Annotated in this window: 56 protein-coding genes, 5 tRNA genes and 1 other RNA gene (1 of these 62 running past the window's edge); 46 read left to right on the top strand and 16 right to left on the bottom strand. The window is 48.5% G+C overall.

What is annotated here, in order from left to right; translation table 11 throughout:
• Nucleotides 1-162: 162 nt before the first annotated feature.
• From XMM312_RS05360 to zapE, 4 genes are all read left to right on the top strand, one after another.
• The gene (locus XMM312_RS05360; protein ID WP_173481748.1) at nt 163-1,710 is read left to right on the top strand and encodes a phosphoenolpyruvate carboxykinase; all 1,548 of its coding nucleotides are present in this window, start codon (nt 163-165) and stop codon (nt 1,708-1,710) included.
• A 175-nt stretch (nt 1,711-1,885) separates the two neighbouring features.
• Entirely contained in the window at nt 1,886-2,167 is a 282-nt protein-coding gene (locus XMM312_RS05365) for a hypothetical protein (RefSeq protein ID WP_173481749.1), read from the top strand.
• Between the two features lie 34 nt (nt 2,168-2,201).
• Nucleotides 2,202-2,684: an Ivy family c-type lysozyme inhibitor gene (locus XMM312_RS05370; RefSeq protein ID WP_173481750.1), complete on the top strand. Its 483-nt coding sequence runs from the start codon at nt 2,202-2,204 to the stop codon at nt 2,682-2,684.
• A gap of 200 nt (nt 2,685-2,884) precedes the next feature.
• Nucleotides 2,885-4,282, top strand: a complete 1,398-nt coding sequence (zapE, locus tag XMM312_RS05375; protein ID WP_217363882.1) for a cell division protein ZapE — start codon at nt 2,885-2,887, stop codon at nt 4,280-4,282.
• A 36-nt stretch (nt 4,283-4,318) separates the two neighbouring features.
• On the opposite strand, the gene XMM312_RS05380 is transcribed toward zapE, so the two are convergent.
• The gene (locus tag XMM312_RS05380) at nt 4,319-5,275 is read right to left on the bottom strand and encodes a hypothetical protein (protein WP_254442854.1); all 957 of its coding nucleotides are present in this window, start codon (nt 5,273-5,275) and stop codon (nt 4,319-4,321) included.
• A gap of 137 nt (nt 5,276-5,412) precedes the next feature.
• On the opposite strand from XMM312_RS05380, the gene trxA reads away from it, so the two are divergent.
• The 5 genes from trxA (at nt 5,413) to ybaK (ending at nt 10,048) form a co-directional block, all read left to right on the top strand.
• Nucleotides 5,413-5,739, top strand: coding sequence for a thioredoxin TrxA (trxA, locus tag XMM312_RS05385; RefSeq protein ID WP_173481753.1), 327 nt, complete (start codon nt 5,413-5,415; stop codon nt 5,737-5,739).
• A 180-nt stretch (nt 5,740-5,919) separates the two neighbouring features.
• A complete protein-coding gene (gene rho, locus XMM312_RS05390) occupies nt 5,920-7,179 on the top strand; it encodes a transcription termination factor Rho (protein ID WP_173481811.1) in 1,260 nt (419 codons plus the stop codon).
• Nucleotides 7,180-7,262: 83 nt separating this feature from the next.
• Nucleotides 7,263-8,741, top strand: coding sequence for a 4-hydroxy-3-polyprenylbenzoate decarboxylase (gene ubiD / locus XMM312_RS05395; protein WP_173488796.1), 1,479 nt, complete (start codon nt 7,263-7,265; stop codon nt 8,739-8,741).
• A 77-nt stretch (nt 8,742-8,818) separates the two neighbouring features.
• On the top strand, nt 8,819-9,553 hold the full coding sequence (locus XMM312_RS05400; RefSeq protein ID WP_371739863.1) for an NAD(P)H-flavin reductase: 735 nt from the start codon (nt 8,819-8,821) through the stop codon (nt 9,551-9,553).
• A gap of 15 nt (nt 9,554-9,568) precedes the next feature.
• Nucleotides 9,569-10,048, top strand: a complete 480-nt coding sequence (gene ybaK / locus XMM312_RS05405) for a Cys-tRNA(Pro) deacylase (RefSeq protein ID WP_173481756.1) — start codon at nt 9,569-9,571, stop codon at nt 10,046-10,048.
• Between the two features lie 22 nt (nt 10,049-10,070).
• Here ybaK and XMM312_RS05410 read toward each other — a convergent pair whose 3' ends face one another.
• On the bottom strand, nt 10,071-12,011 hold the full coding sequence (locus XMM312_RS05410) for an acetoacetate--CoA ligase (protein ID WP_173481757.1): 1,941 nt from the start codon (nt 12,009-12,011) through the stop codon (nt 10,071-10,073).
• Between the two features lie 149 nt (nt 12,012-12,160).
• Complete coding sequence (locus XMM312_RS05415; RefSeq protein WP_173481758.1) at nt 12,161-14,080, bottom strand: FAD-dependent monooxygenase; 1,920 nt, start codon at nt 14,078-14,080, stop codon at nt 12,161-12,163.
• A 180-nt stretch (nt 14,081-14,260) separates the two neighbouring features.
• On the opposite strand from XMM312_RS05415, the gene XMM312_RS05420 reads away from it, so the two are divergent.
• Nucleotides 14,261-14,677, top strand: coding sequence for a MarR family winged helix-turn-helix transcriptional regulator (locus XMM312_RS05420; protein ID WP_254442855.1), 417 nt, complete (start codon nt 14,261-14,263; stop codon nt 14,675-14,677).
• Nucleotides 14,678-14,745: 68 nt separating this feature from the next.
• On the opposite strand, the gene XMM312_RS05425 is transcribed toward XMM312_RS05420, so the two are convergent.
• A complete protein-coding gene (locus XMM312_RS05425) occupies nt 14,746-15,342 on the bottom strand; it encodes a TetR/AcrR family transcriptional regulator (protein ID WP_173488797.1) in 597 nt (198 codons plus the stop codon).
• Nucleotides 15,343-15,418: 76 nt separating this feature from the next.
• Here XMM312_RS05425 and XMM312_RS05430 point away from each other — a divergent pair, with 76 nt between their 5' ends.
• From XMM312_RS05430 to XMM312_RS05445, 4 genes are read left to right on the top strand one after another with little or no spacing between them, the layout of a single operon-like run.
• On the top strand, nt 15,419-15,901 hold the full coding sequence (locus tag XMM312_RS05430) for a cytochrome b (RefSeq protein ID WP_173488798.1): 483 nt from the start codon (nt 15,419-15,421) through the stop codon (nt 15,899-15,901).
• A 4-nt stretch (nt 15,902-15,905) separates the two neighbouring features.
• Nucleotides 15,906-17,210, top strand: a complete 1,305-nt coding sequence (locus tag XMM312_RS05435; protein WP_173488799.1) for an efflux RND transporter periplasmic adaptor subunit — start codon at nt 15,906-15,908, stop codon at nt 17,208-17,210.
• On the top strand, nt 17,207-20,293 hold the full coding sequence (locus tag XMM312_RS05440) for an efflux RND transporter permease subunit (RefSeq protein WP_173488800.1): 3,087 nt from the start codon (nt 17,207-17,209) through the stop codon (nt 20,291-20,293). The genes XMM312_RS05435 and XMM312_RS05440 overlap by 4 nt, the downstream gene beginning before the upstream one ends.
• 10 nt (nt 20,294-20,303) lie before the next feature.
• Nucleotides 20,304-21,512 (top strand): NnrS family protein, encoded by a 1,209-nt coding sequence (locus XMM312_RS05445; protein WP_217363883.1) that lies wholly within the window; start codon nt 20,304-20,306, stop codon nt 21,510-21,512.
• 159 nt (nt 21,513-21,671) lie between these two features.
• Here the strand turns inward: XMM312_RS05445 and folD are convergent, their stop codons facing one another.
• From folD to hemC, 6 genes are all read right to left on the bottom strand, one after another.
• A complete protein-coding gene (gene folD / locus XMM312_RS05450; RefSeq protein WP_173488801.1) occupies nt 21,672-22,520 on the bottom strand; it encodes a bifunctional methylenetetrahydrofolate dehydrogenase/methenyltetrahydrofolate cyclohydrolase FolD in 849 nt (282 codons plus the stop codon).
• A gap of 81 nt (nt 22,521-22,601) precedes the next feature.
• Nucleotides 22,602-23,102: a TIGR00645 family protein gene (locus tag XMM312_RS05455; RefSeq protein ID WP_173481764.1), complete on the bottom strand. Its 501-nt coding sequence runs from the start codon at nt 23,100-23,102 to the stop codon at nt 22,602-22,604.
• 10 nt (nt 23,103-23,112) lie between these two features.
• Nucleotides 23,113-24,342: a heme biosynthesis HemY N-terminal domain-containing protein gene (locus XMM312_RS05460; protein WP_173488802.1), complete on the bottom strand. Its 1,230-nt coding sequence runs from the start codon at nt 24,340-24,342 to the stop codon at nt 23,113-23,115.
• On the bottom strand, nt 24,342-25,541 hold the full coding sequence (locus tag XMM312_RS05465; protein ID WP_173481766.1) for a uroporphyrinogen-III C-methyltransferase: 1,200 nt from the start codon (nt 25,539-25,541) through the stop codon (nt 24,342-24,344). Before XMM312_RS05465 ends, XMM312_RS05460 begins: the two co-directional genes overlap by 1 nt.
• Nucleotides 25,542-25,553: 12 nt before the next feature.
• A complete protein-coding gene (locus tag XMM312_RS05470; RefSeq protein ID WP_173481767.1) occupies nt 25,554-26,318 on the bottom strand; it encodes a uroporphyrinogen-III synthase in 765 nt (254 codons plus the stop codon).
• Entirely contained in the window at nt 26,302-27,234 is a 933-nt protein-coding gene (gene hemC / locus XMM312_RS05475; protein WP_173481768.1) for a hydroxymethylbilane synthase, read from the bottom strand. Before hemC ends, XMM312_RS05470 begins: the two co-directional genes overlap by 17 nt.
• A 165-nt stretch (nt 27,235-27,399) precedes the next feature.
• Between hemC and argH the strand changes: the two genes are divergently transcribed.
• Nucleotides 27,400-28,797, top strand: a complete 1,398-nt coding sequence (gene argH / locus XMM312_RS05480) for an argininosuccinate lyase (protein WP_173481769.1) — start codon at nt 27,400-27,402, stop codon at nt 28,795-28,797.
• Between the two features lie 61 nt (nt 28,798-28,858).
• On the opposite strand, the gene XMM312_RS05485 is transcribed toward argH, so the two are convergent.
• Entirely contained in the window at nt 28,859-29,371 is a 513-nt protein-coding gene (locus XMM312_RS05485; RefSeq protein WP_173488803.1) for a glycine cleavage system protein R, read from the bottom strand.
• Between the two features lie 93 nt (nt 29,372-29,464).
• Here XMM312_RS05485 and XMM312_RS05490 point away from each other — a divergent pair, with 93 nt between their 5' ends.
• Nucleotides 29,465-30,382, top strand: a complete 918-nt coding sequence (locus XMM312_RS05490) for an AEC family transporter (protein WP_254442856.1) — start codon at nt 29,465-29,467, stop codon at nt 30,380-30,382.
• A 197-nt stretch (nt 30,383-30,579) separates the two neighbouring features.
• Here XMM312_RS05490 and XMM312_RS05495 read toward each other — a convergent pair whose 3' ends face one another.
• The 4 genes from XMM312_RS05495 to XMM312_RS05510 form a co-directional block, all read right to left on the bottom strand.
• A complete protein-coding gene (locus tag XMM312_RS05495) occupies nt 30,580-31,173 on the bottom strand; it encodes a 5-formyltetrahydrofolate cyclo-ligase (protein ID WP_173481772.1) in 594 nt (197 codons plus the stop codon).
• Between the two features lie 5 nt (nt 31,174-31,178).
• Nucleotides 31,179-31,357, bottom strand: a non-coding RNA gene (ssrS, locus tag XMM312_RS05500) — 6S RNA.
• Between the two features lie 51 nt (nt 31,358-31,408).
• Entirely contained in the window at nt 31,409-31,690 is a 282-nt protein-coding gene (locus tag XMM312_RS05505) for a cell division protein ZapA (protein WP_173481773.1), read from the bottom strand.
• Nucleotides 31,687-31,896: a TIGR02449 family protein gene (locus XMM312_RS05510; RefSeq protein ID WP_173482543.1), complete on the bottom strand. Its 210-nt coding sequence runs from the start codon at nt 31,894-31,896 to the stop codon at nt 31,687-31,689. The genes XMM312_RS05505 and XMM312_RS05510 overlap by 4 nt, the downstream gene beginning before the upstream one ends.
• Before the next feature lie 187 nt (nt 31,897-32,083).
• Here XMM312_RS05510 and XMM312_RS05515 point away from each other — a divergent pair, with 187 nt between their 5' ends.
• From XMM312_RS05515 to XMM312_RS05550, 8 genes are all read left to right on the top strand, one after another.
• Nucleotides 32,084-32,647 (top strand): UPF0149 family protein, encoded by a 564-nt coding sequence (locus XMM312_RS05515; protein ID WP_173481775.1) that lies wholly within the window; start codon nt 32,084-32,086, stop codon nt 32,645-32,647.
• A complete protein-coding gene (gene pepP / locus XMM312_RS05520; protein ID WP_173488804.1) occupies nt 32,647-33,960 on the top strand; it encodes a Xaa-Pro aminopeptidase in 1,314 nt (437 codons plus the stop codon). The genes XMM312_RS05515 and pepP overlap by 1 nt, the downstream gene beginning before the upstream one ends.
• A complete protein-coding gene (gene ubiH / locus XMM312_RS05525; RefSeq protein ID WP_371743470.1) occupies nt 33,953-35,209 on the top strand; it encodes a 2-octaprenyl-6-methoxyphenyl hydroxylase in 1,257 nt (418 codons plus the stop codon). Before pepP ends, ubiH begins: the two co-directional genes overlap by 8 nt.
• Nucleotides 35,202-36,494 carry a UbiH/UbiF/VisC/COQ6 family ubiquinone biosynthesis hydroxylase gene (locus XMM312_RS05530; RefSeq protein WP_254442857.1) on the top strand — a complete coding sequence of 431 codons (1,293 nt, stop codon included), beginning with the start codon at nt 35,202-35,204 and terminating at the stop codon, nt 36,492-36,494. Before ubiH ends, XMM312_RS05530 begins: the two co-directional genes overlap by 8 nt.
• An 82-nt stretch (nt 36,495-36,576) precedes the next feature.
• Nucleotides 36,577-37,680, top strand: coding sequence for a glycine cleavage system aminomethyltransferase GcvT (gcvT, locus tag XMM312_RS05535; protein WP_173488805.1), 1,104 nt, complete (start codon nt 36,577-36,579; stop codon nt 37,678-37,680).
• Between the two features lie 19 nt (nt 37,681-37,699).
• Nucleotides 37,700-38,089 carry a glycine cleavage system protein GcvH gene (gene gcvH, locus XMM312_RS05540; protein WP_173481779.1) on the top strand — a complete coding sequence of 130 codons (390 nt, stop codon included), beginning with the start codon at nt 37,700-37,702 and terminating at the stop codon, nt 38,087-38,089.
• Between the two features lie 77 nt (nt 38,090-38,166).
• Nucleotides 38,167-39,363 (top strand): class I SAM-dependent rRNA methyltransferase, encoded by a 1,197-nt coding sequence (locus XMM312_RS05545; protein WP_173482539.1) that lies wholly within the window; start codon nt 38,167-38,169, stop codon nt 39,361-39,363.
• A 146-nt stretch (nt 39,364-39,509) separates the two neighbouring features.
• Nucleotides 39,510-39,926 carry a CBS domain-containing protein gene (locus XMM312_RS05550; protein WP_173481781.1) on the top strand — a complete coding sequence of 139 codons (417 nt, stop codon included), beginning with the start codon at nt 39,510-39,512 and terminating at the stop codon, nt 39,924-39,926.
• A 15-nt stretch (nt 39,927-39,941) separates the two neighbouring features.
• Here the strand turns inward: XMM312_RS05550 and XMM312_RS05555 are convergent, their stop codons facing one another.
• The gene (locus XMM312_RS05555; protein ID WP_173481815.1) at nt 39,942-40,601 is read right to left on the bottom strand and encodes an HAD family phosphatase; all 660 of its coding nucleotides are present in this window, start codon (nt 40,599-40,601) and stop codon (nt 39,942-39,944) included.
• Nucleotides 40,602-40,741: 140 nt separating this feature from the next.
• Here XMM312_RS05555 and rppH point away from each other — a divergent pair, with 140 nt between their 5' ends.
• The 22 genes from rppH to rpoC form a co-directional block, all read left to right on the top strand.
• Entirely contained in the window at nt 40,742-41,227 is a 486-nt protein-coding gene (rppH, locus tag XMM312_RS05560) for an RNA pyrophosphohydrolase (RefSeq protein WP_173481782.1), read from the top strand.
• Between the two features lie 33 nt (nt 41,228-41,260).
• On the top strand, nt 41,261-43,555 hold the full coding sequence (gene ptsP, locus XMM312_RS05565) for a phosphoenolpyruvate--protein phosphotransferase (protein ID WP_173481816.1): 2,295 nt from the start codon (nt 41,261-41,263) through the stop codon (nt 43,553-43,555).
• Nucleotides 43,556-44,365, top strand: coding sequence for a sulfite exporter TauE/SafE family protein (locus XMM312_RS05570; protein ID WP_173488806.1), 810 nt, complete (start codon nt 43,556-43,558; stop codon nt 44,363-44,365). It begins immediately after the preceding gene.
• On the top strand, nt 44,365-45,144 hold the full coding sequence (gene lgt / locus XMM312_RS05575; RefSeq protein ID WP_173488820.1) for a prolipoprotein diacylglyceryl transferase: 780 nt from the start codon (nt 44,365-44,367) through the stop codon (nt 45,142-45,144). The genes XMM312_RS05570 and lgt overlap by 1 nt, the downstream gene beginning before the upstream one ends.
• Before the next feature lie 14 nt (nt 45,145-45,158).
• Nucleotides 45,159-46,010, top strand: a complete 852-nt coding sequence (locus XMM312_RS05580) for a thymidylate synthase (protein ID WP_173481784.1) — start codon at nt 45,159-45,161, stop codon at nt 46,008-46,010.
• 12 nt (nt 46,011-46,022) lie between these two features.
• Nucleotides 46,023-46,535, top strand: coding sequence for a dihydrofolate reductase (locus XMM312_RS05585; RefSeq protein WP_173488807.1), 513 nt, complete (start codon nt 46,023-46,025; stop codon nt 46,533-46,535).
• A 2-nt stretch (nt 46,536-46,537) separates the two neighbouring features.
• Entirely contained in the window at nt 46,538-47,503 is a 966-nt protein-coding gene (gene birA / locus XMM312_RS05590; RefSeq protein WP_173481786.1) for a bifunctional biotin--[acetyl-CoA-carboxylase] ligase/biotin operon repressor BirA, read from the top strand.
• Nucleotides 47,493-48,215 (top strand): type III pantothenate kinase, encoded by a 723-nt coding sequence (locus tag XMM312_RS05595; protein ID WP_173481787.1) that lies wholly within the window; start codon nt 47,493-47,495, stop codon nt 48,213-48,215. The genes birA and XMM312_RS05595 overlap by 11 nt, the downstream gene beginning before the upstream one ends.
• On the top strand, nt 48,215-48,856 hold the full coding sequence (locus XMM312_RS05600) for a hypothetical protein (protein ID WP_173481788.1): 642 nt from the start codon (nt 48,215-48,217) through the stop codon (nt 48,854-48,856). The genes XMM312_RS05595 and XMM312_RS05600 overlap by 1 nt, the downstream gene beginning before the upstream one ends.
• 23 nt (nt 48,857-48,879) lie before the next feature.
• Nucleotides 48,880-48,955: transfer RNA gene (locus XMM312_RS05605), tRNA-Thr, on the top strand.
• A gap of 17 nt (nt 48,956-48,972) precedes the next feature.
• Nucleotides 48,973-49,056 (top strand) — tRNA-Tyr (locus XMM312_RS05610).
• A gap of 17 nt (nt 49,057-49,073) precedes the next feature.
• Nucleotides 49,074-49,148, top strand: a tRNA-Gly gene (locus tag XMM312_RS05615).
• 13 nt (nt 49,149-49,161) lie between these two features.
• A tRNA-Thr gene (locus XMM312_RS05620) sits at nt 49,162-49,236 on the top strand.
• A gap of 165 nt (nt 49,237-49,401) precedes the next feature.
• Nucleotides 49,402-49,477 (top strand) — tRNA-Trp (locus XMM312_RS05625).
• Nucleotides 49,478-49,539: 62 nt separating this feature from the next.
• The gene (secE, locus tag XMM312_RS05630) at nt 49,540-49,908 is read left to right on the top strand and encodes a preprotein translocase subunit SecE (protein ID WP_173481789.1); all 369 of its coding nucleotides are present in this window, start codon (nt 49,540-49,542) and stop codon (nt 49,906-49,908) included.
• Nucleotides 49,909-49,917: 9 nt separating this feature from the next.
• Nucleotides 49,918-50,460, top strand: a complete 543-nt coding sequence (gene nusG, locus XMM312_RS05635; RefSeq protein WP_173481790.1) for a transcription termination/antitermination protein NusG — start codon at nt 49,918-49,920, stop codon at nt 50,458-50,460.
• A 95-nt stretch (nt 50,461-50,555) separates the two neighbouring features.
• A complete protein-coding gene (rplK, locus tag XMM312_RS05640) occupies nt 50,556-50,990 on the top strand; it encodes a 50S ribosomal protein L11 (protein ID WP_173481791.1) in 435 nt (144 codons plus the stop codon).
• Nucleotides 50,990-51,685 (top strand): 50S ribosomal protein L1, encoded by a 696-nt coding sequence (gene rplA / locus XMM312_RS05645; RefSeq protein ID WP_173481792.1) that lies wholly within the window; start codon nt 50,990-50,992, stop codon nt 51,683-51,685. The genes rplK and rplA overlap by 1 nt, the downstream gene beginning before the upstream one ends.
• Nucleotides 51,686-51,901: 216 nt before the next feature.
• Nucleotides 51,902-52,396, top strand: coding sequence for a 50S ribosomal protein L10 (rplJ, locus tag XMM312_RS05650; RefSeq protein WP_173488808.1), 495 nt, complete (start codon nt 51,902-51,904; stop codon nt 52,394-52,396).
• A gap of 42 nt (nt 52,397-52,438) precedes the next feature.
• The gene (gene rplL, locus XMM312_RS05655) at nt 52,439-52,810 is read left to right on the top strand and encodes a 50S ribosomal protein L7/L12 (RefSeq protein ID WP_173481794.1); all 372 of its coding nucleotides are present in this window, start codon (nt 52,439-52,441) and stop codon (nt 52,808-52,810) included.
• Between the two features lie 178 nt (nt 52,811-52,988).
• On the top strand, nt 52,989-57,089 hold the full coding sequence (gene rpoB / locus XMM312_RS05660) for a DNA-directed RNA polymerase subunit beta (RefSeq protein WP_173488809.1): 4,101 nt from the start codon (nt 52,989-52,991) through the stop codon (nt 57,087-57,089).
• Nucleotides 57,090-57,155: 66 nt separating this feature from the next.
• Nucleotides 57,156-57,411 carry the 5' portion of a DNA-directed RNA polymerase subunit beta' gene (gene rpoC / locus XMM312_RS05665; RefSeq protein ID WP_173481796.1) on the top strand. 3,971 nt of this gene lie beyond the right edge of the window, so 256 of the gene's 4,227 nt are visible here — the first part of the coding sequence; its start codon is at nt 57,156-57,158; the stop codon falls past the right edge of the window.

Below are 57,411 nucleotides of genomic sequence, written 5' to 3' on the forward strand. Positions count from 1 at the left end.
AGAGCCCCCGGCTATGAGATAATCGCGCACCTACAAAAAGAGTTGGCCACGACCTTTCAAACCAACCACCAAAAATATTATTTAAATTATTTTCCGCGTTCCGCCCTCTTTGAGGACGGTAACTTTTAGGTACAAATGGGTTAAAGCCCAAGGGATCAGTTGATGACTAAAGAGTCAATCGCAGAGAATCACCTTAACCTGACGCCTGCCGCGTTGGTTGAGGCTGCTATCGCACGCAATGAAGGCGTACTAGCAAACACAGGTGCACTTGTCGTTACTACCGGTAAGCGTACAGGTCGTTCACCAATGGATCGTTTCATCGTCCAAGAGCCAAGCACATCCGATGCCATCTCTTGGGGGCCAATCAACCGTCCATTCGACGCAGACAAGTTTGATGCATTATGGGCGCGTGTTGAAGCGTACATTTCTGAGCAAGAGTCTTTCACTTCTGAAGTGCATGTCGGTTCTGATCCAAGTCACTACCTTGCAGTGCGTATGACAACTGAAACTGCATGGCAAAATCTTTTTGGTCAAAATCTCTTCATCCGTCCAAGCGACTACAACCCTAAGGGTAAAGAAGAGTGGCAAATTCTTAACGCTGCTGGTTTCGAGTGTGAGCCAGAGCGTGATGGCACCAACTCTGATGGCTGTGTCATTCTGAACTTCGCACAACGTAAAGTGTTGATCGCCGGTATGCGTTACGCGGGAGAAATGAAGAAAGCGATGTTCTCTGTACAGAACTTCCTTCTACCTGAAAAAGACGTGCTACCAATGCACTGTTCAGCGAACATTGGTGAAGATGGCTCAACGACGCTCTTCTTCGGTCTTTCAGGTACTGGTAAAACAACCCTTTCTGCAGACCCAAGCCGTTACCTAATCGGTGATGATGAGCACGGTTGGGCGAAAGGCGGTGTCTTCAACCTAGAAGGCGGTTGTTACGCTAAGACAATCAACCTTAGCCAGAAAAACGAACCGATCATCTGGGATGCAATCCGTTTTGGTGCAATCGTCGAGAACGTTGTTCTAGACGAGTGTCGTGAAGCGGATTACAACGATGTCAGCCTGACAGAGAACGGTCGTTGTGCCTACCCGTTGAGCCATGTTGAGAAGCGTTCGGCGACTAATATGGGTGACGAGCCAGATAACATCGTATTCCTAACCTGTGACCTAACCGGCGTACTGCCTCCTGTCTCTATCTTGAGCAAAGAGGCAGCGGCGTACCACTTCCTATCTGGCTACACAGCGTTGGTTGGCTCTACAGAGATGGGTTCAGGCGGCGGCATCAAGTCGACCTTCTCAACCTGTTTTGGTGCACCATTCTTCCCGCGTCCACCAAGCGAGTACGCAGAACTACTGATCAAGCGTATCGAAGAGTACGGCTCTAAAGTTTACCTAGTGAATACCGGTTGGACCGGCGGTAGCTACGGTACAGGTGAGCGTTTCAGCATCCCAACGACTCGCGGCATTATCTCAGCGATCCAACACGGACACCTTAAAGATGTGGAAACTAAGCACATCCCTGGTCTAAACCTAGAAGTGCCTGTGACCGTTCAGGGTGTTGATGACAACCTACTTGTGCCACGTGATACTTGGGCAAACGGCGCCGATTATGATGCTGCTTGTGCCGATCTGACCGCACAGTTCGTTAACAACTTCGAAAAATTTGAAGGTGTTGATGAGAAGATCATTGCTGCAGGCCCTCAAATTTAAGAGGCTGCATGCAGTATAGAGAGGCGACCTAAGGTCGCCTTTTTTATTGCTGTGAAAACTAATTTCGAACTTAAACCTTGGGTACTCCATGTAAGAAACACCTGGCTTTGGCGGTGTAAGTTAATCTGTGATTCAATAGAAAAAAATATCAAGGGTTTAAAGGAGGGTCTGAACGATGTTAGATGAGGACTTAATCGCAGACTGGCTCGGACCTGTATACCAAATACTTCGTTGGCTTGGTTTTTCTGAAGCTTGGCACTTTGGTGGGTTGTTCATCTTCTTCGCTGTAGGCTTCATTGTTTCCATAAAATTCACGTCCAAAAAACCAGCCATAACTTTGAACCAATCTGAAATCGATGCGGTTCGCGAGGCAAAAAATAAGAAGGGGTTGTCAGGAATACTTGCAGCTTTCAAAGCAGGTGAACAAGTGGGCAGCAGAAACAAAAAAAATAAATGAGACTGATATCCACTCAGGACAGAGGGGCTCTTCTATGAACAATCAAATAGCAGCTGTGTTGAGCGTGTTAATGCTAGCGGTTCCAGTTCAAGCCGAAGAAAACCCAACGCGTGACGATTTCTCCGATGTATTAAAACAACCAATGCCTGACTATCTCACAGACGTGATCGACAAACCGGACTATCGGATGAAATGGAACGGTCTGTTTGAAGGCGAGGTTGGTGTAGATCAGTGGTTGGCTGAATACCTGGACAACGGTGCCGTGGAGCATCCAGTTGAGTACGTAGAGGAGGGCGGTTTCGTTTTTGAAATTTATAGTCTGTGTGAGCCTCACAACTGTTGGGGTAGCAAATTTACGTTTGTCGTCTCCAAAACATGCCCTCTAGTTCATGGGGTGATGACTAGTTTCGACGAAGTGACTCGCCAATTCGGCGTAAAGCTGAAGTTCTATGATGGGGACAAGCCAATTTATGTTCTGCCTCAGTTTGCAGACCTTTGCAGAGCTGAGCTCAAATAACTCTCGTTATCAACTATAGCCAAAAGGTTATCAGACCGATAAACAGATCTAATTTCATATTACTGAGGCTTGGGGGTAAATTTTAACTATCTAACAAACAGGAGAAACGCGATGAGTGGTTTCAATGAAAGACTTGATCATATATTGCCTACCATACCGTATTACTGATCAGATTCATGATGAGTACGGTTAGGAAGAATATGGCAGCACAACATTGCGTCACCCGGCGACCCCTATCGATAGGCCCCGTGACTGAGGCTTATGAACGCATGGTGGATGCGGGGGAGGTGCAACGAGATGAGGCACAAGTCACACTAGCCGCAAAACTCGATGCTCTGCATGAGTCGCTTGCCTTGCTCCCGCCTGTCCCTGTGGGTTCCGATAAATCGATAGCGAGCAGTACTACTAGCAACAGCCCGATTTCACTTGGGCGATCCTTAGCGTCCGCTCAGTTCTCTCTTCGAAAGAAACTCAATTTGTGGTCTTTTAGTCCACCACCGCGCGGTATCTATATCCATGGTCCGGTCGGAGTCGGCAAGAGCTTTCTAATGGACCTCTTTTACGCGTCGGTTAAGGCTTCTATTACCAAGCGCCGCGTCCACTTTCATGAATTCATGCTAGACGTGCACCATCGCCTATTTGTCTTCAAACAGAAGCACCCACTAGATGATGTGATGCCTGTTGTTGCACAACAATTGGCACAGGAAGCTCAACTCCTCTGTTTTGATGAATTTCAAGTAACCGATGTTGCCGATGCCATGATTTTGAAGCGACTGTTTTCATTATTATTGGATAGGAATGTCGTAGTGGTCGCCACCTCAAACCGCTCCCCGGATACATTGTATGAGGGAGGCATTAACCGATCCCTCTTTTTGCCATTCATAGACATGTTAAAAGACAGGTTCGACATTATCTCCATGGAGGATTCCGCCAGAGATTATCGACTCGAAACTCGAGCAGATGGTCATTCCTATTTTTGGTCAAACAAGGATGTACATGGCAATAACAACATTCAGTCGCAGCTTAAAGATATATTTGGTGGCACTGTATCGGGAACTGAGGACGAGGTCATTGACGTACGCTTCGGCCGCACCGTCCAGGTCAAACGACATAATGACCGGTGCGCCTGGTTTGATTTTTCCGAGTTGTGTCACCAGCCGCTTGGCGCGTCCGATTATATTTCCCTTTGCGACCGATTTCCGGTCCTCATCATCGACGGTGTTCCGCAATTAGACGTCAATCACCTTGACGAAGGGCGACGATTTTTGACCCTCATTGACCTGTGTTATGAATCTCGCACCCGCTTGGTGCTGGCAGCCAACGTCCCACTCGATGAACTGTTTGTCGATTTCTCAGCGCAAATTGAACGCAGCGATGGCAATGAAGAGTTGTTTGTTAGTGAAAAAGGGGGCAACTCAAGCTCCTTTGCGACGACCATGATTCGTTCCAAAGAGGGTGAAGATATGGAGTGGTCGGCAACGGGTCTAAATGGCGCGTCACTGGCAAAATTATCGGCCGCCAATGATCTAGCCTTCTCTTTTCGACGAGCCGCGTCTCGGTTGGTCGAAATGAGTGGTAAGGAGTGGGGGCGGCAATAACTTTAACGACTCAAGGCCGCCTCTCAGTTTTGAATATTACTCCTGATTTCTCATGAAGAATCGATAGAAGGTTTGATCTGATATCAGAGGTAGTAGTCTTGTAAGTAGGGCAATGATAATTAACGCAAAAGCCAATCTAGCCCAGAGTATGCCGTGCAATTCTGCACCGGTGAGTGCAATGAGTAGGGTGTCTTCAATCAGGCTGTGGCACAGCCCTAGAAGGGCAAAAGAGGCAAAAATATCGCGTCCACTGATGGTGCCTCGCTCTGCTTCACGGATCAGCAATCCGCCACCGTAGGCTAATCCCAGGGTCATCCCTATTAAGCTCATCGGTAAGGCTTCACGTTTGATGCCAATCAGTTTGAGAATCGGTCTAAGCAGATATTCGATGGCGCGCTCTACACCCGTCACTTTGGCAATTCGTAGAACGGCCACTAAGCCAAATATGACGACAACGGTCCAAAACAGCATCTCTAGCTGTGCCTTAATCCAAGACGACCAACTGATATCGCCAATTTCAGGTGCAAAATCGAAACTAACTGGTTGCTGCATGCTGGGCATATCTTGGTAGACCCAATGCATACAGATCGCAAGCCCAAGTGCGCCGCCAATGCGAATCAGAATCATCGGCATTAAGCGGCAACCCCCTCGATAGGTGATGGCGATCTCAACAATCAAGTTGTGAGCGCCCAACATGAGGATGCCCATTAATGTGATCTGCTCAAGTGTCCAGGCTTGTGAGTAGGTGAATAGGACAATTAAGCCTGCGTAGATGTTGGTGAGCAGCGTGGTGGCCCAGACAATGCCGGCAATGGCTGGTAGACCTAGCCACTCAATAGGTGCACTGAGTGTGTCGGCTAAGAAGTCGGCTGCACCGATTAGCTCCAATAGGCGTACAATGACGATGGCTGGGATGAGTATTTTGAACAGGGTCAGGGTAACGCGAACACTGTCCTCTGTGACTTCACGCAGGTGTTTCATTAGTGGATTCATCACAGTTCTCGACATCATTCCCATTATTGGTGAGCAGATGCTATTATTGGGCAAGTTATTTTGCAATTTAAGGTTGATGTCTTGTTAAGACAAGTCTTGCAACCGCTTCGCGTAAAACGCATTGGAGATAAGAACAGATGAGCGAAAACATCCTAAACGTAACTGACGCAAGTTTCGAAGAGGACGTCCTAAAGGCTGAAGGTCCAGTACTGGTTGATTACTGGGCAGAGTGGTGTGGCCCTTGTAAGATGATTGCACCGGTCCTAGAAGAAGTTGCGACTGAGTACGCGGGTCGTTTGAAAGTGTGTAAGTTGAACATCGACGAAAACGCTGAAACCGCTCCTAAGTTTGGTATTCGTGGTATTCCAACACTGATGATCTTCAAAGGCGGCAACGTTGAAGCAACCAAAGTTGGCGCACTGTCTAAGTCGCAGCTAACGGCGTTTGTTGACGCAAACATCTAAATATTAGGTAAAAGGCGGGATATCCCGCCTTTTCTTTGTCTATTGGCTAGACAGCACCACTAACTGGTTATATATTAACACCGTTGGTTGATTTCTGACCAACCCAAATAATCTTCTTCTAATTTCAATCATTCCTGTCTCGCGGCTCTCGTCGTGCACGACACTATTCATAACGAAAAAATGAACCTTACCGAACTCAAACTAAAAAGCATGCCTGAACTGCTCGATATCGCAGCAGAAATGGGCCTAGATAACCTTGCTCGTTCTCGTAAACAAGATGTCATCTTCTCGATCCTTAAGAAGCACGCCCGCAGTGGTGAAGATATTTACGGTGACGGTGTTCTTGAAATCCTACAGGATGGCTTCGGCTTCCTTCGTTCAGCGGACTCCTCTTACCTAGCTGGACCTGATGATATTTATGTATCGCCAAGCCAGATTCGTCGTTTCAATCTGCGCACGGGTGACACCATTGCCGGAAAGATCCGCCCACCGAAAGACAGTGAGCGTTACTTCGCACTGCTTAAAGTGGCTGAGATCAACTACGACAAGCCTGAAAATGCCAAGAACAAAATTCTGTTTGAGAACCTTACGCCACTCTTCGCTCAAAAGCGTCTGCGTATGGAGATCGGTAACGGTAGTACAGAAGATATTACCGCTCGTGTCTTAGACCTAGTGACTCCGGTTGGTAAAGGTCAGCGTGCATTGGTGGTTTCTCCACCTAAAGCCGGTAAGACACTGATGCTACAGAACATTGCTAATAGCATCACACGTAACAACCCAGAGTGTTACCTGATTGTTCTTCTGATTGATGAACGTCCGGAAGAGGTAACCGACATGCAGCGTACGGTGCGTGGTGAAGTGGTAGCTTCAACGTTTGATGAGCCGCCATCACGTCACGTACAAGTGGCTGAAATGGTGCTAGAGAAAGCGAAGCGTCTAACCGAGCACAAGAAAGACGTTGTCATTCTACTTGATTCGATTACCCGTCTAGCCCGTGCCTACAACACGGTTGTGCCTTCTTCGGGTAAAGTACTGACCGGTGGTGTCGATGCGCATGCACTTGAGCGTCCTAAGCGTTTCTTTGGTGCGGCACGTAACATCGAAGAGGGTGGTAGCTTGACGATCATTGCTACGGCTCTGGTTGATACGGGCTCTAAGATGGATGAAGTCATCTTTGAGGAGTTCAAAGGTACTGGTAACGCCGAAGTTCACCTGGATCGTCGCGTTGCTGAGAAGCGTGTCTTCCCTGCGATCAACATTCGTCGTTCAGGTACGCGTCGTGAAGATCTTCTTACAACAGAAGAAGAGCTCCAACGTATGTGGATTCTGCGTAAGCTGTTGGATCCAATGGAAGATGCGGCCGCAACTGAATTTGTCATCGATAAACTGAAGGACTTCAAGACCAACGAAGAGTTCTTCCTTTCGATGAAGCGTAAGTAATCAATCTGAGCGTTTATTTGGCTTAGTATTGAAACAGGGCGAGCATTTACCACTCGCCCTTTTTTGTTTTTGCCGAGGATTGTATGGCGACACCTAAGTACAGAGATCTGCGTGATTTTATTAGCCAGCTGGAAGCTCGTGGTGAGCTTAAGCGAATAACGCATCCTGTCGACCCCAATTTAGAGATGACAGAAATCTGTGACCGCACGTTAAAAGCCGGTGGTCCAGCACTGCTGTTTGAAAACCCGGTTGGTTATGACATGCCGGTATTAGGCAACCTGTTTGGTACACCTGATCGCGTTGCACTGGGCATGGGGGAAGAGTCCGTTTCGGCACTGCGCGGTGTCGGTAAATTGCTGGCGCAACTTAAAGAGCCTGAACCACCTAAGGGCTTTAAAGATGCACTGGACAAAATTCCGCTCTACAAACAAGTGCTGAACATGGGGCCCAAGGTGGTTAAAAAGGCACCCTGTCAGGAAGTGGTACTTGAGGGTGATGACGTCGATCTGGATCTGATTCCGATTCAAACCTGCTGGCCAGGTGATGCTGGTCCTTTGGTGACCTGGCCATTGGTCATTACTCGCGGCCCAAACAAAAAGCGTCAAAACCTAGGTATCTACCGTCAGCAGAAAATTGCTAAGAACAAACTGATCATGCGCTGGCTGTCGCATCGCGGTGGTGCGTTGGATTTTCTTGAGTGGAAGCAACAGCATCCAGGCGAGCCGTTCCCGGTTGCGGTGGCTTTGGGTGCGGATCCGGCGACCATTCTGGGCGCTGTGACACCGGTTCCCGATACTCTGTCCGAGTACGCTTTTGCTGGACTGTTACGGGGTGGGAAAACGGAAGTGACGTCCTGTATTGGTAGCGACCTGCAAGTGCCTGCTAGTGCAGAAATCGTATTAGAGGGTTACATCTACCCTGACGAAATGGCGGACGAAGGTCCGTTTGGTGACCACACCGGCTACTACAACGAGGTCGACAGTTTTCCCGTCTTTACGGTGGAACGCATCACGAAACGTGCTGATGCGATCTATCACAGTACTTACACGGGCCGTCCACCGGATGAACCGGCTGTTCTGGGCGTTGCATTGAACGAGGTGTTTGTACCGATTCTGCAGAAGCAGTTCCCAGAAATTGTCGATTTTTACTTGCCACCAGAAGGATGCTCTTACCGCATGGCGGTCGTCAGTATGAAGAAGCAGTACCCGGGTCATGCTAAGCGTGTGATGCTGGGTGTATGGTCCTTCTTGCGTCAATTCATGTACACCAAATTTGTTGTCGTTGTGGATGAAGACGTGAACACTCGTGACTGGCAGGATGTCATCTGGGCCATTACTACGCGTATGGATCCGGCTCGGGATACGGTGATGATTGAGAATACCCCGATCGACTATTTGGACTTTGCATCCCCTGTGTCTGGGTTGGGTTCCAAAATGGGATTGGATGCGACCAATAAGTGGCAGGGCGAAACGGATCGTGAATGGGGAGAGCCCATTACCATGGATGAGTCGGTGAAACGTCGAGTAGATGATATCTGGGCTGATCTTGGAATCGACGACTAAGTCCCCACTATTTAGTTACCTGACTAGAGTAAATTGTTAATTCACGCATCGCGTGGACTGTTATTTGGAGAGTGAACGTGGCAAGGAAAGTTACGACGATTTTATCGGCTGATCTGTTAAATAGGGATGTTTACCGTATCCGCCTTTTGCTTCCTGAGTCTGAGCAAGCGGGCGCTGAATTTAAAGCGGGACAGTATCTAGATATCTGCCTGCCAGACGGGAAAAAAGCTTCATTCTCTATTGCCTCGGCACCCGAGGCAGGTCGTGAATTAGAACTTCACATTCGCCACATGCCTGACAGTGAGTTCAACGACTCGATTGTCCAACACCTGCTGCATCAACCGAGCGTTGAAGTGGAGTTGGCGATGGGCGACTGCACCATCAATCTAGATGAGCTCAATGACGATCAGCCCATCATCTTTGCTGCCGCCAGTACCGGTTTTTCACAGGTGAAAAGTATTGTTGAGCACCTGATCGCCAGTGCGCGCAAAAATCCGATCCATGTCTATTGGGGCGCGCGGGTTGAAGAGGATATGTATCTCGAAGCGTTGCCGAAGAGCTGGGCAGAGCACCACGCCAACATTCACTTTATTCCTGTCGTTAGTGAACCAGATAAGAGCCCGGGTTGGAGTGGACGTACGGGCTTACTACCAGCGGCCATTGTGGAAGATGTTGACGACCTGACAAAAGCAGAGGTGTTCGCATGCGGATCGCCGGCAATGGTGTATGCACTGTTGGATGCTTTAGAAGAGCAGGGCTTTACTCAGAGTCAGATGAAATCTGACGTGTTTGCCTACGCTCCGCGTCCTTAATCATTAAATTCACCTATGACCCCTGCTATTGATGCTGCCAAAAAGGCAAAAATATCCTTCAATACGCATCAGTATGAACATGCACCCGGGGCCGCTTACGGCCTCGAAGCTGCAGATAAGTTAGCCCTCGACCCAGGTCAGGTTTTTAAAACTTTGATGCTTGAGACTGACCGAGGCCCAAATGCGCTAGCGGTCGCAGTCATACCAGTAGCAGCAACGTTGGATCTCAAAGCCGCAGCCAAAGCGCTAAAACAGAAAAAAGTATCGATGGCGGATCCTCAGGTTGCTCAGCGCTTAACCGGCTACTTGGTTGGAGGGATCAGTCCACTGGGGCAGAAGCGAGTTTTTGCTACCTTAATTGATCAGAGTGCCGAGTCTTTGAAGACTTTGTATGTCAGCGCTGGCAGACGTGGACTTGAGATTGAGTTGGCACCAACTGACCTGTTGAGAGTCACACAAGGTCAGTTTGCAGCGATTGCTAAGTTTAAAAATTAATTAGTTTGGGTCGTTTTAATTCCTAAACTCCTAACCCTTCAAACAGCTCTAACGCCTCTGGATTAGCCAGTGACTCTCTATTTTTAACCGGCTCGCCAACCAGCACGTTGCGTACTGCTAGCTCAACGATTTTTCCGCTTTTGGTTCTCGGGATGTCCGTAACCGCTTTGATGATACCGGGTACATGTCTCGGCGTGGTGTTGTTGCGGATGGTGCGTTTTATCTCGGCCACTAGGTCGTCGGTGAGTTCCAGGCCGTCTGCGAGCACGACATAGAGCGCTACCACGACATCATCCTCTTTGGGTAACCCGACGCAGATGCTATCGGTGATTCCCGCGACCTTTTCGACTTGACGGTAGATCTCGGCTGTACCGATTCGGACACCGCCTGGATTCAATACCGCGTCAGAGCGACCGTGGATGATCACGCCCTTTCGTTTTGTCAGTTCAGCGTAATCACCGTGCGCCCAGATGTTATCGAAGCGTTCAAAGTAGGCTGCTTTGTAACGTTCACCCTGCGGATCATTCCAAAAACCGATGGGGCGGCTAGGGAAGGGGGCTGTACACACCAATTCACCCTTCTCCTCGAGCAAAGAGTTGCCTTCATCGTCATAAATATCAACGGCCATACCTAAGCCTCTGGCCTGTAACTCGCCTGAGTAGACGGGGAGGGTCGGCACACCCAACGCAAAGCATGAGACGATGTCGGTTCCGCCTGAGATAGAGGCCAGATGAAGGTCTTGTTTAACTGAGTCATAGATAAACTCGAAACTTTCCGGTGAGAGTGGCGATCCGGTCGAGAGTATCGATCTAAGCTGAGCAAAGCTGTGGTGCTGATTGGGTAAGTAACCGGCATTCTGAATCGCGGCTATGTACTTGGCGCTGGTGCCGAAGGCAGTGATCTCCTCTTGCTCCACGATGTCCCACAGTGCCGAGGCAGTCGGGTGGAAAGGGGAGCCATCAAACAGAACGAGTGAAGCACCAACTGCTAAACCAGATGCCATCCAGTTCCACATCATCCAACCGCAGGTTGTGAAGTACATTAACCGGCTGTCAGGGCCTAAGTCTGTATGTAGGGCTAGCTCTTTCATGTGCTGGAGCAGTGTTCCGCCAGCGCCATGCACGATGCATTTAGGAACTCCTGTCGTGCCCGATGAGTAGAGGATGTAGAGCGGGTGATCAAAAGGGAGTTCAACAAAATCGATGTCGCCGGCTTGGTCGTCCAGTGCCTCTGACCAAGGCTGTGCTCCCTTGATCCCCGTTAGATCGGGTGAATCATTCAGAAACGGGTAGACCACGACCCCTTCTACACTGGGAATGCGATCAACGATCTCCGGTAGTTTGTCGAGGTTGTTAATCTGTTTGCCTGCGTAGTGGTAGCCATCTACCGTAAAGATCAGTTTCGGTTCAACTTGCCCAAACCGGTCGACGACGCCATTGACACCAAAGTCAGGTGAGCAGGATGTCCAAACCGCTCCCAGTGCTGTGGTGGCCAACATCGCAATGATCGCCTCTGGCGCATTGGGTAGGTAACCTGCAACACGATCGCCGGCGCCGATATTCATCTTTTTCAGGTAGCCCTGTACCGATGCAACCTGCTGAAAGAGCTCTGCATAGGTCAGCGTTCTGCGTTTGCCATTCTCACCCCGAAAAATGATCGCAATGCTGTCATCGCGACGTTTTAATAGATGCTTGGCAAAGTTGAGCTTGGCCCCTTCAAACCAACGGGCGTCACGAATTCCAATCCCGGTTTGTAGAACCTCTTGTGCTGGCTGACTGAACTCAATATCGAGAAACTGGCACACCGAGCCCCAAAACTGATCGGGCTGATCGATACTCCACTGCCACAGATCATCATAAGTCGACAGTGCCAGTGAGCACTGGTCGTTCACGCGGTTTTGGAATTCGGTTAAGCGTGCAGCTGCAATGCGTTGATTACTTGGCTGCCATAGCAGTTTAGACATGAGGTTACCTAGGGTTAAGACACTATAAGAACCTTAAGTTAAGGCGTTCATTCACTCAAGCGGAAAAACAGCGGAATTCACTTCGCGAAACCGTTGATGTGCGCAATAAAAAAGGCACCCTGAGGTGCCTTTGATCCTTGGATCTGAACTTAGTTCTGCTCAACAAAGATGTTGGAGAAGAAGTCGGCCAATTCGTCGGTTGCCGATAGTGGCAGTACGTGTGCGATGTACTGGTCTGGACGAACGACGATCATACAGCCTTGCTCACGATCGATACCGCGCATATCGAAGATGTCGCCATTACCTTTATGATCAACACAGAAGACTTTCTCATGATCCTGGATACCCAGCTTGCCCTTCTTAGGAATCAGTAGAGAAGGCATTTTATCGTAATCCAAGTCGTAGAATGTCTGCTGGAATACAGCGCGAACATCAATGACTGAATCGATGTCAGCACCTGACTTGGTGTACTTAACAACCGGTGAGTTGCTGTCGTTCTCTAACCAGTCCGCTAGCGTATGAATGGCAGAGCTTGAGCTGGTGTCGTTTTTGCCTGCAAATGCGTAGATTCTCCAACGAGCATCGGCCTGAGCTGCGTGACCAAGTTGCATGTGCTTAGCATCTGATAGGCGTAGAACCGGCGCTGAGTGGAAACGACGTCCAATCTCTTCTCCTGTTGCTAGTGCTTGGTAAGTTTGTGCACCGGTTAGAATTGATTCATCATATTTAACGGCCAGACCGCCGGTGAACTCCAGATTCTCTTTGAAGGCACGAACGAAACGAGGCTCATCGCCTTTATCCAGTTCAGACGTACCAGGAGGTGCCGACATGATGCGCGCCCACTCGTGGTCGGTCTCAACAAGACGTTTCGCTTCTGTCCAACGCTCTTTAGAGTAAGTGTGTAGTAGAGATGCGTCTGATTGACCAGTCAGTACGTGGACTAACTTCCAGCCTAGGTTGAAGGTATCTTGCATTGATACGTTCATACCCTGACCCGCTTTTGGGCTGTGCGTGTGACAGGCATCGCCCGCAGTGAATACGCGAGGGTTGCGAGTTGCACGCTCTTCATCAGTCACATCATCGAAACGGTCCGTCATGCGGTGACCAATCTCGTAAACAGACCACCAAACAACCTCTTTCACATCGATGCTGTATGGGTGCATGATGCGGTTAGCCGCTGCGATCGTGTCATCCGATGTGAACTTGCGGTTGGCAACGCGCTCATCTTCTTTTAGTTTATCCAGCTCCACGTACATACGGAACATGTAACCACCTTCACGAGGAAGGATCAGTACGTTGCCCTCAGTGGCAGAGGTGATCAAACATTTCTGGCGAACATCAGGGAAATCTGTGTTAGCTAGGATGTCCATTACACCCCAAGCCTGGTGAGCAGCATCGCCGTGCAGCTCGCCACCAATGGCGGTACGAACGTTAGATCGTGCACCGTCACAGCCGACCACGTAGTTAGCGCGAACAATCTTCTTCTGGCCTTTGTTTACACCGGTGTTCACCAGAGTCACTGTCACTGGGTATTCATCAAGAGATGGGTTTACTTCCAACGTCTCTACCGACCAGTTGTAATCTGGTTGCATACGCGTCGGTGAGTTATCCATCACCTCAAGGAACCACTGGTGGATGCGTGACTGGTTAACAATGATGTGAGGCATTTCAGATGAGTCATCAGCAACATCCTGTACACGGCCAATGCGTTGGATATTCTTTGGATTTTCTGGGTCTGGCATCCAGAAGTTGGTCTGGTTTACCCAGTAAGCTTCACGCTTAACGGCATCGGCAAAACCAAAGGCTTGGAACATCTCCATGGTACGCGTGTTGATACCATCGGCTTTACCTTTTTGGATATTCATTGGGCTTGGTTCAACGATCATCGTGCTGATCTCGGGGAACTGAGAGAGCTGAGCCGCCAGACAGAGGCCTGCAGGGCCTGTACCTGCAATCAGTACATCGACTTTTTCAGGAAGAATGGCATTAGGCGCGAATTCGCGACGGTTAGGTGCAGCATTTTTGCGATCTGGGTTACCACCACGGAAACCATCTTCGTAATATTGCATCACTAGACTCCTTATTATCTTCTGTCTCTTAGTGCGGCTCAGAGAACCTTGTTAGTAAGTATGCTTACTATTTGTGCTCATAGTGTAACCAAAGTTTTATGTGGTTGTAAACTAGTAAGTATACAAACTAGTTCTTTTCAAATAGGATGGAACAAACAGTAAAAAGTGTTGGAGAACGAGTTGTCCTACTACGAGATGCCTGGTCACCTGATACGTCGCTTAAGTCAGCAGTCGAATCAGGTGTTTCAAGATGAGATGAAGCGTATCGGTGCCGATGTCACGTCGGTGCAATTTGCCTCAATGCAGGCAATAGAGTTGCATGGCGAGATGGAGCAGTCACAGATCGCGCAGTCGATTCACTACGACAAAGCGACGATTGGAGGCGTGATTGATCGACTCGAAAAACGTGGTTGGGTAGAGCGTAAATCAAACCCCAAAGATCGACGCGCTAAATTGGTGACGCTAACCAAAGAAGGGCGTAAGGCTCTGGAGGAGATCACCCCGGTGGTTAAGGCGTTACAGGATCAAGTGGTAGCCAATTTAAGCGACGATGAACGGGAGCTTTTTATTAAGTTGGCGCAAAAGGTTGTCTCTTAGTATTGACGGTTCGAGCCTATTAATGAGGGTCCGATAACGGCACATAGCCGCCGCTCACATTTGATGGGCTAGCTCAGTAAGACATCAATCAATTTGAGGGATAATTGATTGCCACTAGTTACTAAATCGAAGCTTTTATCACTCAATCCCCATCGTACCGCCTGCCCCTGTATTAACGATGTTAAATATTTGGCTATATCAGGCACTGTAATTTCCGATTGGTCACGACCAATGAGTGCCTCTTCAATCAAGGATGTGAGATGGCTATCAAACACAAACAGTGTTTCTCTGATAATCGTTCGCAGCTCTTCATTCTCAGTGTTTAACTCACGTGAAAAGAGGATCAAGGGCAATGCGGGTGTATTCTGAATAAGTTCAAGCTGGCAACGGACTAATCGAGCAACTCGCTGTTTAGCATCCACCTCTTTGGACAGGAGTAAGTTTTCAGTCCATGCGCTCTTCAGACCATCAGTAACTTTGCGAATTGCTGCTACCCACAACTCATCTTTATTTTTGAAATGGCGGAAAACCGTTCCCTGCGTGACTCCAATTCGCGCTGCGATATCACTGGTAGTAAGGCGGTCTGGACCGATTTCATAAGCCAACTCTAGAAGCGCATTGATAAGTTCATCTTTGCGCTTTGTTGCGGACATTTTTTTTAGCAAAACGTTTTCTCTTGTAAGTAATTAAATACTAACATAACATTAGAACTATCTAATTAATAGTTAAAGGACCCAAACAATGTCCAATCAATTACGCTGGTATAGCAAAACTCAAATCGTACTCCATTGGATTACAGTAGCCCTAGTTATAGCTCAATACGTGCTTCATGACTCTATTGTAAACGCTTGGGAATTCATCCAATCAGGCAAGTCTGTTTCATTTGATCCGCTGGTGCTATCACACGTAGCTGGCGGTATTTTTATAGCAGTGATTGTACTCATACGATTGCGTTTGAGGTCAATAAACACCCATGAAACAAAAGACTTACTGGGCAACAGATTATCGAACATAGCGCATAAGCTTCTCTATGCAATTTTACTCATGATGGTACTTAGCGGCGGAGTGGCATGGTTCTTCAATATTGACGCTGCGGCCAATGCACATAACCTTTTCAAAGTATTACTTTTAATAACAGTTCTTGGGCATGTTTTAGCTGCCCTTTACCATCATTTCATAATGAAAGATGGTTTATTGAATCGAATGTTTCTTGCAAGGAAGTAACAAGATGCAGTGGACTCGTTACTTAAAGTTTGGAATTCCTATTGTTGTGGGAATTGCTGGAACTGCATTACTACTCAACGGTGTCAAACCACCAGAAAAGAGTGCATCGTTAATAGAACTCAAAGCGGTTAAATACCTAGTTGTTCAGCCCGAGGAAGCATTCTCAGAGATGTCGATTTCGGGAACAATTGAGGCAAGCGACAAATGGTCGGCTGTTGCACAGGTTAAAGGGGAAATTTACCGATCAAATGACTCAATCGTTGAAGGGCTTTGGGTTGACGCTGGTGATGTCATTCTCAAGATAGATCCTTTGGACTATGAGCTTGCTATTTCTCAAATTAGTGCAGAGTTGTCTGGAATTGAGTATGAGCTTTCACTTCTGAATGCCGAGTCAGAAAACACTCAGCGGATCTTAGATTTAGAACAGCGACAGCTTACCTATGCAAAAGCAGATCTAGATCGAATCCAAAAACTATATGCCAGCGGATCCGCAACACGTAAGCAATTGGATGATGTCCAAAGGGCCACTCTGACTTCGGAGAAGATAGTTACAGATATTAAAAATGGCTTGTTACTTGTAGAACCTAAGAAGCAGAAGCTGTTAGCTCAAAAGCAGGCGTTAAGTATCTCACTAGACCGTGCACATAGAGATTTAGCTCGAACAGATATTATTGCGCCTTACCCACTTAGGATCTCTAAACTACTTGTTGAAGACTATCAAGCTGTTAATGTTGGACAGCCTTTAATTGAAGGGATAGGCATTAAATCAGCCGATGTTACTGCACAAGTAAACATTGAAAAGTTCAGAGATTTAATCGGTATAAATACGCCACCTTCCACACTTAATAATGAATTTGTAACAGATACATTAAACAAACTGGTTTCTGCTGAAGTGCGAACAGTTGGAAGCATAAGCGAATCTTGGAAGGCAGAGGTGATATCTGTTCGCTCTGAGTTAGATAACCGAGCAAGAACACTTCAAATCGTAGTAAGGGTAGATGATCCATATTCGAGCCATTCAGCAGCTCAGAACTTCCCGCTGTTACCAAATCAACCCATTGAGTTGGTATTTAGAACGATTCAGCCCTCAAGTGTAATTACGATTCCATTATCTGCGATCCACCAAGATCAAGTTCTATTGCTAAATGAAGAGAATGAAATTGAGTTTCGAGAAGTCCAGCTTGGTCTCATGCAAGAGAACCAAGTGAAAATTATGAGCGGGCTCAATTCGGGTGACAAATTGATACTCGACTCTCTGATAACTGCGATACCAGGACAAAAGTTTACTGGGATTGAGGTAGCGAAATGATTCGATGGTTTACATCCCATCCCACTGCAGCCAACTTACTTCTTTTAGTGTTTATAGCCGTTGGATCGTTTTCAGCACCGACACTTCTACGAGAGACATTTCCAGACTTTCGCCCTGTCGAGGCAGAGGTATCTGTCGTTTATCGTGGCGCAACACCTTCAGATGTTGAAAAGAAAATATGTGAGCCCCTATGGGATGCCGTTCAATCAGTTGAATCACTGAGTGAATTTGTCTGTACTGCACAAAACAATCTGGCTCACGCTGTAGCGACAATGCAGCCAAGTGGAGATGCTGTTAGGTTTGTTAGCAATCTGAAAACTGAAATCTCGGCAATAGATTCATTTCCAACATTAGCTGAAGCTCCTGTTATTCGTGAACTTCATCGCACAGATTTAGTGGCCTCTGTCGCTGTATCTGGTGAGCTACCACTGGAACAACTTGATCACTACTCAAAGTATCTACAAGACCAATTAGCTTCACTAGATACTGTAGCGAAAGTTATTCGTTCTGGTGTTGGGGAAAGAACCTGGTCAATACAGGCTGATCCTCGTGTTTTAAAAGAGTACGGTTTAACAACTTCCTCTATTGCTAATGCACTTAAGCAACAAAGCATCAATCTTCCAGCTGGTACGCTTGAAGGAGAAAGCGGTGAGTACAACATCAGATTTGACACCGAAGCGCTATCTAAGAATGCACTATTAAATCTGCCTATTGTCACGTTAACCAATGGTGCCGTGATCAATCTGAGTGATATCGCTAGGGTAGATGAAAAATATGAGCCATCGAGTAATGCAGCTTTTTTAGATGGTGTTCCTGTCATTCTACTTGAAGTACACAAACCCCTAGATGCTGACGCATTAAGATCTCTCGACGACTTAACAAATGCGGTGAAAGCCGAGCAAAGCAGAGGAATTGGTTCGATTCACCTTGAAGTCGTTCAAGATGTAACTTCAATAATACGTGATCGTTTAACAATGCTTGTTCAAAACGGTGTCGTTGGTCTTGTACTGGTTGTACTTGTAATGAGCCTATTCTTCAGACCTGCTTATGCAGCATGGGCAGCAATGGGATTGCCTGTAGCGTTTCTAGGCGCCTTTGCATGGATGTCATTGACAGGTGAAAGTTTAAATATGATCACCGTAGTTGCGTTGCTTATGGCCATAGGGATTGTCATGGACGATTCCATTGTATTATCCGACTCCATAGCTGTGCACTCACACGGCAACGTCACTTTGAATTCAGTAGTTCAGGGCGTTGTCGCGGTAGCTCCAGGTGTGGTTTCTTCATTCCTTACAACCGTATCTGTATTTTTGCCGTTATCCTTTTTGGCGGGTGAGCTTGGCGCTGTTCTTGAGGTGCTTCCAGTCGTTCTTTTGGCTGCACTAACAGCAAGCTTAGTAGAAGCATTTTTCATACTTCCTCACCATCTTAAACATAGCCTAACTCAATCTAATTTTTCACCCAACAAATTCAAAGTTCGCTTCGAGGAGATCTTTAATGCATTTAAAGAGCGCGGCGTTGGCAGATTAGCAGACTGGGCTATTGATCATCGATGGTTAGTTGTTGGAGTCGCCGTTGGATTGTTGATCATTACTATTGGAGCCTTAGGTTCTGGCGTAGTGAAGCGTGAAGCAATGCCTGAAATTGATGGTGATGTAATTGAAGCACGAATTTTGCTACCCATGGGTGTATCGCTTGCTAGAACAGAAGAAGCTGTCCGCCAGGTGGAAGACGCCCTTGAGCGTGTGAATGTCGAGCTAAAGTCTAAACAGCCGCAACAGCAGGATCTTGTTAAACGTGTGATAACTCGATTCGGAAAAAATCTATCTGTCGGAGAGAGCGGAAGTCATGTGGCAACGGTTTCAGCGGATCTCTTATCTGCAGAGATCCGAGATACAACGCTCGATGAACTCATAGAAATATGGAAGCGTGAAATTGGTGTATTACCAGGAATCACATCTTTAATTCTTACAGAGCCAGGTATCGGTCCACAGGGCATAGCTGTTGAGCTAAGATTATTCCATGAGGATTTAGATTTGCTTTCTAGGGCTTCGCAAGATCTATTAAGTGAAGTAGAAAAGTACCAAGGTGTATTAAACGCCAAACATGATTTAAATGTTGGCAAGCCTCAACTTGGTATGCAGATAACCTCTGACGGACAAGCATTAGGATTAACGCCATTAGCTATTGCTAATCAGTTGCGAGGAGCGTTTCTTGGCGAAACCCTTGATGATATTCGCGTTGGTGAACTCCAATACGCGATTGAAGTGAAGTTTGCAGATAACAGCACACAAGACATCAACGATCTGTTGGCTTTTGAGCTACAACTGAGTGATGGATCAACAGTTCTCTTACCTAATGTTGTCCAGCTTTATGAAACTAGAGAGTGGAGTTCAGTTACTCAACGAAATGGGGCAAGATCTGTAACAATTCAAGCGGATGTGGATGGCCGTATAGCCAATGCTGATGCCATTACTGCAGACATAAAGAAAAACCTGTTACCTAATATTCAATCAGAATACTCGGGTATTACGTTTGAAATAGCAGGGCAAGCAGCGAATTCGGCTGAAACTGTCGCCTCTATTCTTCGTGGCTTCTTGATCGGAATCGTGGGTGTATATCTGATTCTTTCATTCCAATTTAGGAGCTATGTTGAACCCTTTATAGTGCTTTTAACTATCCCAATGGCTTTTCTTGGTGTTGTATGGGGACACTATTTAATGGGTTACAACATATCTATGCCATCCCTTGTCGGTGCAGCTTCACTCTCGGGTATCGTTGTAAACAATGCAATATTGTTAATCGGTGTCATCAAAGAGAGAGCATCTGATACCAAGTCAGTAATAGAAGCCGCCAGCGAAGCCGTTCGCTCTAGATTTCGTCCTATTTTTGTTTCAGTTTCAACGACCATAATGGGAATGGCTCCATTACTCACGGAAACATCGACTCAAGCGCAAACCCTTAAACCATTGGTGATCTCTGTTGTGTTCGGTTTGCTAGCATCTACAGTATTGGTCATGATTGTTGTGCCTTCACTGTATGCAATTGTTAATGAGCTGAAATCTAAGTCATCGACAAACTAAGAGAGTATTTGTGGCGCTAATACAAATTGACGGGTCTATAACTGACGAACAAAACACAAAGAAGCTCCACCCTGCTTTTTTAAACGCAGCATTCAGGCCATTCTTCTTGCTTGGTGCTGCGTTTGGTGCATTAAGCATACCCGCATGGGCTCTTAGTTTTCTCGGTTTGATTAAGTTTGATTTCTATGGCGGTGCCTATGCGTGGCACCTTCATGAAATGCTATTCGGATTTTTTCCAGCAATCATGGTTGGGTTTCTCCTAACTGCTGTGCAAACCTGGACAAAGCGAAAATGCATTGAAGGATGGTGGTTAGCTGCTCTTGTACTGACATGGCTTCTAGGTCGTATAACACTTGCCTTTCAACCCGCCTTTTTTCGTGATTACACAATCGTTATAGATCTTCTCTTCTTGCCTGCCTGTGCTGGCTTTTTAGCGCGCCCGATACTGCAAGCCAAGATGTGGAGGAATCTCTTTTTTGTACCTATCCTACTTGTGATGGCGATGATGAATGCTGTCTTTCATTTTTCATTGTCGAGTGAGTCTATCGTTGATATCACCACTATTTCGCACGCCATGGTCATCCTTGCAGCGCTAGTAATGAGCATAATGGGGGGGCGAGTCTTTCCCATGTTCACAGCCAACGGAACAAAGACACCTCGGGTTAACTCGATTGGGTGGTTAGAGCAACTTTCGATTCTAAGCATTGTGATTGTGTTTATTACAACTTTGGCTCAAAACTTTGTACCGATCACTCTTAGCATTGCTGTTCTATTCGTGGCAGGGATTTCAAATCTATTTAGGGCTTTGCGATGGAGGCTATGGGTGACGTTGCAGGTCCCACTAGTATGGTCCTTACATCTTAGTTACTTAGCTATGAGTCTAGGTTTTATTCTACTCGCCTTGGCGAAAATGAATTTGATACCAAGTGTTTCATTTGGTTTTCATTCGATCACGGTTGGCGGGATGGGACTTATGATCTTATCGATGATATCGAGAGTTTCATTAGGGCATACTGGACGACTTATTAAGGCTAATGTTTGGGTTACTTGTTCCTTATTAGCCCTTAGTTTTGCTGCGATTGACCGCGTCACAGGGTCATTACTCGGCATGGAATATTCAATAGTTATAGCGTCATCAGCTCTACTTTGGAGTATAGGCTTTTTGATTTTTGTGTTTGCCTATACCAAAATCTTATTCACTGAAAACATGTCACGATAATGCTGAAATGACCTTTGAAACCTGGAGTGTAAATTTAACTTGAGTGTCTCAAATGGGTCGTGAGTAGCCGTCTGCGTTGTGCCGATAAGTAACAAAAAGGAGAGCTATTGCTCTCCTTGTTTTCGTTGGTTAATAAATGCTATGAGTTGGCGTTAAGCTCTAGCTGGAGATCTTCTTCTCACCTGCTGCGACACACTGGAAGATCAGTGTGTTGATGGTCATAGGGCCAACGCCACCAGGTACTGGAGTCAAAGCAGCAACACGACTCTCTAGTGGTGCAAGTTCGATATCACCCACACCGCCTGGGTGGTAGCCAGCATCGACAACGATGGCGCCATCTTTGATCCACTCTGCTTTAATGAATTCTGGGCGGCCAACCGCACCCACGACGATATCAGCCTGTTTGATAATGTCGGCTAGTCCTTGGGTGCGTGAGTGACAGATGGTCACAGTCGCATCAGCGTTTAACAGCATCATGCCCATCGGCTTGCCTAGAATAGGGCTGCGACCAACTACGACAGCGTTCTTACCTGAAAGCGGAATGTCATAAGCGTCTAGAAGACGCATAATGCCTTGTGGAGTTGCGGAGCCGTAGGCCTCTTCCTGCATCGCCATGCGACCGAAGCCAAGACAGGTGACACCGTCTACGTCTTTTTCTAGAGCGATGGCATCGAAACAGGCACGCTCATCAATCTGTTCTGGAACTGGGTGCTGAAGCAGGATGCCGTGACAGTTTGGATTACTGTTCAGCTCTTGGATTTTCTCTAACAGCTCTTCGGTGGTGGTCTCTGCACCCATCTCAACCGTGATTGATTCCATGCCGATACGTTTGCAGGCATTCTGCTTCATGCGCACGTAGGTTGCTGACGCTGGGTCAGCGCCTACCAAAATAGTGGCTAATGCAGGCGTTTGACCGCCGCTTTTCGCTTTAAGGTTTTCAACGCGTGTAGCGAGTTCAGCTTCGGTTTTTTTAGCAACGGCGCTGCCATCAAGAATCAGTGTGGTCATGGTTTTCCTGTGGTTGGGGTCTAGCAAATTGAATTGTGCGGATTCTATCACTACTGATCGAATTTTGCTCGATCAGCTCTCTCATTTAGGGCTTTTGCGGGTGATCTTATCAAGCATGCCCATTGCCACTGCTGAGATAACAAAGGTTAGATGAATGACGACGTACCAGAGCAGTTTATCGTTATCGATGTTGCTCGCATTCATAAAGACCTTAAGTAAGTGGATTGAAGAGATGGCAACAATGGAGGCGGCGACTTTGTTCTTCAGAGAGTTGGTATCGAGTGTGCCAAGCCATTCGAGCTTTTCTGTCGATTCACGAATATCGAGGCGCGAGACAAAGTTTTCATAGCTTGTAAACATGACCATGACGATCAATCCCGAGACTAACGCGATATCAATAAGAGAGAGAATGATCAAAATGAGATCAGCCTCTGGTAGAACCGTCACATCGGTCAGGACGTGTATCACTTCTTGGAAAAACTTAATGGCCAATGCGACCAGGGCTAAGCTAAGTCCTAAGTAAATGGGCGCTAAAATCCAGCGAGTTGAATACATCAAGCGCTCAATAAAACGTTCAGCCACGGTGCAATCCTTAATGAGTTAAATGGTGTCGTGTCGTGCGATCCGCTTCCGACGGAGTTGGCAGTTGAAGCGGTGCGTTCTTGGAACTCAACAGTTGAGCCGCTTCGCGCTGTTCACCCAGCTGTAGGTAGAGCTCGGTTAGTTCGATCAACGTCTGTGCCTGATGGTTGAGTTCGAGTGATTTTCTGTAGTGCGTTAACGCGGCTCCCCATAACTGAGCGCGACGAGATAGACGTGCCAGAACCAGTTCTACCGCCGCATTGTCAGGCTGCTGTTTTAACCAGCCTTTAGCCGTTTTGATCATGGAATCTGGATCATCACAGGGCAGTTCGCTGAAGCGAACCGCTAGATCGTTATCCCAGTGTTTAGCTAACCACTTAATGATCTGCGAGCAGGCATCTGCTGTTTCGTTTAGGGCGGTTAGCTGGCCAATGTAAGCGCGGCGAACTTCTGGATCTTGTTGTGCTTCGTAACTCAGATCTTCCCAACACTGATCTAGCGCAGTACGAGACGTCTCTTCTAGATTGTTCAATTTAGAGAGAGCGGCTGTGCGTCTTAAAGTTTGTATGTTGCTGCTGTTTAAAACCTTGCGCTTTTGCAGGCTCGGTAGCATTGGCAGTAGCGCGTTCCAATCGCGTTTCGCACTCAGCAACGCCGCTTTTTCACGATCTACAGCGGTTGAGTTTGAGCGCTCTTTTGCAAGTCTGCTGAGCAGTTCGCCAGCCCTCTCATGGTGACCTGATTTAACGTCAAAACGTACCTGCTCGAGTTGAAGGCGTAACTCTGACTCAGGTGACTCTTTAGCCGCTTTGATAAGAATGCGGTGCGCCTCTTTTTCATCCCCTTGCTCTGCCGCGCATCGAGCCGCTTCTAAATAGAATAGGGCAGGAGTTCGACTGAGTTCTGCAGCTTGGATAAACAGGCGGCGAGCTTTCCATAGGTCACCATCCAGTTCCGCTTCCAGCGCTTGATTGGATTTTGTGCCGGCTTTTCTATCACCGCGCGCTTCGCTCCAGCGGCGGAGCTTCTCGGCAGGTGAGCGCCAATTCGAGAATAGATTGAATAGCCAGTGGGTCAATGTGAACAGCAGAACCACCGCGATCAGAAGCACCCACAGACTGGTCTCAATGGAGACCTGTTGGTAGGCAATCAAGACATATCCACTGTCTTTCATCATGGCCTGCCCGACCCAAGCACCTACTAATAGTAGGAGTGAGAGTAGGATTAAAAAGCGTCTCATTACTCTGCCTCCCTGCGCAGGTTAGCTATCTCTTTTTGATGCTGCTGCAGAGCCTTCAATGATCCCGAGATGTCCGGAATCGTTGGCGACACATTCAGGGTTGTTAGTTCCGCTAGGGATTGGATTAGAACACTGGTTGTGTAGTTATCCTTATCAAAGTACTGCATCAACAGAGACTGCGCGCGTGACAAGCTGGTTGTGAATACAGACTGCTGTTGACGTAATAGCGCCAGTTGCGCCTGTTCTAACAACATCTGGATATTTTGGCGAAGGTAGTGACCTTGATCCGGTGATAGGATCGGCTCTACCGGCTGATCGTGTCGTTGAATAACGATCAGCGACTCAAGTTTGCTGATCGCTTTGGCAAAACCATTGGTGATGTTCTGCTGTGTCTCTGCATCTACCTGCTCAGAAATGACGTTGTCGATCAGCTCAGGCAGTTGGCGTTGTTGCTCTAAGGTGAGTGTGGGTAAGTCTTTACTACGCTCAATCAGTGCTGCAACTCGAAGGTAGGTACCTTCTATGTCCAAATTGGGTACTGATTCGAGTTTCGAGATATCACTGGCAAGGCTTTGGCGCAGTGGGTATAGGCTGACATCATCCAGCTCTTTAAGAATGGTGTCGGTACTGCGCAAGAGGGCCAGTGCACCTTCGGCGCGGTTCTCCATCAAGATGCGTTGGTTCGCTAAGCGTAATAGATACTCAGCCTCAGCTAGGCGCCAGTCACTCTCTGATCGTTCACGACCGGCTTCGACCTGTTTGATGGCATCACTTAGGCGTTCTTGTAGAGTGGCGATTTCGGCCGTTTGTGCCACTTTTTCCGCTTGGATCTGTTGGAAGCTCTCAGTCAGCTCGGCAACTGCTGCATTGGCATCATTGACCGCTGCAGTGGCTTCCAGCTGTTGAGCGGCACTGCGCTGATTAAAGCGCTCTTCGAGTTGGGTGAGTTTTTGCTGGGCCAGGTAACCGCCAGCACCCACCGCCCCAAGAGCAACCAGACTGATGATCGTAGCTAGGATTGCTGACGCGCTTTTTTTGGCTGGGCCAGTCTCTTTTACATCAGAGGTCTCTTTCAATTCGGAGCTATCTTCAGCCTGATCGCTGGCCGTCTCTTCTACCTTTGACTCTACAACTTCAGCTTCGAGAATCTCGGCATCTTCTACTTGATCGATTTGATTCTCTTTATCGGAGTGACTCATCGCTCTATTCCTTTATTGAAATCGCTGCTCTAAGGCCGCGATCATGGCACTGTCATCAGCACCGTCTGCGACTGTGATATCGGTAAAACCTAAGGTATTTCCCAGATCGGCAACACGCTGACTGGGAACAAAAATGGGTGTATCGGCAAACATGCCCCACTCATCGGCAAGCTTCGCTAAATGCTCTAACGCTTCGCCACTACTAATGAGTATAGCGCCTGGTGCCTGTTTAAAACATTCTGAAAGTTCAGCGTCACTGTATTCAGGCATTTGACGTTGATAGAGACTGATCGTTTCGACCTTTGCACCACGCTCGGCTAAGGTCTCTTCTAGGAGTGTTCTACCGCCTACGCCTTTGAATATTAGGATTCGTTCTCCTAAAGGTTGGGCAAATGCAGGCAGTGTTAACAGGGCTTCTGAATCGAGTCCTTCATTAGTGGCGGCATGAATCTCATAACTGGCCAGTTCATCAGACGTCCCTTTGCCGATGGCGTGCCACTGCACCCCAATAGGCAGTTGAGGCCAGAGTTGATCGAGTAGGTCAATGGCAATTCTGGCCGCATTTCGGCTGACAACGATGACGTGTTGATAGAGGTCGAGATCCAGTAGTTTGCTTTGCAGACCAGGGGTGGATGGGTTCTCTAGATCTTCAGGAATGATCTCTAGAAGCGGCAGTGGAATAGGCGTAAAGCCTCTCTCTTTCAGGGCAGACGTTAGCGCGCCCTGCATGGCTGCCGGGCGCGTGGTTAGTACGCTGGGTTTAGCCGCGCTCGGCATACACCTGCTCTAGAATCTCACCGGCACCTGCTGCAAGGAGCTTTTCAGCTAACTCAATTCCCAAGGCTTCGGCACTCTCTTTGTGACCGCGAATCTCATCGCGCAATACCAGTGTGCCATCAGGGCGACCGACTAGGCCGCGTAACCAGAGTTGATCGCCTTCCAGTTCGGCATAGCAACCGATTGGAACCTGACAGCCGCCCTCAAGGCGTTTGTTCATGGCGCGTTCGGCAATAACACGAGCAGCCGTTTCGTCGTGGTTCAGTGGTGCTAACAGAGCCTGAGTCTCTAGATCATCCATTCGACACTCGATGCCGACTGCGCCTTGGCCACCGGCGGGAAGACTCTCGGTAGAGTCGATTTGATGTTTAATGCGATCTTTCAGCTCAAGGCGAATCAGTCCGGCTGATGCTAGGATAATGGCGTCATATTCACCGGCATCGAGTTTTCCAAGGCGGGTTTGAACATTGCCACGCAAGGTTTTGATCTCTAAATCAGGACGGCGTTCACGCAGTTGCACCTCGCGACGAAGCGATGAGGTACCCACCACAGCCCCCTGCGGCAGTTCATCAAAATGGTTGTAAGTGTTGCTGACAAACGCATCGGTGGGTGTTTCGCGCTCACAGATGACAGACAATCCTAGACCTTCTGGAAACTCCATCGGCACATCTTTCATAGAATGCACGGCGATATCGGCACGCCCTTCCAGCATGGAGACTTCTAACTCTTTAACAAACAGGCCTTTACCACCGATTTTAGCGAGAGGGGTATCCAAAATCTTATCGCCGCGGGTCACCATAGTAACTAGCTCAACGTTAAGATCGGAATGTAGCTCTTCAAGACGGGCTTTTACGAATTCTGCTTGCCATAAAGCGAGTAAGCTTTGGCGAGTCGCAATGCGGAGTGTGCGTGACATGAAACTTCCAAATAGAGATCTTTTTTTCGAATTTTCTAAGTGTATCAGATGTCTCTACTAAATTGAGCGTCCGGACGGGTTATTAGATCGGCTGAGAGTGCTATAATCGCGCCACTATTTTATGCGGTGTCATCCACCGAGACAGTTTCAAGAGAGGTAAATGAGATGAGTGATCAAACGAACCAGCAGTGGGGTGGTCGTTTTAGTGAGGCAACCGATGCGTTTGTGGCTCGATTCACAGCCTCTGTTGATTTTGATCAGCGTCTCTATCGCCAAGACATTCAGGGCTCTATTGCGCATGCACGCATGCTGACCAAAGTGGGTGTTCTGACTGAAGATGAGCGCGATGCAATCATTAAAGGTCTGGGTGAGATTCGCATTGAGATTGAACGTGGTGAGTTCGAATGGTCTGTTGCACTGGAAGATGTGCACATGAACATTGAAGCGGCACTGACTAAGAAGATTGGCATTACCGGTAAAAAGCTGCATACCGGACGTTCGCGTAACGACCAAGTAGCGACCGATATCCGCCTCTACATGCGTGATGAGATTGACCAGATACTGTCTGAAATCACGCGTCTGCAAGCGGGTCTTTTGGATCTGGCTGAGCGCAATGCTGACACAATCATGCCTGGCTTCACTCACCTGCAAACGGCACAACCTGTTACCTTTGGTCACCACCTGTTGGCCTGGTACGAGATGCTTTGTCGTGATTACGAGCGTTTTGCGGATTGTCGTAAGCGTGTCAATGTGATGCCACTCGGTGCCGCGGCTTTGGCCGGTACGACCTACCCAATCGATCGTCACTACACTGCAGAGCTTCTAGATTTTACGATGCCAGCTCGCAACTCATTAGATGCTGTGTCAGATCGTGATTTCGCGATTGAATTCTGTGCTGCTTCAAGCGTGTTGCTGATGCACATGACTCGTATGTCAGAAGAGTTGGTGCTTTGGACCTCTGCACAGTTCAACTTTATCAATCTTCCAGATCGCTTCTGCACCGGCTCTTCAATCATGCCACAGAAGAAGAACCCAGACGTGCCTGAGCTGGTACGTGGTAAATCGGGCCGTGTTTACGGACATCTGATGTCGTTGCTGACGTTGATGAAGTCACAACCGCTGGCGTACAACAAAGACAACCAAGAGGATAAAGAGCCTTTGTTTGATGCTGTCGATACGGTTCAAGGCTGTCTGCGCGCGTTTGGTGATATGGTGCCTGCGATTGAGGCTCGTCCTGAAGAGATGCGCGAAGCGGCTCGCCGTGGTTTCTCTACCGCAACGGACTTGGCTGACTACCTAGTGCGTGCAGGTGTTGCCTTTCGTGATGCCCATGAAATCGTTGGGCTGTCGGTGGCTTATGGTATTAAAACAGGCAAAGATCTATCCGATATGACTCTTGAAGAGCTACGTCAGTTCTCAGATCAGATTCATGAAGATGTCTTCGAAGTGCTAACCCTCGAGGGCTCGGTGGCCGCTCGTGACCATATTGGCGGTACGGCACCTAACCAAGTTCGATTGGCGGTTGCGGCGGGTCGAAACGAGTTGGCGCAACGCGCTGAGTAATATTCGGCTATCCTAAGCAAAAAAAACTGCCTACGGGCAGTTTTTTTGTTTTAGGGGATCGTTATGCGAAGGTGATGTCGACCATCAGATCGGATGCGATCTCTTCAAGTGCTGCTTGTACGCTGTCTAAATCAACGCTTTTCGGTACTTGCAGTTCACCTTTGGCTTTAAACAAAAGCTCAGATGACATTGAGCCGGGTGTCAATTCGGTTTCTAAACTGGCGACGTTAACGCCCAGTAGGGACAAGGTATTGGAGATATCACGAACGATACCCTGTTTGTCATGTCCAACCAGATCAAGCGTCACGGTTTCATACTCGGTATCACTCTCTTGACTGTTGCTGACTTCACAAGAGACGCGAATGCCTTGCTCTTTTAGGTCGTCTAATGCGCGAGTTAAACCATCTAAGTTTGCGGTAGGTACATCAACCACTACAACGCCCGCGAATTTACCCGCCAGTTGCGATAGACTGGATTCAGACCAGTTGCCTTGGTGCTCTGAGATGGCTGCAGAGATAAGGTTTACCAATCCTGGTTTATCATCAGCAATAAAGCTGAGCACTAAAGATTTCATTGTCGTCGCTCCACAGATAGGATGCTCTAAAGCATGATCGTTACTAGATTTGTCTCAAAGACTAGCACTTTGTTTGGCAAGAGTGCATAACTGATGGATATTTTTGCGGCCCTTTGGCCTGTCTTCGCACTTCTGTTGTTAGGTGTGTTGATCAATCGAGTCCAGTTCGTGGATCACAACTTTTGGAACGGCGCAGAGAAGATCATCTACTACCTCTGCTTCCCAGCCCTGTTAGTGACACGGCTGGCCGCGGCTGACTTTAATGGCAGTGAATCTCTGGTGTTGATTGAAGCGGTGCTACTACTTCTAGCGCTAGGCTCGCTGTTCTTACTCGCGTTGCAGAGGCTTTTCAAATTCAGTGCGGCTTCATTTACTTCGGTTTACCAAGGCGGACTGCGTTTTAACACCTACATCACACTGGCTATTGCGGCGAGCCTGATTCCCGGTAAGGGGTTAGTGATTGCGGCGATCATCGCCTCTGTCATGATTCCTCTACTCAATCTACTCTGCGTGTTGGTCTTTGCCCTCTACAGCGATAAACGCCCCTCTGTTTTCACTGTGTTGAAGCAGATACTGAGTAATCCCCTGATTCTCGCCTGTCTGCTGGGCTTGGCGTTGAACCTCTCTAAGTTGGGAATACCTTCTCTCGTCACACCGGTGTTGGAGCTGTTGGCTCAGGTTGCCTTACCGCTGGGTCTGTTGGCGGTGGGTGCGGGAATCAATTTAAAGGCGATGCGATCTTCAGGTTTGCCACTGATGATGGGCGTTGCTGCTCGATTAATCGTTATGCCGCTATTGGCATTGGCAGTTGGTGCGATGCTTCAACTCTCATCAGTGTCACTGCTGATTTTTATGGTGTTTGCGTCGGTCCCGACGGCTTCAGCGGCCTATATTCTGGCGAAACAGCTGAATGGAGATGCACCCTTAGTTGCAAATATTCTCTCTGCACAGACCCTGTTATCGATGCTGACATTGCCGGTGGCGCTATCCTTGCCGGGCCTGATTTTGTGAAATGATATTAATTTTGAAATTTTTTTGAACTTATTTTGAACTTTTTTCTGATGCTGAGGTCTTACTTAATAAGCCTCCTAGTTTCAGTTCAAAATATGAAAATGAAACAATCTCCAGACCTATTGCTGCTACTCACGGTTACCTTAGTAACCGGAGTTGCAGTGACCGGGTTGATCCAATCGATCTAAACTCACTCTTTAAGCAATATAGCGTCTCTTTTCAGTCGCAATGCCGTGCATAGGAACATCCCAAGGTTGTATCGGTAGTTGCTCAACCTTTTGCAGGTCGTGTGCCACGCCAATGAGTTTAGGGCCGTGCATGAACCCTTTTTTCTGTGTGAATTCGAAGGTTCGATCGTAGTAACCGCCCCCCATGCCCATGCGTCCACCCTGTTGATCAAATGCAACCAGCGGCATCAGTACTAGATCCACTGCCCAGGCAGGAGAGTGTGAGCGCTTTAATTTTGGCTCCCAAATCTTGTAGCGATTTTGGTTCATTGAGGTGTTGGGTTGATATTGAGTAAACCAGAGTCGATTGTGTCGAACCGGATGCAGTACCGGCAGGTAGACCGATTTCTTAAGTTTCCAACACAACTTGATGAGCGGTTGAAGATCGATTTCACCATCGTTAGCTAGGTAAACGGCAATGCGTTTAGCGCGATGAAAGTAGGGGGCTTTTCTTAGTTGGTGAACTAATGAGAGTGCAGCACGCTTCTGCTGTTTACTGGAGAGCGCACGACGTGCTCGACGTTTCTCAAGACGAATGGTTTTTCTATCTTCGATACTGAGCATAGAGAAAAGACCCCAGGATGCCGGTGGTGTTCTTGGCCCTGAACCCGAAGGTTCAGAGTGGATACGAGTATAGATATATTAGGCTTTCCGCACGCGGACATGCTCACAATACCTATTCCCCGCATCCGGGAAAATGATTATCGGCTCGAGGGACTTGAACAACTGTCGAACATCCCAGGGTTGAGTTAATTATAACCCTATGAAGCCGCTATTAAAGGGTTTAAGACCGGAAAAACTATGAAAATTTTGCAAGCGTCGCGTCGATCTTATCGATCAACTGCTTGGATTCATCGTTTGAGCTCGCTTCGGCTTTTGATGAGTTCAAATTGTCATAACTCAGGTTGAGGGCCGCCATCACTGCGATACGTTCCATGCCCAGTAGTTTGCCACTGCTAGAGATCTCACGCATTTTCTCGTTCAAGTTTTCTGCTGCAGCAATAAGGCCTGCCTCAGCGCCGGCTGGGCAGCTAAGTGTGTACTCTTTATCAAGAAGGGCAACGGTCAGTGTGTTACTCATGAGCTTTTCTCCAAAACACGAAGGCGATTTAGCATCGATTCAACACGACTACGGGTGCCCTCATGTATTTTGAGTAGCTGAGCACGCTCCTCTTTCAACTTCAGGTTCTGTGTCTGTAAGTGACGATTCTGCTCATCCAACTTTTGTACCAACTCGATCAATTGATCAACTTTGGTGGCGAGCGTTGATGGGTTTACTTCTGACATTGACTGCCTCGAACGTTTTGAATTCCGACCATATTAGCAGGCAGTTGCATTGGGTCAATGTTCTGCATAGCTCCAAAGGCCGCAAAGTGCTAGGATCATCCCCAATAAATGCTCTTGAAAGCGGTCGTCTTAAACGCCCTCTGAATAGCATCTGAACCTTTATTTCTACCGTAATAAGTGAGAGTCGATGAGCGCGCCAGATTTTGATCAACTAGCCAATTTAATGATTGAAGAGGGGGCTATCGCCTTTTCACCCTCTGAGTTACATGGCGCGATCGTTGGGCAGCTCACCGCCGCTAAACGTTTTGATAAAGCGAGTCTTGAGGCGTTTTGTGTCACTCAAATGGATATCACTCGTATCGCTCTTGAGAGCAGCAGCGAAAAGTTGATGGCACTCTACACCCAGATTTTAGAACAGCTGGAATCATCCGCTTTTGAGTTGGCCATTTTACTACCGGATGATGAGCAACCTCTGGCTGAGCGTGCAGAGCAGTTAGGCCTTTGGGTGACTGGGTTCCTAGCAGGTTTTGGCATGGCGATTGGCGATCAAGGGCAACATCTCTCTAATGATGCGCAAGATGGTCTTAAAGATCTGGTGCAAATTGCGCAAATTGAGGCGGACGGCCAGGCCGAAGAGGACGAGAATCTCCTGATGGAGGTGGAAGAGTACGTTCGTATGGCTGCCATGCTGCTATTTAGTGAATGTAATAAAGCGGAGTCTACTGAGTCTGATAAACCGGTAATGCACTGATGAAAATTGATCTCTCAATCTACAAAGAGCGTCGAGCTAAAATGCTCTCTGAGTTACCTGACAATTCGGTCATGATTATCGCTGCGGCCTCTTTGGTCAGCCGCAACGCCGACGCTGAGTTTCCGTTTAGGCAGTCGAGTGATTTCTACTACCTTACGGGATTTAATGAACCGGATGGTTTGTTGCTGCTTAAGCCAAGTTCAGATCAGCCGGTGGTACTGTTCTGTCAGCCACGTGATCCTGAAATGGAGATCTGGACTGGTTACCGAGCAGGTCCAGAGGGTTGCATTGAGACCTTTGGCGCGGATGCTGCATACAATCTTTCAGAGATTGATCAACAGCTTCCCAGCCTAATCGATGGCGTTGATCAGCTGTTCTACCCGTTAGCACGCGATGCTGCATTGGACTCCCGGGTAAAAGGTTGGATTCAGGATCTGGCTAAACGTGTTCGAGCGGGCGCTGAAGTTCCCAAGGCTTTGAGTGATTCAGATTCTATTTTGCATGAGATGCGTCTGTTTAAATCCGATGCTGAGATCGCCATCATGCAGCGAGCGGCCGATATCTCTGCAGAGGCTCATGTTAAAGCGATGCAGCAGTGCCGGGTTGGCATGAATGAGTACCAACTGGAAGCGATTATTCAGAGTCACTGCATGGCTGAGGGTGCTCGTTTTCAAGCTTACACGCCTATTGTGGCGGCAGGGAAAAATGCCTGTATTCTTCACTACATCGACAACGATCAGCCCATTAATGAGGGTGATCTCATTCTGATAGATGCAGGTTGTGAATTGGATAACTATGCCAGTGACATTACCCGGACTTTCCCTGCTAACGGCCAGTTCAGCGAAGAGCAGCGTGCCATCTATCAGTTGGTCTTAGACGCCAACAAAGCCTGCATTGACGCGGTCAAACCGGGTTGTAATTGGGACTCTCTGCATCAGTTGTCTGTCGAAATATTGACTAAAGGGTTGGTTGAGCTCGGTTTGCTGTCGGGTGAGGTGGATCAGTTAATTGAATCGGGCGCTTATCGTCGATTCTATATGCACCGCATTGGTCACTGGTTAGGTATGGATGTTCATGATGTTGGCTCTTACCGTGTAGAGGGTGAGTGGCGCGAGCTTTCTCCTGGCATTGTCACGACCATTGAACCGGGTCTCTACATCGCCCCCGATGATCACAGCGTCGAAGAACGCTGGCGCGGCATCGGTGTTCGCATCGAAGATGATGTTATGGTAACAGATGAGGGTGCGCGAGTTTTAACCTCTGCAGTACCCAAAGAGATAGATGAGATAGAGGCATTGATGCGCCGTGCATGAATCGCAGTTTGATCTAATCATTTGTGGTGGTGGCATGGTGGGCGCCAGTTTAGTCGCTGCGTTAACACCTTCTGCCAAATCCTTAGGTCTTAAGATCGCTCTTGTTGAGCAGAGCCCTATGCAGGCTAAGCCCAATCCTCAGTTTCAGCCCAGCTTTGATGCACGCTCTACCGCATTGGCTTATGGATCCCGAACCGCCTTTGAGTCTATGGGTGTGTGGGAGCTTCTCCATGAACACCTGACTCCCATCGATCGGATCCATGTTTCTGACAGAGGACGCTGGGGTCAAACGACCATGAGTGCTGAGCAGGAGCGCGTCGACGCACTGGGCTATGTTGTCGAGAACCACTGGTTAGGTCAGGTGTTAATGAGCTCGGTACTGGCCGCGCGCGATCAGGTCGAACTCTATTCGCCGGCAACCGTTGAATCGGTTGAGTGGGTGGAGGGTCAGCGTCATGTAGTGATTGAACAAGATGGTGAGTCGATAACCTTAACAGCACCACTGGTGGTCATGGCGGATGGTGGACGTTCTGAGCTTAGACAGCGTATGGGTATTGAGTATCGCCAGACCCCTTATCATCAGCATGCACTCATTGCCAACCTAGAGATTGATCGCCCTCATGATGGCATCGCCTATGAACGTTTTACCGAAAATGGCCCCATTGCACTGCTTCCGATCGAGGATCACGAAGGGCGCCATCGAATGGGGTTGGTTTGGACGCTGTCTGACGATCAGGTCATTACCCGCATGGAGCAAATCGACCAGCAGTTTTTGACCGATCTACAACAAGCCTTTGGCTATCGTGCCGGTCGCTTGATTGGAGTGGGTGAGCGATTCTCCTACCCACTGCATTTAACCTTGGCTGATGAGCAGGTTCGCCGTGGTTTGGTGGTTCTTGGTAATGCCGCCCATGCTCTGCACCCCATCGCAGGGCAGGGGTTTAACTTGGCATTACGCGGTGTTTGTGAGTTGGCGGAACGGATTATTCTGGCCAAGCAAGCTAACCAAGATATGGGTGCATTAGCCATGCTGGAAGAGTTCATTGACGGGCGTCGAAAAGATCAAAGTCGTACGATCGGGTTTGGCGACTCTGCATTGAAAATCTTCAGCTCTACTAACCCTGCTTTGCGTTTGGGACGAAGCTTGGCTCTTCAGACCTTAGATCTGATTCCGTCAGCACGCACTCTATTGGCGAGGGCTGCAATGGGTTTGGATACTCCGGCAGCGAGGTTAAAGTCCAATGACTGATAAAAATGCTATTCGCTCAATGGACGTTGCCATTGCTGGTGCAGGTATGACCGGCTTGGCAGCGGCGATTCAACTGGCGGATCTTGGTTTGAAGGTTGAGGTGTTGGATCAGTTTGGTATGGATCTGTCGACCATTGATGATCAGGCTGCTCAACTCATGCAGGGGGCTTTTGATTCTCGTGTGAGTGCACTCACACTGGCCTCAGTCGAGTTACTGAAATCCTTGGGAGCTTGGTCGCATATTCTTAGCTGGCGAGCAGAACCCTATGAGAAAATGCATGTCTGGGACGGTGAAACGCGTGGCGAGGTCGATTTTGACTGTTTTGATATTCACGAGAAGCAGTTGGGCTTTATCGTAGAGAATCGCCTGGTTGTTTTAGGTCTATTAAAAGCGGCACTTGACCGTGCAAATCTTAAGCTCAATTTCGCCTCACGTATTAAAACACTGGGGCGATTCCAAGAGTCTAGTCGACTCATAGAGCTCGAAGATGGTGATCTTTTATCTGCGCAGCTTGTGGTAGGTGCTGACGGTGCCCACTCAAATACACGTAAGCAGTTGGGTCTGGCTACTCATGAGTGGGACTATGGTCAGCATGCCGTTGTGGCAACGCTTGAGATGACTCGGCCTCATCAACACACCTGTTGGCAGCGGTTTACAGAGGATGGCCCTCTTGCACTGCTCCCTCTTAAGACCGCAAGCGCTCATCATGTCTCGTTGGTCTGGTCGACCTCGCCTAAACATGCAGCAGAACTATTAGAGATGGATCAGGATGCCTTTTGTGCAGCCGTCAGCTTTGGTTCGCGTGATGTGTTGGGCCGAGTGGCGTCGGCAACTGGTATTCAAAAGGTTCCGTTAAGACAGCGTCACGCCAAGCACTATGCTGTTGAGGGAGGAGTACTGATCGGCGATGCTGCACACACGATCCACCCGCTTGCAGGGCAGGGTGTCAATTTAGGTTTTTTGGACAGCGCTGCGCTCAACGACGTGATTGCTCAGGCACAGATGCGTCGTGAGCCGATCGGTGATGCGAAGGTGTTAAAGCGTTATGAGCGTTCAAGGCAGATGAGTAACCTGCGCATGAGCGCGGTGATGGAAGGGTTTAGGCGTCTATTTGCTCCACAACCAGCTCCGATCGAATGGGCGCGCAGTGTTGGTATGCGTCTTTTCAATCGCGTTGAGCCAATTAAGCAGCACATTATGTCAGAAGCGATGGGCCTTTCCGGCGATCTACCGACTCGGATGCGACGAGCAGCGTCGGCAAGCGTTGATCAAAGATTGAACTAAACCCATTTTAGGGTAAACTTCTTGTCCCTTTTTGAAACTCCGCAGAGAAGCGGAGTTTATTGATTGAATAACAGGACTGTAAATGGGACACAAAACTCCACTCTATGAGTTGCACGCATCAATGGGCGGTAAGCTTGTCGATTTCGGCGGTTGGGATATGCCATTGCACTATGGTTCTCAGCTAGAAGAGCACAATATCGTGCGCCAAGATGCAGGTATGTTCGATGTGTCGCACATGACCATTGTTGACGTATCAGGTCAGGAATCACGTAAGTATCTTCAATATCTTATGGCTAATGATGTCGCGCGTTTAGAAGTTAAAGGTAAGGCGCTCTATACAGCCATGCTCAATGAGCAGGGCGGCATTATCGATGATCTTATTATCTACTTGATGACTGATAAGAGCTCTTCTAACGAGTGGTACCGCTTGGTGGTTAACTGTGCGACGCGTGAGAAAGATTTGGCCTGGATGGCGGATCGAGCGATCGGTTTTGATGTGACGTTAAATGAGCAACCTGAGTTGGCCATGGTCGCTGTGCAGGGTCCTGAGGCGCGTGCAAAAGTCGCTGCGCTTCTTGGTGGATCGCGTGAGCAGGCCATTAACGAACTATCGGTCTTCCAAGGGTTTGAGTCGGAAGGGTGGTTTATTGCCCGCACCGGTTATACCGGCGAAGATGGCCTTGAGATCATGGTGCCTGATGATGAAGTTGCTCAGTTTTGGTCTGCACTGGCTGAAGCGGGTGTCGCACCTTGTGGCTTAGGTGCGCGTGATACGCTTCGCCTGGAGGCGGGTATGAATCTATACGGCAGCGATATGACCGATTCTGTGACTCCGTTAGAGTCCGGCATTGCATGGTCGGTGGCGTTTGAACCATCTGATCGACAGTTTGTCGGTCGTGAGGTTCTTGATCAGCAAAAAGCGAATGGCGGCTACGATAAGTTAGTGGGCTTGGTGCTTGAAACAAGAGGTGTCTTAAGAGGGCATCAGCGTGTTATTGTTGACGGTGTTGGTGAGGGTGAAATTACCAGTGGTACATTCTCCCCAACCTTAGGCTTCTCGGTCGCTCTGGCTCGAGTGCCTGCCGGTACTGGTGCTGCTGCGAAAGTTGAAATGCGTGGAAAAGAGATCGACGTTCGAGTCGTCCGTCCGCCTTTCGTCCGCAACGGCAAAAAAGTTTTTGAATAATCAGATCAGGTGATAAAAGATGAGTAACGTTCCTGGCGAATTGAAGTATGTAAGCAGCCACGAGTGGATCCGTGTTGAGGGTGATGGCACTGTAACGATTGGTGTTACAGACCACGCGCAAGAAGCACTGGGCGATGTGGTATTTGTTGAGTTGCCTGACATCGATGCAGAGGTGTCTGCTGGTGATGACGCAGGTGTGGTTGAGTCTGTAAAAGCAGCATCTGATATCTATGCACCGGTTAGCGGTGTTGTCGTTGCGGTTAACGATGATCTTGAAGATGCACCAGAGATGGTTAACAGCGACCCTTATGGTGATGGCTGGTTCTTCAAACTTAAACTGACTGATGAGAGTGAATTGGATGACCTTCTAAGCGCTGACGAATACTCAGCTGCTTGCGAAGAAGAGTAATCTGATCTGACTAAAACCCCGGTTGGCTTGAAAGTTTCAATGCCAACCGGGGTATTTTTATTTTTGGTAATCGCTAGATGAAAGCAAAATCTTTAGTTCTACAGCAGGGTGCAGATCGCCGTCTTCGTGGCGGACACGTCTGGATCTACAGTAATGAGGTGGACAATAAAGCCTCACCCCTGAAAAATTTTGAGGTGGGAGAGCAGGTCCAGGTTGTAGATTCCCAAGGTCGCCCAAGAGGCAGTGCGATTATCAACCCCAATACCTTGATCTGTGGTCGTCTGTTTAGTCGTGATCCAGAGCAAGAGCTCGATCGCTCGCTGATTGTGCACCGTCTCAACATCGCACTGTCTTTGCGCGAGATGAGTTTTGATCAGCCCTGCTACCGCTTAGTGTATGGCGATTCGGACGGTCTACCTGGCCTAGTGATCGATCGATACTACGATATCTTTGTGATACAGATTTCGACGGCAGGGATGGAGAAGGTTCAGCATCATGTGATTGATGCCTTGAACAAGGTCTTTATGCCGGCCGCCATTGTGTTGCGTAATGACGGTAAGTTCCGTGAAACCGAAGGTCTTGAGGCCTACGTTGAGGTGGTTCAAGGTGAAGTCGGCGATCTGTCACCACTGTCTGAAAATGGCGTTAACCTAGTTGCACCCCTGTTGACGGGGCAAAAAACAGGTTGGTTCTACGATCACCGTGAAAACCGAGCACGTATGCAGACGATGGTGAAGGGTAAAAAGGTCCTTGATCTGTTCAGTTATGTGGGTGGCTGGGGTGCTCAAGCACTGGCTGCCGGCGCGTCTGAAGTGGCCTGTGTTGATGCGTCTGCAGGCGCACTGGAAGTGGCTGAAGAGAATGCGCGTCTACAAAATGCTCTGCCGAAATTTAGAGCTCTGCAAGGCGATGCCTTCGATATCTGTAAAACACTGGTAGCTGATAAAGAGCGCTTTGATGTGGTGATCGTCGATCCACCTGCCTTTATTATGCGCAAAAAAGACATTCGTAATGGTGAGCGTGCTTATGCACGTATCAACAACTTTGCGATGCGTCTGCTGAAGCGTGGTGGTGTGTTGGTATCGGCATCATGCTCAATGCACCTGCAGACAGACCGTCTAGTCGATACGCTACGGACCAACAGTCGTGAGCTGGATCGTCAGGGGCAAATTTTCGCACAGGGCTATCAGGGAGCGGATCACCCTATTCACCCAGCGATTCCTGAAACTGAGTATCTGAAAGCTTATTTCATGCGCTTATTGGCGAATGAGTGATCAGAATTTATGGAAGAGAAAAACGGAGCCCTAGCTCCGTTTTTTTGTGCCAGATCATTTGATTGATTATCTCTTAAGTCTGAGTGTGGAAAAAATTGGATTTTGAACCATAATGAAAGTGTGACTCTAATCAATAGGAGAGAGTAATGTTTTCCCAGAAACTGGTTTCAGATCTAATGGATGCTTCGGTCGTGCCTCTGCAAGAGTCTGCCTCTTTGGAGGTGGCGGTTGCCCACCTTGTTGATTCTAACTACCCGGGTCTGCCCGTTGTTAACACTGAGGGCAAAATTTCAGGATTCTTGTCAGAGCATGACTGCCTGCGCTACCTCATCTCAAGTAGCTACTATCTTGATGATCGCACCTGTGTCAGCGATATCATGTATCGCCAACCACTGACGGTCTCTCCTAAAGAGACGCTGTTGCAGCTGGCTGAGCGCATGGAAGGTGGTAAGCCTAAGGTTTACCCAGTCTGTGAAGAGGGTAAGTTGCTTGGAATAGTAACCCGTAAAAATGTGATGCGTGCACTTAATGACACGCTGGCGAATACCAAAAAATCCGCTTAAAACAGTTGCGTAGGATTAGCGGCGAAGATCAAGGATCGGCCAGCCGCGCTGCTGAGCTTCAGCTGTTAGTCGTTCGTCTGGGTTAACGGCTACGGCGCGTTCTACCTGCTCAAGCAGAGGTAGATCGTTGATTGAATCGCTGTAGAAGTGGCTGCCAGAGAGGTTGGCGTTGTGCTCTTTGAGCCACTCGTTGAGTCGGGTAACTTTGCCAGATTGGAAGCAGGGTGTGCCCGCTATTTTTCCTGTGTATGCACCATTGAGCTGTTCTGGCTCAGTGGCAAGAAACTCATCTACCTCTAAGCGTTTAGCAATGGGTCCTGTGACAAAGCTGTTGGTCGCGGTGATGATCATCAGCCTATCTCCCGCGGCGCGGTGTGTTGCTAAGAGCTCTTCAGCCTTAGGCAGGATGATCGGCTCAATAACCTCGGACATGAATTCGTTGTGCCACTGATCTAGTTGAGCTTTGCTGTGCTCTGTCAGTGGTTTTAACGCAAACTCGAGAAATTCGTTGATATCCATCGTACCCGCTTTGTACTGTTCAAAAAAACGGTCATTTGCGGCTCGGTAGGCGGTCTCATCAACAATGCCTTTTTGACACAAAAACTCCCCCCATGCGTGATCACTGTCGCCGTTGAGTAGGGTGTTATCCAGATCAAAAATAGCCAAGGGTTTCATAAGGTTCTCGTGTTTAGGATTCGCTGCAGAGAATACGGGTGTCTGAGCTGACTGGCAAGACACTGTGAATAGTCTATTTCTTAAAAGTTGGTACTGTGGAACAATAGGACCATAAGTTAAAGTTTTTTAAGGAAAACAAAGTGATCGATTCAGATGGGTTTAGACCGAATGTAGGTATCATTCTGGTTAACTCGCTGGGTCAAGTTCTGTGGGCGCGTCGTTGTGGTCAAGATGCGTGGCAGTTTCCACAAGGTGGAATCAATGCGGATGAGACCGCTGAACAAGCCATGTATCGTGAACTCCATGAAGAGATCGGCCTAACGAAAAAGGATGTGGAGATCCTCGGCGTTACCCGTGGTTGGTTAAGGTATCGTCTGCCAAAACGCATGATTCGTCGTAATCAGTTTCCACTCTGTATAGGTCAAAAACAGAAGTGGTTTATGTTGCGCATGTTGAGTCGTGACGAGGCAGTGAAAATCGACTGTTCGGACACCCCAGAATTTGATGGTTGGCGATGGGTGAGTTATTGGTACCCAGTAGGGCAAGTCGTCTCATTTAAAAAAGAGGTTTATCGTAAAGCGATGCGGGAGTTATCTCCTCGTTTGACACGTATCGTTAAACGCTAGACACACAATGTCTAAAAGGAGTCGCACATGAGCATGCTCGCTCGATTGCGTCAGATTGTGCAGGAAGTAGGCAGTGAGTCCGATCTTGAGTCGGTACTCTCCCTTACTGTGCGTCGCATTCGTGAGACAATGTCGACTGAAGTGTGCTCCATCTACCTAACCGATACGCAAACGAATCGTTATGTGCTTCGTGCCACCGAGGGTTTGAATCAGGACGCGGTGGGTAAGGTCTCTCTATCGTCGACTGAGGGTATCGTGGGTTTAGTCGGTTCTCGTGCAGAACCGATCAACCTTGAAGATGCCTTCACTCACCCTTCGTTTGTCTATCTACAATCGACCGGTGAGGAACGCTTCCACGCCTTCCTTGGTGTGCCGATTATCCATCAGCGTAAAGTGCACGGTGTGTTGGTTGTTCAGCAGCGGGAAGTTCGACGCTTTGATGAGTCTGAAGAGGCTTTCATGGTTACTCTGTCGGCTCAGCTCGCTGGCGTGATTGCCCATGCCGAGGCCACCGGCTCCATTCTTGATGTTTTTGCTGCCGCTAAACAGGATGATGAGCCTGTCACGGCGAAGCGTTTTGTCGGTATCGCTGGCGCACCCGGTGTCGCTATCGGTAATGTCTATGTGGCAACGCTCTCTGCAGATCTACGCAGTGTGCCTGACAAGCCGGCCAATGATATCCAGGCAGAGCTGCAAGATTTCGAACACGCCCTGGTTCAAGTGCGGGAAGATATTCAGAAGGTCTCTGACTCTCTAGCGACGCGCCTTAGAACAGAGGAGCAGGCGCTCTTCGAAGTCTACCTCCGTATGCTGGATGACAATGCCATTCCAAGTGAAGTGCGAACTAAGATTGAGGCAGGAAACTGGGCTCAGGGTGCGCTTCGGGAAGTTATTCAAGCTCATGTTAGGCAGTTCTCCGATATGGAGGACCCCTACTTGCGCGAGCGGGCAACTGACATTCGTGACTTAGGTCGTCGTCTGCTCTCGGCAATGCAACAAGAGGGGGCTGAACGGGTTCCTGATTTCCCAGATAACACGGTTTTGATTGCCGATGACCTTTCGCCGGCTATGCTCGGTTTGGTGCCTGAAGATAAGTTGGTCGGTATGGTGTCTGTGACCGGCTCTGGCTCCTCACATGCCGCCATATTGGCTCGTTCAATGGGTATTCCAACGCTGATGGGTGTGGTTGAGCTGCCCTATACCAAGCTTGATGGTCGTCAGGTTATTGTCGATGGCTACTCAGGCAGGATCTACGTTGACCCGACAGATGATCTGTTAGAAGCCTACAGCTCTATTCTCAAAGAGGAGCGAGCGATTGAGGCTAACCTGGATCAACTTCGCGACCTTCCCGCTGAGACACAAGATGGTTTCAATCAGACGTTATGGGTTAATACCGGTCTGACGGCAGATGTGGAGCGTGCGGTTAAACGCGGTGCTGAAGGTATCGGACTCTATCGTACAGAAATTCCGTTTATGATTAGGGATACTTTTCCTTCTGAACTAGAGCAAGCGGACAGTTACCGTCGTCAACTGGAAGCCTTTGCCCCCAAACCTGTAACCATGCGCACCCTAGATATTGGTGGTGATAAGGCGTTGCCCTATTTCCCAATTGAGGAAGAGAACCCATTCCTTGGTTGGCGAGGCATTCGTGTCACCTTAGATCATCCCGAGATCTTCCTTGTTCAGGTGCGTGCTATGTTGCGGGCATCTGAGGGGCTCAATAACTTAAGGATCATGCTGCCAATGATCAGCAGTGTTCAAGAGGTGGAAGCGGCGCTGGAGCAGATTAATCAGGCGTTCAACGAGTTGTTGGAGGAGGGGTTGGATCTTCAGAAGCCTGAGATTGGCGTCATGATTGAAGTGCCCGCTGCGGTCTATCAAATTGGCCGTTTTGCGCCTTTGATCGATTTTGTCTCAGTCGGTTCTAATGATTTGACTCAGTATCTGCTCGCAGTTGATCGCAATAATCCGCGTGTTGCTGATCTCTACACCACCTATCACCCATCGGTGTTGCAGGCACTGCAGTTGATTGCTAATGAGGCGCACAAATACCAGAAACAGGTCTCTATCTGTGGTGAGATGGCGGCCGATCCCGGCGGTGCGTTGCTGTTGATGGCGATGGGTTATGACGTGCTTTCAATGAACTCGACCAACTTACCTAAAGTTAAGTTGGCGATTCGCAGTGTTGAATATAAAGATGCAGCGTTGCTTTTAGGGCAGGTGATGAAAATGGATGAGTCTTCAGATATTCACCTATTGCTTCGTGAAACGCTTCAAAACGCGGGTCTGACACAGTTGACGCGTCCCGTTCTTCCAGGAAACGATTAGATGATAGAGACATTAATTACCTACCTAGTTCTAGGTTCGGTGGCTGGCGTTGTGGCTGGGCTCTTTGGTATTGGTGGCGGTCTTTTGATCGTCCCCGTTCTTATCTTTAGCTTTACGGCTCAGGCGATGCCAGAGGTCGTTGTGACCCACGCTGCAGTAGCGACTTCACTTGCAACCATTGTGGTTACCTCGATCAGTTCGGTACTGGCGCATAATAAACGCGGTGCGGTTCGCTTTGATCAGTTTAAGCCGCTCGCTGTCGGTGTTGCCGTTGGTGCTATGGTCGGTGTTTGGATCGCTGATCAGTTAACTGGTGATAATCTTCAAATCATCTTTGGAATTTTTGCCTGTATGGTCGCAGTGCAGATGGCTTTCGATTTGAAGCCGCGTCAAGGTAATAGCACGCCTGAAAACTTAGAGTTGGGTGTTGCGGGGTCAGTCATTGGTGGAGCCTCCTCTATTTTCGGTATCGGCGGTGGTACCTTGACGGTGCCCTACTTGACCGCTCGAGGCAGTGACATGCGTGAAGCGGTCGGTACTTCAGCCGCAGTTGGTTTGCCCATCGCGCTGTTCAGTGCACTGGCTTATATCTGGGCCGGCCAAGATGCCGCAGGTATGCCAGCTTATAGTGTTGGCTACATCTATCTGCCAGCCTTTGTGGGCATTGCGATTGCCAGTTCACAGTTTGCTCGAGTCGGTGCGAAATTGGCGCACTCTCTGCCACAAAAACACCTGAAAAAGATCTTTGCCATCTTCTTAATGGTCATTGGTGTTCGTTTCTTGCTGATTAACTTGATGGGGCTGGCGTGATCTGGACTCATGATATTGACCCAGTTGCGGTCGGCTTTGGTGCTATACAGATTCATTGGTACGGCATCATGTACCTGCTCGCATTCGGTTCGGCCTATTGGTTGGGTACTGTTCAAGCAAAGCGAACCGGTCTATGGAGCGAAAAGCAGCTTTCTGATCTGATTTTTTATGGTGCTCTAGGTGTCATTCTTGGTGGCCGAGTCGGTTATGTCCTTTTCTACCACTTTGACTACTTCTTAGAAAATCCGCTCTGGTTATTCCATGTTTGGGAGGGCGGGATGTCCTTCCATGGTGGCCTGTTAGGGGTGGTTGCAGTCATTCTCTGGTTCTCTAAAAGTCAGGGTAAATCACTGTTTGAGATCGGTGATTTTGTCGCCCCGCTCGTGCCTTTAGGTTTGGCTGCTGGCAGGATGGGTAACTTCATCGGTGGTGAGTTGTGGGGGCGTGCCACTGATCAGGCCTGGGGTGTGATCTTTCCACGTGCCAGCGACCTGTTAGCTAGACACCCTTCGCAGCTTTATGAAGCGCTGCTCGAAGGTATTGTTCTGTTCTCAATTGTCTGGATCTACTCAATGAAACCGCGCAAGTTGGGGTCGGTTTCAGGGCTCTTTTTGTTAGGTTACGGCCTTGCTCGTAGTGCTGTAGAGTTCTTCAGGGAGCCGGATGCGCATCTTGGCTTTATTGGATTTGATGTTTTAACAATGGGTCAGTTACTCTCTCTACCCATGATTTTGATTGGGCTTTATCTGCTTATGCGCCCAGTTGCGTCGAAAAATTAATCTAAGGTTATTGGATGAAACAGTATTTAGAGTTGTGCCAACGCATCATTGATGAAGGCGTCTGGGTGGGTAATGAGCGCACCGGTAAGCGTTGTTTAACAGTGATTGATGCCAATCTTGAATATGATGTCGCTGGCAATCAGTTCCCGCTCGTCACAACGCGCAAGAGTTTTTACAAAGCGGCCATTGCTGAGCTTTTGGGTTACCTACGTGGATACGATAGTGCGGCTCAGTTTCGTGATATTGGCTGTAATACGTGGAATGCTAACGCAAACGAGAATGGTGCTTGGTTGAATAATCCTGCTCGTAAAGGTGAGGATGACATGGGGCGTGTTTACGGAGTGCAGGGTCGTCAGTGGATGGCGTCCGATGGCAGCGTCACCGATCAGCTTAAGAAGATTGTTGATAACCTCTCTAAAGGGATCGATGATCGCGGCGAAATCCTGACCTTCTACAACCCGGGTGAGTTTCATCTTGGTTGTCTGCGTCCTTGTATGCATACCCACACCTTTTCGCTATTGGGTGATCAGCTCTTTTTAACATCCTATCAGCGCAGTTGTGATGTGCCGCTGGGCCTCAATTTTAATCAGGTTCAGGTCTATGTGTTGTTGGCGTTGATGGCCCAGATAACCGGTCATAAACCAGGTAAGGCGTATCATAAGATCGTCAATGCGCACATCTATGAAGATCAGTTGGAGTTGATGCGTGACGTGCAGCTTAAGCGCGAACCTTTCCCTAGCCCGCAGTTAAAGATCAATCCCGATATTAAATCGCTTGAGGATATCGAAACCTGGGTGACAACGGATGACTTTGAAGTGGTTGGCTATCAGTACCATGACGCCATTCAATACCCATTTTCTGTATAAGTAGGAGAGGTTATGAGATTAGCTTTAATCGTCGCTCAGGGTTTAAATCGCGTTATTGGTAATGACAATAAACTGCCTTGGTACCTTCCTGAAGATCTGCGTTATTTCAAAGAGGTGACCATGGGTAAGCCCATTATTATGGGTCGCAAAACCTTTGAGTCGATTGGCAAGCCTCTGCCAGGTCGTTTGAATATCGTCATTACACGAGATTCGAATTGGAGTGCTGAGGGTGTCAAAATCGTGGCAAGCCTAGAAGAGGCTGTCGAGGTCGGTGAGGCGCAGGCTATGATCGACGGGGTAGAGGAGACTGTCATTATTGGTGGTGCTCAGATCTATGCACAATCGCTACCTCTTGTTGATCGTCTCTACCTGACACAGGTTGAGGCTGAGCCTGAGGGAGATGCTCACTTCCCTGAAATTGACTACGGCCAGTGGCAAGAGTTGGGTCGTCAATCTTTTCCTGCCGGCGATCAGCCGAACCGCTACCCCTACGCATTCATCGTCTACGACCGCAGCGAGGCGTAATCGTGCAACGACTGTTATCGCTGCTGGCAGATGGCCAGTATCGCAGTGGTAACAGTCTGGCTGCGATTCTGGACATATCCTCATCCGCACTTCGAAAAGAGTTAGATAAACTCAGTGCTCTGGGAATCGCTATTCAATCATCGAGAGGGCGGGGTTATCGCATCAATGGCGGTCTAGATCTGCTTGATGAACAGTTTATCGCAAATGAGTTGTCCTCTCTTAACTATGACCGCATCGACGTTTTAGATTCGGTCGACTCGACCAATCGTGTTGCGCAAACCCATATGTCTGATGGCTGTCGCAAAGTGTTAGTGGCAGCTGAGTATCAGGGGCAGGGTCGAGGTAGACGCGGACGTCAGTGGGTGAGCCCTTTTGCGGCCAATTTGTATCTTTCACTGGGCTGCCAATTTAAAGGGGGCGCGGCAGCACTCCAAGGTCTAAGTTTGGCGGTTGGGTTGGCTGTTCAGCAGGCATTGAGTTCGCTTGCTGTGACAGGGGTGCAGTTGAAGTGGCCGAATGATCTCCTATTAGAGAAGCGTAAGCTGGGTGGGGTATTGATCGAGCTGGCCGGCGATCTGACGGGTGAGTGTTCTGCTGTGATTGGTGTTGGGATCAATGTGAAGATGCCGGACAGTGTCAATTCTAGCATTGACCAAGAGTGGTCGGATTTGGGCAACTACATGTCAGGTACGCTAACTCGTTCTCAGCTTTTGATTGAGATTGTCCGATCATTAACTCAACTGTTAAATGAGTTTGAAACAAAAGGTTTCTCGGCATACGCTCAGCAGTGGCAGGCGGTCCATGCATTCCAAGATTATCCTGTTAGGCTCTTAATGGGTCACGCTGAAGTGGAGGGTATTTGCCGAGGTGTGGATGCGCAGGGTGAGGTGCTAGTGGAGGTTGAGGGTAAGCTAAACCGTTACTCTGCTGGTGAGATTAGTTTACGAGGAGTTAACAGTGCGTCTTGAACTGGATATAGGCAACAGTCGAGTTAAGTGGCGCCTGGTATCAGATCGGGTTGAACGCGAGGGTGTGACCAGACTGGTTGATCCTCAATGGCCTGATGCATCGGTGGATGCTCTTTGGATTAGCTCAGTTGCGGCGTCAGAGGTTAATGAAAGGCTCTCCTCGGAACTGGAACAGCGCTATGGCTGTACTCCAGAGTTTGCTCGTGTTTCGAAAGAGTGCGCGGGTGTGCGCTGTGGATATGAGGAGGTCTCGCGATTAGGTGTCGACCGTTGGTTGGTTTTGTTGGCTGCTTTTCAGAGAGGGAAGGGAGTGCCCGCGATACTGGTTGATGCCGGCAGTGCGGTGACCATCGATCTATTGACGGCAAATGGGCAGCATACAGGTGGATTTATCACCCCAGGTTACCAAATGCTGCAGAGTGCGCTGCTGGGGCAAACGGCAAACATCCGTTTTGAGCAAGAGGCTAGTGCTCAACCCTTTGGTGGAGTCGATACTGCTAGCTGTGTTTCATCAGGTGCGGAGTTAGTATTTGCCGGTCTGGCTCACTCTATTTTGGCTCTAAGAGCAGATTTCAATGAGCAGGCGAGTGTTCTGTTAACCGGTGGTGATGCTCTTAAGCTTTTTGAATATATTAAGTCAGAACCTAGGGTTGAGTGTCTGCCAAACCTGGTGTTAGATGGATTGAGTTTGGCGGAGAGGGTGACACTTTAATGTTACGTTGGTTGGTGTTGTTAGTGCTTTTAGGGAATGCGCTGCTGTTTTTGTGGTACGCGCAAGAATACCGATTTGCAGACACCGTCAGGCAGCCAGACATCAGGCCTGCCGCGCTTCGACTTCCCAATGAACTTGATGCAAGCGAGCAGTTAGTATTGCGTCCAAGGGAGTGTGGTTATTTTCAGCCTTTAGAGAGTGACTATGAGGCAGAGAGGTTGCTTATTCAGCTTGAAGGCTATGGAGTAGATCTCGCTTACGAAAAGATTCCTCCTGTTGCGCAAGGTTGGAAAGTTGAATTGCCCCTGCCAGCAGATGCCGATCGTCGTGTTGCCTTGCTCGATCAGCTGGCGTCACTGGGTTGGGTTCCCGAGAGTCGCGATGGTGCACTAGTGATGGGCGTCTATCCTGATGATGCTGCCGTCGATGAGTTGCGAAAGCAGTTCCCAGATGATTTACAGAGCAAATTGCGTAAAAAGGTTAACACCATTCAAAGTGATGCTTTTCGTGTGACTGTAAGCTACCTACAAGGGTTTGAATTTGATCAAGAATTGATCGAAATGGTCGCGACACAGTGGCCTGGCGCTCAATTTGAAAAAAAACCCTGCGAAGGGGTTGCAACGCTGAAACCTGATCAGTAAGATACGCCCCACTTCATTGCTGAGCCGGTATAGCTCAGTTGGTAGAGCAACTGACTTGTAATCAGTAGGTCCCGAGTTCGACTCTTGGTGCCGGCACCATTTCAGCAATAAGTACTGGTGGGATTCCCGAGTGGCCAAAGGGATCGGATTGTAAATCCGACGCGAAAGCTTCGATGGTTCGAATCCATCTCCCACCACCATTTCGATAGCTCCTTCGGCGGGTATGGTATAGTGGCTATTACCTCAGCCTTCCAAGCTGAAGAGGCGGGTTCGATTCCCGCTACCCGCTCCAATCGACGATATTCGCTCATGTAGCTCAGGGGTAGAGCACACCCTTGGTAAGGGTGAGGTCGGCGGTTCAAATCCGCCCATGAGCTCCATGACACATGTAAGGTAGATTAATTGTCTGCCTTTTTTTACGTCTTGGGGTAGGTGTCAGAGCGTTTCGAAGTGGGTTTTCAATACCGCATAGGCTGCTGAATTTCTTGGTTTTATCAGTTGAAACTGAGATTTTAGGCGGGTATAATGCGCGTCCCTTGTTGTATAGGGTAGTGGCTCAATTGGCAGAGCAGCGGTCTCCAAAACCGCAGGTTGGGGGTTCGAGTCCCTCCTACCCTGCCACCTTTTACAGGTGGTTTACATGCAGCAAATCTAGCTTAAGTGTTTGATTAGTAGAGGTTCTGGTGAACTCAAAAGTTTCTGACGACGTGTCTAAATTTGACAGCCTGAAGTGGCTTGTTGTTATTGCGATCGTTGCTGTTGGTGTGGTCGGTAACTCTGTCTACGCTAACGAGTCACTGCTCTATCGTGTGCTTGCGTTAGTTGCGCTCGCAATTGTAGCTGGCTTTGTTGCACTTCAAACGGCAAAAGGTAAAGCGTTCTTCCGTCTATTCAAAGAGGCGAAGAATGAGATTCGCAAAGTGGTATGGCCAACTCGTCAAGAGACGTTGCAGACGACCTTGATCGTTGTTGTGGCTGTATTGATTGTTGGTCTTTTGCTTTGGGGTCTGGACTCGCTACTCGGCTGGGTAGTGTCTGGCTTTATTGGTTAAGAGGTTTCTATGAGTTCAGAAAAGATGCGCTGGTACGTTGTTCACGCTTACTCTGGTTATGAGAAGCGTGTTCAGGCTGGTCTGCTAGAAGCGATCGAGCGTCACGGTATGGAAGATCTGTTTGGCGATATCCTTGTGCCAACAGAAGAGGTTGTAGAGATCCGTGATGGTAAGAAGCGTAAGTCTGAGCGCAAGTTCTACCCAGGTTATGTGCTCGTTAACATGGTGATGAACGACGAAACTTGGCACATGGTTAAGAGTACGCCACGTGTTCTAGGTTTCATAGGTGGTACGGCAGATAAGCCTGCACCAATTACTCAGCGTGAAGCTGATGAGATTCTACGTCGTGTAGAGAGTGGTGTTGATAAGCCACGTCCTAAGACGATGTTTGAAGCGGGTGAGATGGTGCGTGTTAATGATGGCCCATTCGCTGACTTCAATGGTGTTGTTGAAGAGGTTGATTACGAGAAGTCACGTCTGAAAGTGGCTGTATTGATCTTCGGTCGCTCAACACCGGTTGAACTTGAGTTCCGTCAGGTCGAAAAAGTTTAACGAAGGTTTTTAACGAACTGAGTGGCTGAAAGGCTGCTCGGTTTTTGTTGTGTAAAGGGGAGCCGAGAGGCGCTTGTACCCAAAGGAGTAGCTCAATGGCTAAGAAGATAGAAGCCTACATTAAGTTGCAGGTTAAAGCAGGTCAGGCGAACCCAAGTCCGCCAGTAGGTCCTGCGCTAGGTCAACACGGTGTGAACATCATGGAGTTCTGTAAAGCGTTCAACGCACAGACTCAATCGATGGAACCTGGTATGCCAATTCCAGTGGTTATCACTGTATACGCTGATCGTAGCTTTACGTTCATCACTAAGACTCCACCAGCTTCAATCCTATTGAAGAAAGCGGTTGGTCTTAAATCTGGTTCATCTCGTCCAAACACTGAGAAAGTGGGTACTGTTACTCGCGCTCAGCTTGAAGAGATTGCAACAATTAAAATGGCTGACCTTACTGCTGCGGACATGGATGCAGCGGTACGTACGATTGCAGGTTCTGCACGTCGCATGGGTCTAGTTGTGGAGGGTGATGAGTAATGGCTAAGTTGACTAAACGTCAAAAGGCGATCGCTGAAAAAGTAGAAGCGGGTAAATTGTACGCTGCTGCTGATGCTGCTCAGATTCTTTCAGAAGTTTCTGCTGTTAAATTCGCTGAGTCTGTAGATGTTGCGATCAACCTAGGTGTTGATCCGAAGAAATCTGACCAGGTTGTACGTGGTTCAAGTGTTCTTCCAAACGGTACAGGTAAAGAAGTTCGTGTTGCTGTATTTGCTCAAGGCGAAAACGCTGAGAAAGCAAAAGAAGCGGGCGCGGACGTTGTTGGTTTTGAAGATCTTGCTGAGTCAGTTAAAGCTGGCAACCTAGACTTCGACGTAGTAATTGCAAGCCCAGACGCTATGCGCGTTGTTGGTGCGCTAGGTACAGTACTTGGTCCACGTGGCCTAATGCCAAACCCTAAGGTTGGTACTGTAACTCCAGATGTTGCTGGTGCAGTTAAGAATGCTAAATCTGGTCAGGTACGTTTCCGTACTGACAAGAACGGCATTATTCACGCGTCAGTTGGTAAAGTAGGCTTCGAGCCAAACCAAATCGCTGAAAACGTAGCGGCTCTACTTGCTGAGCTTAAGAAACTTAAGCCGGCGTCTGCTAAAGGCGTTTACGTTAAGAAAGTAACCCTGTCTACTACTATGGGACCGGGTCTACAGGTGGATGTTGCGTCACTAGACGCTTAATCCTCCAGCAAAGGTATTTGAGGGTCTTCAGACCTGTCTGACAGAGACGAAGACCGTCAAAGACCGCAGGTGATGCTATTGATTCTTCAGTGGCATCTTAATGGGCCAACCAGCCTGCGCAGACGGTGAGATTCCTCGGAATCATTTTAGCCGTACTCATGCCTCGCGTAAGCGGGGTGGTTGGTAAATATGTCGAAAGACAACCAGGAGTAAATTGTGGCAATAGGACTTGAACAGAAAAAAGCGATCGTCGCTGAGGTTCAGGAAGCTGCTGGCTCTGCATTGTCTGCTGTCGTTGCGGATTCCCGCGGCGTTGAAGTAGGCGATATGACTGCACTGCGTAAGCAGGCACGTGAAGCGGGTGTATGGCTTAAAGTCGTACGTAACACGTTAGCACGTCGTGCAGTAGAGGGCACAGCTTATGAATGTCTAGCGGACTCGTTCGTAGGTCCAACTATCATTGCTTTCTCTCAAGAGCACCCAGGCGCTGGCGCCCGTATCTTGAAAGACTTTGCAAAAGGCAATGACAAGTTTGAGCTGAAAACAGCTGCTTACGAAGGCGAGATCGTTGATATCGCAATGCTAGCAAGCCTACCGACATACGACGAAGCACTAGCGAAGCTAATGAGCTGCATGAAAGAAGCAGCTGCTGGCAAGCTTGTACGTGCTATCGATGCGGTACGCGTTCAGAAAGAAGAGCAAGCAGCTTAATTGGCTGGTTGCTAAGTAACCGATTTAATAAAGGAATTAATCATGTCTCTGTCTAAAGACGATATCCTAAATGCAATTGCTGAAATGTCAGTAATGGACGTTGTTGAACTAGTTTCTGCAATGGAAGAAAAATTCGGCGTATCTGCTGCAGCTGCAGTAGTTGCTGGTCCTGCTGGCGATGCTGGCGGTGCTGCAGAAGAGAAGACTGACTTCGACGTTGTTCTAGCTTCTGCTGGCGATAAGAAAGTAAACGTAATCAAGGTAGTTCGTGCAGTAACTGGCCTTGGTCTTAAAGAAGCGAAAGAGATGGTTGACGGTGCACCTTCAACTGTTAAAGAAGGCGCTTCTAAAGAAGAAGCTGAGCAGATCAAAGCTGATCTTGAAGCAGCTGGCGCTTCTGTCGAGCTTAAGTAATAACTTGAGCTTGCTGCGCATTAAGCAGCTTTACGCTGCTTAAAAAGCGTATGGCTGGTGGCAAAAATGCCACCGGCCTTTTTCCGTTATTAGTAGATAGACTTTTTAACGGAACGAATTGCTCGATAATTTATCGAGTTTGGTTTCTCAACCTAGATGCACATGCTGGGGAACACTGATGGCTTATTCATACACTGAGAAGAAACGTATCCGAAAGGATTTCAGTAAACTCGGTCAGGTAATGGAACTACCTTACCTGCTCGCGACACAGCTGGATTCATATCGTAAGTTTCTAGAGGCGGGCGCTACTTCTGAAGGTCGCACCGAAGAGGGGCTTCATGCCGCATTCAATTCTGTATTCCCAATCGTTTCTTACTCTGGAAACGCTGCTTTGGAATACGCTGGTTATCGCCTAGGTGAGCCTGTCTTTGACGTAAAAGAGTGTCAGCAGCGTGGTATCACCTACGCAGCGCCACTACGCGTTAAAGTGCGTCTGGTGATCTACGATCGCGATTCGTCTACGAAAGCGGTTAAAGACATTAAAGAGCAAGAAGTTTACATGGGCGAAATGCCGCTCATGACTGAGAATGGTACCTTTGTTGTCAATGGTACTGAGCGCGTAATCGTATCGCAGCTCCACCGTTCACCTGGTGTATTCTTCGATCACGACAAGGGTAAAACACACTCATCGGGCAAATTGCTTTACTCTGCTCGAATCATTCCTTACCGTGGTTCTTGGCTCGACTTCGAGTTTGATCCAAAAGACTCTCTATTTGTTCGTATCGACCGTCGCCGTAAACTGCCTGCGACTATCTTGATGCGCGCGCTTGGTTTCCAAGCAGAAGAGATTCTAGATATCTTCTTTGACACGACTGGCTGGAATCTATCGAAAGATAAGATTCAGATGGATCTTATTCCTGAGCGCCTACGTGGTGAAACAATGAGCTTCGAGATCCTTACACCTAAAGGTGATGTGATTGTTGAAGCGGGTCGCCGTATCACTCCGCGCCACATCCGTCAGATGCAGAAAGAGGGTATGACTCAACTAGAGACTCCTGCAGAGTACCTAGTGGGCAAAGCTCTAGCTAAAGATATCGTTGATCCTGCTACAGGTGAAGTACTGCTTCCTTGTAACACCGAGCTGACTGAAGAGGCGGTAGCTAAGCTTCAAGAAGCTAAGATCGAACGTTTCGAAACGCTTTACACTAACGAATTGGATTGTGGTCCATTCGTTTCTGACACTCTTCGTATTGACCCGACTCGTAACCAGCTTGAAGCATTGGTAGAGATCTACCGCATGATGCGTCCTGGTGAGCCACCAACGAAAGAGTCAGCAGAATCACTATTTGAAAATCTATTCTTCTCTGAAGAGCGCTACGATCTTTCTGCGGTAGGTCGCATGAAGTTCAACCGCCGTCTTGGTCGTGAAGAGGAGACAGGTTCAGGCATTCTGTCTAAAGATGACATCCTAGATGTTATGAAGACACTGATCGAGATCCGTAACGGTAAAGGCGTTGTTGACGATATCGACCACCTTGGTAACCGTCGTATCCGTTCAGTTGGTGAGATGGCTGAGAACCAATTCCGTGTCGGTCTTGTTCGTGTAGAACGTGCTGTACGTGAGCGCCTAAGCATGGCTGAATCAGACAACCTGATGCCTCAGGATCTGATCAACGCTAAGCCAGTTGCTGCTGCCATTAAAGAGTTCTTTGGCTCGTCGCAGCTGTCACAGTTCATGGACCAGAACAACCCGCTTTCCGAAGTAACTCACAAGCGTCGTGTCTCTGCACTAGGCCCAGGTGGTCTAACGCGTGAGCGCGCGGGCTTCGAGGTTCGTGACGTACACCCAACTCACTACGGTCGTGTATGTCCTATCGAGACTCCTGAAGGTCCAAACATCGGTCTGATCAACTCGTTAGCTGTGTTTGCTCGTACAAACAACTACGGCTTCCTAGAGACTCCTTACCGTCGCGTTGTTGATGGTCAGGTAACAGACGACATCGATTACCTATCAGCTATCGAAGAGTCTAACTTCGTTATCGCACAGGCTTCGGCAACGGTGGATACGAAGAACAAACTGACTGATGAGCTGGTCACTGTTCGTCACTTGAACGAAACAACCGTAATGCCTAAAGAGCGCGTACAGTACATGGACGTTTCACCACGTCAGGTTGTATCGGTTGCGGCAGCTCTTATCCCGTTCCTTGAGCACGATGATGCGAACCGTGCATTGATGGGATCGAACATGCAACGTCAGGCTGTTCCAACACTGAAGGCTGATAAGCCGCTTGTTGGTACCGGTATCGAGCGCAACATCGCTCGTGACTCGGGTGTCTGTGTGGTTGCTAAGCGTGGCGGTGTTATTGAATCAGTTGACGCAAGCCGTGTAGTTGTTCGTGTTAACGATGACGAAATTACTGCAGGCGATGCAGGTGTAGATATCTACAACCTAACTAAGTACGTGCGTTCGAACCAGAACACATGTATCAACCAGCGTGCGATCGTTAACCTAGGTGAGCAGGTATCACGTGGTGATATCCTAGCCGATGGTCCATCGGTTGACCTTGGTGAGCTAGCCCTTGGCCAGAACATGCGTATCGCGTTCATGCCTTGGAACGGCTTCAACTTCGAGGACTCGATCCTAATCTCTGAGCGTGTTGTTCAAGAAGATCGTTTCACTACGATCCACATTCAAGAGCTAACCTGTGTCTCTCGTGACACTAAGCTAGGCTCTGAAGAGATTACTGCGGATATCCCGAATGTTGGTGAATCTGCACTCGCTAAACTAGACGAATCAGGCATCGTGCACATTGGTGCAGAAGTAGGTCCTGGAGACATTCTAGTAGGTAAAGTAACGCCTAAAGGCGAAACTCAATTGACTCCTGAAGAGAAGCTACTGCGTGCGATCTTCGGTGAGAAAGCGTCTGATGTTAAAGACACTTCTCTACGTGTTAAGACAGGTACTGTTGGTAAGGTTATCGACGTTCAGGTCTTCACTCGTGACGGTGTTGAAAAAGATGAGCGTGCAATCGCTATCGAGCAAGCTGAACTTGCAAGCATCCGTAAAGACCTTGATGACGAGTTCCGTATTGTTGAAGTAGCAATTTTCGAGCGTCTTGAGCGTACGCTAGTTGGCCTTAAAGCTGACGGTGGTGCAGGTCTTAAGAAGGGTCAAGAGATCACGTCTGAATTCCTTGCTGATCTTAAACACGATGAGTGGTTCAAGATTCGCGTATCTGACAGTGCAGCAGCAGAGATGCTTGAAGCGGCTAAGAAGCAGCTTGAAGAGCGTCGTGAAATGCTGGATAAGCGCTTCGAAGATAAGAAGAGCAAGCTTCAGACGGGTGATGATCTAGCGCCTGGCGTACTTAAGATTGTTAAGGTTTACGTAGCAACTAAGCGTCGCGTACAGCCTGGTGACAAGATGGCAGGTCGTCACGGTAACAAGGGTGTTATCTCAGTTATCATGCCTGTCGAAGACATGCCTTACGATGAGAACGGTGAGCCAGTTGATGTGGTGCTTAACCCACTGGGTGTACCGTCTCGTATGAACGTAGGTCAGATCCTTGAGACTCACATGGGTGCTGCAGCGAAAGGTCTTGGTCGTAAGATCAACACCATGCTGGAAATTGAGCGTAAGAAGGCTGAAAAAGTTAAGGAAGTTCGTGAATTCCTTGAAGCCGTTTACAACGCACAGCACAGCGGCCTAGAGTGTGCTCGTAAAGAAGATCTTAAGTCATTCAGTGATGACGAGATCTTGGCTCTGGCTGAAAACCTCAAAGCGGGTGTTCCACTAGCGACTCCAGTCTTTGATGGTGCTAAAGAATCTGAAATCAAAGCGCTGCTGCGTCTTGCGGACATGAATGATAGTGGACAGGTGGATCTGTTCGATGGTCGCACAGGCGACAAGTTCGACCGTCCAGTGACTGTTGGCTACATGTACATGCTGAAACTTAACCACTTGGTTGATGACAAGATGCACGCACGTTCAACCGGCTCTTACAGCCTTGTTACTCAGCAGCCGCTGGGTGGTAAAGCTCAGTTCGGTGGTCAGCGCTTCGGTGAGATGGAGGTTTGGGCACTGGAAGCGTACGGCGCAGCTTACACGCTTCAAGAGATGCTCACAGTCAAATCCGATGACGTGAATGGTCGTACGAAGATGTATAAGAACATCGTCGATGGCGACCACAGCATGGATCCAGGCATGCCTGAATCATTCAACGTGCTGATCAAAGAGATCCGTTCTCTCGGTATCGATATCGAGCTAGAGAACGAGTAAGGGCCTAATTGAACATCGGGCTGTATGCCAAGTGCTGCAGCCCCCTCCCGTGAGGAGCTATAGATAATGAAAGATTTACTTAATCTGTTGAAGACTCAAAGTCAGAGCGACGAGTTCGATTCGATCCGTATCTCTCTGGCTTCACCAGACATGATTCGTTCATGGTCTTATGGTGAGGTTAAAAAACCTGAGACGATTAACTACCGTACATTCAAACCAGAGCGTGACGGTCTGTTCTGTGCCAAGATTTTCGGCCCTGTAAAGGATTACGAATGTCTATGTGGTAAGTACAAGCGCATGAAGCACCGTGGTGTTATCTGTG

Source organism: Marinobacterium sp. xm-m-312 (assembly GCF_013283295.1).
GTDB lineage: Bacteria > Pseudomonadota > Gammaproteobacteria > Pseudomonadales > Balneatricaceae > Marinobacterium_E.

What these genes read in the sequence shown, in the direction of transcription:
- XMM312_RS05360 (WP_173481748.1), top strand. Translation starts at nt 163, where the DNA reads ATGACTAAAGAGTCAATCGCAGAGAATCACCTTAACCTGACGCCTGCC.
- XMM312_RS05365 (WP_173481749.1), top strand. Translation starts at nt 1,886, where the DNA reads ATGTTAGATGAGGACTTAATCGCAGACTGGCTCGGACCTGTATACCAA.
- XMM312_RS05370 (WP_173481750.1), top strand. Translation starts at nt 2,202, where the DNA reads ATGAACAATCAAATAGCAGCTGTGTTGAGCGTGTTAATGCTAGCGGTT.
- zapE (WP_217363882.1), top strand. Translation starts at nt 2,885, where the DNA reads ATGGCAGCACAACATTGCGTCACCCGGCGACCCCTATCGATAGGCCCC.
- XMM312_RS05380 (WP_254442854.1), bottom strand. Translation starts at nt 5,275, where the DNA reads ATGAATCCACTAATGAAACACCTGCGTGAAGTCACAGAGGACAGTGTT.
- trxA (WP_173481753.1), top strand. Translation starts at nt 5,413, where the DNA reads ATGAGCGAAAACATCCTAAACGTAACTGACGCAAGTTTCGAAGAGGAC.
- rho (WP_173481811.1), top strand. Translation starts at nt 5,920, where the DNA reads ATGAACCTTACCGAACTCAAACTAAAAAGCATGCCTGAACTGCTCGAT.
- ubiD (WP_173488796.1), top strand. Translation starts at nt 7,263, where the DNA reads ATGGCGACACCTAAGTACAGAGATCTGCGTGATTTTATTAGCCAGCTG.
- ybaK (WP_173481756.1), top strand. Translation starts at nt 9,569, where the DNA reads ATGACCCCTGCTATTGATGCTGCCAAAAAGGCAAAAATATCCTTCAAT.
- XMM312_RS05410 (WP_173481757.1), bottom strand. Translation starts at nt 12,011, where the DNA reads ATGTCTAAACTGCTATGGCAGCCAAGTAATCAACGCATTGCAGCTGCA.
- XMM312_RS05415 (WP_173481758.1), bottom strand. Translation starts at nt 14,080, where the DNA reads ATGCAATATTACGAAGATGGTTTCCGTGGTGGTAACCCAGATCGCAAA.
- XMM312_RS05430 (WP_173488798.1), top strand. Translation starts at nt 15,419, where the DNA reads ATGTCCAATCAATTACGCTGGTATAGCAAAACTCAAATCGTACTCCAT.
- XMM312_RS05435 (WP_173488799.1), top strand. Translation starts at nt 15,906, where the DNA reads ATGCAGTGGACTCGTTACTTAAAGTTTGGAATTCCTATTGTTGTGGGA.
- XMM312_RS05440 (WP_173488800.1), top strand. Translation starts at nt 17,207, where the DNA reads ATGATTCGATGGTTTACATCCCATCCCACTGCAGCCAACTTACTTCTT.
- folD (WP_173488801.1), bottom strand. Translation starts at nt 22,520, where the DNA reads ATGACCACACTGATTCTTGATGGCAGCGCCGTTGCTAAAAAAACCGAA.
- XMM312_RS05460 (WP_173488802.1), bottom strand. Translation starts at nt 24,342, where the DNA reads ATGAGACGCTTTTTAATCCTACTCTCACTCCTACTATTAGTAGGTGCT.
- XMM312_RS05465 (WP_173481766.1), bottom strand. Translation starts at nt 25,541, where the DNA reads ATGAGTCACTCCGATAAAGAGAATCAAATCGATCAAGTAGAAGATGCC.
- XMM312_RS05470 (WP_173481767.1), bottom strand. Translation starts at nt 26,318, where the DNA reads ATGCCGAGCGCGGCTAAACCCAGCGTACTAACCACGCGCCCGGCAGCC.
- hemC (WP_173481768.1), bottom strand. Translation starts at nt 27,234, where the DNA reads ATGTCACGCACACTCCGCATTGCGACTCGCCAAAGCTTACTCGCTTTA.
- argH (WP_173481769.1), top strand. Translation starts at nt 27,400, where the DNA reads ATGAGTGATCAAACGAACCAGCAGTGGGGTGGTCGTTTTAGTGAGGCA.
- XMM312_RS05485 (WP_173488803.1), bottom strand. Translation starts at nt 29,371, where the DNA reads ATGAAATCTTTAGTGCTCAGCTTTATTGCTGATGATAAACCAGGATTG.
- XMM312_RS05490 (WP_254442856.1), top strand. Translation starts at nt 29,465, where the DNA reads ATGGATATTTTTGCGGCCCTTTGGCCTGTCTTCGCACTTCTGTTGTTA.
- XMM312_RS05495 (WP_173481772.1), bottom strand. Translation starts at nt 31,173, where the DNA reads ATGCTCAGTATCGAAGATAGAAAAACCATTCGTCTTGAGAAACGTCGA.
- XMM312_RS05505 (WP_173481773.1), bottom strand. Translation starts at nt 31,690, where the DNA reads ATGAGTAACACACTGACCGTTGCCCTTCTTGATAAAGAGTACACACTT.
- XMM312_RS05510 (WP_173482543.1), bottom strand. Translation starts at nt 31,896, where the DNA reads ATGTCAGAAGTAAACCCATCAACGCTCGCCACCAAAGTTGATCAATTG.
- XMM312_RS05515 (WP_173481775.1), top strand. Translation starts at nt 32,084, where the DNA reads ATGAGCGCGCCAGATTTTGATCAACTAGCCAATTTAATGATTGAAGAG.
- pepP (WP_173488804.1), top strand. Translation starts at nt 32,647, where the DNA reads ATGAAAATTGATCTCTCAATCTACAAAGAGCGTCGAGCTAAAATGCTC.
- XMM312_RS05530 (WP_254442857.1), top strand. Translation starts at nt 35,202, where the DNA reads ATGACTGATAAAAATGCTATTCGCTCAATGGACGTTGCCATTGCTGGT.
- gcvT (WP_173488805.1), top strand. Translation starts at nt 36,577, where the DNA reads ATGGGACACAAAACTCCACTCTATGAGTTGCACGCATCAATGGGCGGT.
- gcvH (WP_173481779.1), top strand. Translation starts at nt 37,700, where the DNA reads ATGAGTAACGTTCCTGGCGAATTGAAGTATGTAAGCAGCCACGAGTGG.
- XMM312_RS05545 (WP_173482539.1), top strand. Translation starts at nt 38,167, where the DNA reads ATGAAAGCAAAATCTTTAGTTCTACAGCAGGGTGCAGATCGCCGTCTT.
- XMM312_RS05550 (WP_173481781.1), top strand. Translation starts at nt 39,510, where the DNA reads ATGTTTTCCCAGAAACTGGTTTCAGATCTAATGGATGCTTCGGTCGTG.
- XMM312_RS05555 (WP_173481815.1), bottom strand. Translation starts at nt 40,601, where the DNA reads ATGAAACCCTTGGCTATTTTTGATCTGGATAACACCCTACTCAACGGC.
- ptsP (WP_173481816.1), top strand. Translation starts at nt 41,261, where the DNA reads ATGCTCGCTCGATTGCGTCAGATTGTGCAGGAAGTAGGCAGTGAGTCC.
- XMM312_RS05570 (WP_173488806.1), top strand. Translation starts at nt 43,556, where the DNA reads ATGATAGAGACATTAATTACCTACCTAGTTCTAGGTTCGGTGGCTGGC.
- XMM312_RS05580 (WP_173481784.1), top strand. Translation starts at nt 45,159, where the DNA reads ATGAAACAGTATTTAGAGTTGTGCCAACGCATCATTGATGAAGGCGTC.
- XMM312_RS05585 (WP_173488807.1), top strand. Translation starts at nt 46,023, where the DNA reads ATGAGATTAGCTTTAATCGTCGCTCAGGGTTTAAATCGCGTTATTGGT.
- XMM312_RS05600 (WP_173481788.1), top strand. Translation starts at nt 48,215, where the DNA reads ATGTTACGTTGGTTGGTGTTGTTAGTGCTTTTAGGGAATGCGCTGCTG.
- nusG (WP_173481790.1), top strand. Translation starts at nt 49,918, where the DNA reads ATGAGTTCAGAAAAGATGCGCTGGTACGTTGTTCACGCTTACTCTGGT.
- rplK (WP_173481791.1), top strand. Translation starts at nt 50,556, where the DNA reads ATGGCTAAGAAGATAGAAGCCTACATTAAGTTGCAGGTTAAAGCAGGT.
- rplA (WP_173481792.1), top strand. Translation starts at nt 50,990, where the DNA reads ATGGCTAAGTTGACTAAACGTCAAAAGGCGATCGCTGAAAAAGTAGAA.
- rplL (WP_173481794.1), top strand. Translation starts at nt 52,439, where the DNA reads ATGTCTCTGTCTAAAGACGATATCCTAAATGCAATTGCTGAAATGTCA.
- rpoB (WP_173488809.1), top strand. Translation starts at nt 52,989, where the DNA reads ATGGCTTATTCATACACTGAGAAGAAACGTATCCGAAAGGATTTCAGT.